The organism is Sphingomonas sp. URHD0057 (genome assembly GCF_000620665.1).
Classification (GTDB): domain Bacteria; phylum Pseudomonadota; class Alphaproteobacteria; order Sphingomonadales; family Sphingomonadaceae; genus Sphingomicrobium.
Window position 1 is genome coordinate 517,764 of sequence record NZ_KK211162.1, and the last position, 57,671, is coordinate 575,434.

Annotated in this window: 51 protein-coding genes, 2 tRNA genes and 2 pseudogenes (1 of these 55 only partly in view); 38 read left to right on the plus strand and 17 right to left on the minus strand. The window is 65.0% G+C overall.

Going from position 1 to position 57,671, the window contains the following annotated elements; translation table 11 throughout:
• Positions 1-1,366 (plus strand): hypothetical protein (locus N539_RS16825; protein WP_037552756.1); only part of this gene is annotated, 1,366 nt, incomplete at its 5' end.
• Between the two features lie 60 nt (positions 1,367-1,426).
• On the opposite strand, the gene N539_RS0111440 is transcribed toward N539_RS16825, so the two are convergent.
• Positions 1,427-1,500, minus strand: a tRNA-Gly gene (locus N539_RS0111440).
• A gap of 121 nt (positions 1,501-1,621) precedes the next feature.
• On the opposite strand from N539_RS0111440, the gene N539_RS16830 reads away from it, so the two are divergent.
• From N539_RS16830 to N539_RS16835, 3 genes are read left to right on the plus strand one after another with little or no spacing between them, the layout of a single operon-like run.
• The gene (locus N539_RS16830) at positions 1,622-2,065 is read left to right on the plus strand and encodes a MarR family winged helix-turn-helix transcriptional regulator (RefSeq protein WP_037552757.1); all 444 of its coding nucleotides are present in this window, start codon (positions 1,622-1,624) and stop codon (positions 2,063-2,065) included.
• A 5-nt stretch (positions 2,066-2,070) separates the two neighbouring features.
• Positions 2,071-3,129 carry an HlyD family secretion protein gene (locus N539_RS0111450; protein ID WP_037552900.1) on the plus strand — a complete coding sequence of 353 codons (1,059 nt, stop codon included), beginning with the start codon at positions 2,071-2,073 and terminating at the stop codon, positions 3,127-3,129.
• Between the two features lie 6 nt (positions 3,130-3,135).
• Positions 3,136-4,692: a DHA2 family efflux MFS transporter permease subunit gene (locus tag N539_RS16835; RefSeq protein ID WP_231463041.1), complete on the plus strand. Its 1,557-nt coding sequence runs from the start codon at positions 3,136-3,138 to the stop codon at positions 4,690-4,692.
• 11 nt (positions 4,693-4,703) lie between these two features.
• Here N539_RS16835 and N539_RS0111460 read toward each other — a convergent pair whose 3' ends face one another.
• Entirely contained in the window at positions 4,704-5,819 is a 1,116-nt protein-coding gene (locus N539_RS0111460) for a DUF4932 domain-containing protein (protein WP_156029912.1), read from the minus strand.
• A gap of 160 nt (positions 5,820-5,979) precedes the next feature.
• The gene (locus N539_RS0111465; protein WP_028970367.1) at positions 5,980-7,827 is read right to left on the minus strand and encodes a hypothetical protein; all 1,848 of its coding nucleotides are present in this window, start codon (positions 7,825-7,827) and stop codon (positions 5,980-5,982) included.
• Positions 7,828-7,885: 58 nt separating this feature from the next.
• On the opposite strand from N539_RS0111465, the gene N539_RS17905 reads away from it, so the two are divergent.
• The 4 genes from N539_RS17905 to N539_RS0111485 all read left to right on the plus strand — a co-directional run bounded on the left by N539_RS17905 (position 7,886) and on the right by N539_RS0111485 (position 11,953).
• Complete coding sequence (locus N539_RS17905) at positions 7,886-8,713, plus strand: helix-turn-helix domain-containing protein (RefSeq protein WP_028970368.1); 828 nt, start codon at positions 7,886-7,888, stop codon at positions 8,711-8,713.
• Positions 8,714-8,717: 4 nt separating this feature from the next.
• On the plus strand, positions 8,718-8,993 hold the full coding sequence (locus N539_RS16845) for a DUF167 family protein (protein WP_037552758.1): 276 nt from the start codon (positions 8,718-8,720) through the stop codon (positions 8,991-8,993).
• 12 nt (positions 8,994-9,005) lie between these two features.
• Complete coding sequence (locus tag N539_RS0111480; RefSeq protein WP_037552759.1) at positions 9,006-10,001, plus strand: aldo/keto reductase; 996 nt, start codon at positions 9,006-9,008, stop codon at positions 9,999-10,001.
• A gap of 83 nt (positions 10,002-10,084) precedes the next feature.
• Positions 10,085-11,953: a M3 family oligoendopeptidase gene (locus N539_RS0111485; RefSeq protein WP_028970370.1), complete on the plus strand. Its 1,869-nt coding sequence runs from the start codon at positions 10,085-10,087 to the stop codon at positions 11,951-11,953.
• Here the strand turns inward: N539_RS0111485 and N539_RS0111490 are convergent.
• The 5 genes from N539_RS0111490 to N539_RS16850 are packed head-to-tail and all read right to left on the minus strand — an operon-like array spanning position 11,950 to position 15,620.
• The gene (locus N539_RS0111490; RefSeq protein ID WP_037552760.1) at positions 11,950-12,429 is read right to left on the minus strand and encodes an SRPBCC family protein; all 480 of its coding nucleotides are present in this window, start codon (positions 12,427-12,429) and stop codon (positions 11,950-11,952) included. The two genes, N539_RS0111485 and N539_RS0111490, sit on opposite strands and share 4 nt — an antisense overlap.
• Complete coding sequence (locus N539_RS0111495; RefSeq protein ID WP_037552761.1) at positions 12,426-12,731, minus strand: ArsR/SmtB family transcription factor; 306 nt, start codon at positions 12,729-12,731, stop codon at positions 12,426-12,428. Before N539_RS0111495 ends, N539_RS0111490 begins: the two co-directional genes overlap by 4 nt.
• 44 nt (positions 12,732-12,775) lie before the next feature.
• Positions 12,776-13,534, minus strand: a complete 759-nt coding sequence (locus N539_RS0111500) for a dimethylarginine dimethylaminohydrolase family protein (protein WP_028970373.1) — start codon at positions 13,532-13,534, stop codon at positions 12,776-12,778.
• Positions 13,531-14,790 (minus strand): metal-dependent hydrolase family protein, encoded by a 1,260-nt coding sequence (locus tag N539_RS0111505; protein ID WP_028970374.1) that lies wholly within the window; start codon positions 14,788-14,790, stop codon positions 13,531-13,533. Before N539_RS0111505 ends, N539_RS0111500 begins: the two co-directional genes overlap by 4 nt.
• Before the next feature lie 38 nt (positions 14,791-14,828).
• Positions 14,829-15,620, minus strand: coding sequence for a methyltransferase domain-containing protein (locus N539_RS16850; protein WP_051531761.1), 792 nt, complete (start codon positions 15,618-15,620; stop codon positions 14,829-14,831).
• Between the two features lie 77 nt (positions 15,621-15,697).
• On the opposite strand from N539_RS16850, the gene N539_RS0111515 reads away from it, so the two are divergent.
• A complete protein-coding gene (locus N539_RS0111515) occupies positions 15,698-17,470 on the plus strand; it encodes a serine hydrolase domain-containing protein (RefSeq protein WP_156029914.1) in 1,773 nt (590 codons plus the stop codon).
• 24 nt (positions 17,471-17,494) lie between these two features.
• Here N539_RS0111515 and N539_RS0111520 read toward each other — a convergent pair whose 3' ends face one another.
• The 3 genes from N539_RS0111520 to rplM form a co-directional block, all read right to left on the minus strand.
• Positions 17,495-18,238, minus strand: a complete 744-nt coding sequence (locus tag N539_RS0111520) for a ThuA domain-containing protein (RefSeq protein WP_051531762.1) — start codon at positions 18,236-18,238, stop codon at positions 17,495-17,497.
• A 119-nt stretch (positions 18,239-18,357) separates the two neighbouring features.
• Complete coding sequence (rpsI, locus tag N539_RS19040) at positions 18,358-18,993, minus strand: 30S ribosomal protein S9 (protein WP_037552762.1); 636 nt, start codon at positions 18,991-18,993, stop codon at positions 18,358-18,360.
• A complete protein-coding gene (gene rplM, locus N539_RS0111530) occupies positions 18,993-19,472 on the minus strand; it encodes a 50S ribosomal protein L13 (protein WP_037552763.1) in 480 nt (159 codons plus the stop codon). The genes rpsI and rplM overlap by 1 nt, the downstream gene beginning before the upstream one ends.
• 191 nt (positions 19,473-19,663) lie before the next feature.
• On the opposite strand from rplM, the gene N539_RS16860 reads away from it, so the two are divergent.
• Positions 19,664-20,695: a lysylphosphatidylglycerol synthase transmembrane domain-containing protein gene (locus N539_RS16860; RefSeq protein WP_197018414.1), complete on the plus strand. Its 1,032-nt coding sequence runs from the start codon at positions 19,664-19,666 to the stop codon at positions 20,693-20,695.
• A 308-nt stretch (positions 20,696-21,003) separates the two neighbouring features.
• On the plus strand, positions 21,004-21,297 hold the full coding sequence (locus N539_RS0111540; RefSeq protein WP_028970379.1) for a hypothetical protein: 294 nt from the start codon (positions 21,004-21,006) through the stop codon (positions 21,295-21,297).
• On the opposite strand, the gene cutA is transcribed toward N539_RS0111540, so the two are convergent.
• Both cutA and N539_RS0111550 read right to left on the minus strand, forming a co-directional pair.
• Positions 21,294-21,608, minus strand: a complete 315-nt coding sequence (cutA, locus tag N539_RS0111545; protein WP_028970380.1) for a divalent-cation tolerance protein CutA — start codon at positions 21,606-21,608, stop codon at positions 21,294-21,296. The two genes, N539_RS0111540 and cutA, sit on opposite strands and share 4 nt — an antisense overlap.
• Positions 21,605-22,657, minus strand: a complete 1,053-nt coding sequence (locus tag N539_RS0111550; RefSeq protein WP_028970381.1) for a COX15/CtaA family protein — start codon at positions 22,655-22,657, stop codon at positions 21,605-21,607. Before N539_RS0111550 ends, cutA begins: the two co-directional genes overlap by 4 nt.
• Before the next feature lie 101 nt (positions 22,658-22,758).
• Here N539_RS0111550 and N539_RS0111555 point away from each other — a divergent pair, with 101 nt between their 5' ends.
• Both N539_RS0111555 and N539_RS0111560 read left to right on the plus strand, forming a co-directional pair.
• Entirely contained in the window at positions 22,759-23,127 is a 369-nt protein-coding gene (locus tag N539_RS0111555; RefSeq protein WP_028970382.1) for a MerC domain-containing protein, read from the plus strand.
• Between the two features lie 49 nt (positions 23,128-23,176).
• Positions 23,177-23,641, plus strand: coding sequence for a Fur family transcriptional regulator (locus tag N539_RS0111560; RefSeq protein WP_028970383.1), 465 nt, complete (start codon positions 23,177-23,179; stop codon positions 23,639-23,641).
• A gap of 54 nt (positions 23,642-23,695) precedes the next feature.
• On the opposite strand, the gene N539_RS0111565 is transcribed toward N539_RS0111560, so the two are convergent.
• Entirely contained in the window at positions 23,696-24,451 is a 756-nt protein-coding gene (locus N539_RS0111565) for an SDR family NAD(P)-dependent oxidoreductase (protein WP_028970384.1), read from the minus strand.
• Positions 24,452-24,560: 109 nt separating this feature from the next.
• Between N539_RS0111565 and N539_RS0111570 the strand changes: the two genes are divergently transcribed.
• The 9 genes and pseudogenes from N539_RS0111570 (at position 24,561) to N539_RS0111610 (ending at position 32,323) form a co-directional block, all read left to right on the plus strand.
• A complete protein-coding gene (locus tag N539_RS0111570) occupies positions 24,561-24,890 on the plus strand; it encodes an ArsR/SmtB family transcription factor (RefSeq protein ID WP_028970385.1) in 330 nt (109 codons plus the stop codon).
• 68 nt (positions 24,891-24,958) lie between these two features.
• Complete coding sequence (locus N539_RS16865; protein WP_051531764.1) at positions 24,959-26,518, plus strand: tryptophan halogenase family protein; 1,560 nt, start codon at positions 24,959-24,961, stop codon at positions 26,516-26,518.
• Between the two features lie 64 nt (positions 26,519-26,582).
• Positions 26,583-28,505, plus strand: a complete 1,923-nt coding sequence (gene dxs, locus N539_RS0111580; protein WP_028970386.1) for a 1-deoxy-D-xylulose-5-phosphate synthase — start codon at positions 26,583-26,585, stop codon at positions 28,503-28,505.
• A pseudogene (locus N539_RS0111585) lies at positions 28,502-29,260 on the plus strand (TlyA family RNA methyltransferase); the annotation flags it as partial. The gene dxs and the pseudogene N539_RS0111585, both read left to right, overlap by 4 nt.
• 66 nt (positions 29,261-29,326) lie before the next feature.
• Entirely contained in the window at positions 29,327-29,629 is a 303-nt protein-coding gene (locus tag N539_RS0111590; protein WP_028970388.1) for an accessory factor UbiK family protein, read from the plus strand.
• Complete coding sequence (locus N539_RS0111595) at positions 29,626-30,135, plus strand: YbjN domain-containing protein (protein ID WP_028970389.1); 510 nt, start codon at positions 29,626-29,628, stop codon at positions 30,133-30,135. The genes N539_RS0111590 and N539_RS0111595 overlap by 4 nt, the downstream gene beginning before the upstream one ends.
• The gene (locus N539_RS0111600) at positions 30,132-30,980 is read left to right on the plus strand and encodes a pyrroline-5-carboxylate reductase family protein (RefSeq protein WP_028970390.1); all 849 of its coding nucleotides are present in this window, start codon (positions 30,132-30,134) and stop codon (positions 30,978-30,980) included. Before N539_RS0111595 ends, N539_RS0111600 begins: the two co-directional genes overlap by 4 nt.
• Before the next feature lie 32 nt (positions 30,981-31,012).
• Positions 31,013-31,903 (plus strand): branched-chain amino acid aminotransferase, encoded by an 891-nt coding sequence (locus tag N539_RS0111605; RefSeq protein WP_028970391.1) that lies wholly within the window; start codon positions 31,013-31,015, stop codon positions 31,901-31,903.
• A gap of 27 nt (positions 31,904-31,930) precedes the next feature.
• Positions 31,931-32,323, plus strand: a complete 393-nt coding sequence (locus tag N539_RS0111610; RefSeq protein WP_028970392.1) for a hypothetical protein — start codon at positions 31,931-31,933, stop codon at positions 32,321-32,323.
• On the opposite strand, the gene N539_RS0111615 is transcribed toward N539_RS0111610, so the two are convergent.
• Together N539_RS0111615 and N539_RS0111620 are read right to left on the minus strand one after the other, a co-directional pair.
• A complete protein-coding gene (locus tag N539_RS0111615) occupies positions 32,320-32,655 on the minus strand; it encodes a DOPA 4,5-dioxygenase family protein (protein WP_028970393.1) in 336 nt (111 codons plus the stop codon). The two genes, N539_RS0111610 and N539_RS0111615, sit on opposite strands and share 4 nt — an antisense overlap.
• Positions 32,656-32,664: 9 nt before the next feature.
• Positions 32,665-34,728, minus strand: a complete 2,064-nt coding sequence (locus N539_RS0111620; RefSeq protein WP_028970394.1) for a M13 family metallopeptidase — start codon at positions 34,726-34,728, stop codon at positions 32,665-32,667.
• 155 nt (positions 34,729-34,883) lie between these two features.
• Here N539_RS0111620 and N539_RS0111630 point away from each other — a divergent pair.
• Positions 34,884-34,958, plus strand: a tRNA-Gln gene (locus N539_RS0111630).
• Between the two features lie 37 nt (positions 34,959-34,995).
• Here N539_RS0111630 and N539_RS16870 read toward each other — a convergent pair.
• A complete protein-coding gene (locus N539_RS16870; RefSeq protein ID WP_156029916.1) occupies positions 34,996-36,195 on the minus strand; it encodes a diaminopropionate ammonia-lyase in 1,200 nt (399 codons plus the stop codon).
• A gap of 173 nt (positions 36,196-36,368) precedes the next feature.
• Here N539_RS16870 and N539_RS0111640 point away from each other — a divergent pair, with 173 nt between their 5' ends.
• The 15 genes and pseudogenes from N539_RS0111640 to N539_RS19045 all read left to right on the plus strand — a co-directional run.
• A complete protein-coding gene (locus tag N539_RS0111640) occupies positions 36,369-36,938 on the plus strand; it encodes an RNA polymerase sigma factor (protein WP_028970395.1) in 570 nt (189 codons plus the stop codon).
• Complete coding sequence (locus N539_RS0111645; RefSeq protein WP_028970396.1) at positions 36,935-37,906, plus strand: FecR family protein; 972 nt, start codon at positions 36,935-36,937, stop codon at positions 37,904-37,906. The genes N539_RS0111640 and N539_RS0111645 overlap by 4 nt, the downstream gene beginning before the upstream one ends.
• A gap of 69 nt (positions 37,907-37,975) precedes the next feature.
• Positions 37,976-41,284: a TonB-dependent receptor gene (locus N539_RS0111650; protein WP_051531766.1), complete on the plus strand. Its 3,309-nt coding sequence runs from the start codon at positions 37,976-37,978 to the stop codon at positions 41,282-41,284.
• Positions 41,271-43,382 carry a M13 family metallopeptidase gene (locus tag N539_RS0111655; protein ID WP_231463045.1) on the plus strand — a complete coding sequence of 704 codons (2,112 nt, stop codon included), beginning with the start codon at positions 41,271-41,273 and terminating at the stop codon, positions 43,380-43,382. The genes N539_RS0111650 and N539_RS0111655 overlap by 14 nt, the downstream gene beginning before the upstream one ends.
• Position 43,383: 1 nt before the next feature.
• Complete coding sequence (locus N539_RS16875; RefSeq protein WP_051531767.1) at positions 43,384-44,364, plus strand: YncE family protein; 981 nt, start codon at positions 43,384-43,386, stop codon at positions 44,362-44,364.
• Positions 44,361-45,377 carry a YVTN family beta-propeller repeat protein gene (locus tag N539_RS0111665; RefSeq protein WP_028970399.1) on the plus strand — a complete coding sequence of 339 codons (1,017 nt, stop codon included), beginning with the start codon at positions 44,361-44,363 and terminating at the stop codon, positions 45,375-45,377. Before N539_RS16875 ends, N539_RS0111665 begins: the two co-directional genes overlap by 4 nt.
• Positions 45,374-46,414 carry a hypothetical protein gene (locus tag N539_RS17910; RefSeq protein ID WP_051531768.1) on the plus strand — a complete coding sequence of 347 codons (1,041 nt, stop codon included), beginning with the start codon at positions 45,374-45,376 and terminating at the stop codon, positions 46,412-46,414. The genes N539_RS0111665 and N539_RS17910 overlap by 4 nt, the downstream gene beginning before the upstream one ends.
• Positions 46,415-46,424: 10 nt before the next feature.
• Positions 46,425-48,140: an N-acyl-D-amino-acid deacylase family protein gene (locus N539_RS0111675; protein ID WP_037552764.1), complete on the plus strand. Its 1,716-nt coding sequence runs from the start codon at positions 46,425-46,427 to the stop codon at positions 48,138-48,140.
• Between the two features lie 257 nt (positions 48,141-48,397).
• Entirely contained in the window at positions 48,398-51,658 is a 3,261-nt protein-coding gene (locus tag N539_RS16885) for a TonB-dependent receptor (RefSeq protein ID WP_231463046.1), read from the plus strand.
• Between the two features lie 110 nt (positions 51,659-51,768).
• On the plus strand, positions 51,769-53,313 hold the full coding sequence (locus N539_RS0111685; protein ID WP_028970401.1) for a tryptophan halogenase family protein: 1,545 nt from the start codon (positions 51,769-51,771) through the stop codon (positions 53,311-53,313).
• Positions 53,310-54,029, plus strand: coding sequence for a SapC family protein (locus N539_RS0111690; protein ID WP_028970402.1), 720 nt, complete (start codon positions 53,310-53,312; stop codon positions 54,027-54,029). Before N539_RS0111685 ends, N539_RS0111690 begins: the two co-directional genes overlap by 4 nt.
• Entirely contained in the window at positions 54,022-55,050 is a 1,029-nt protein-coding gene (locus N539_RS0111695) for a cupin-like domain-containing protein (RefSeq protein WP_037552765.1), read from the plus strand. The genes N539_RS0111690 and N539_RS0111695 overlap by 8 nt, the downstream gene beginning before the upstream one ends.
• Entirely contained in the window at positions 55,047-56,546 is a 1,500-nt protein-coding gene (locus N539_RS0111700) for a tryptophan halogenase family protein (RefSeq protein WP_028970404.1), read from the plus strand. The genes N539_RS0111695 and N539_RS0111700 overlap by 4 nt, the downstream gene beginning before the upstream one ends.
• Before the next feature lie 5 nt (positions 56,547-56,551).
• Positions 56,552-57,646, plus strand: a complete 1,095-nt coding sequence (locus tag N539_RS0111705; protein ID WP_051531863.1) for a LacI family DNA-binding transcriptional regulator — start codon at positions 56,552-56,554, stop codon at positions 57,644-57,646.
• Positions 57,541-57,671: pseudogene (locus N539_RS19045) on the plus strand (MFS transporter) (its annotated part continues 379 nt past the right edge of the window); the annotation flags it as partial. The gene N539_RS0111705 and the pseudogene N539_RS19045, both read left to right, overlap by 106 nt.

Consider the following 57,671-nt stretch of genomic DNA (forward strand, 5'->3'; position numbering starts at 1 on the left):
TGCCGGCTACACCATCACCGGCACGTCGGGCACCGACCAGACCGGGCTCGACTTCGCCAACTTCCTGCCGAATCCGGACATCGCCATTACGAAATATGTGAAGACCGATGTCAGCGGCGCCTTCGTCGATGCGAACGATCCGAGCGGACCGCTGGCAAGCGCCAGCACCACGGTCGACTTCAAGGTCGTCGTTTCGAATACCGGCAACGAAGCCCTGTCCGGCATCTCGATATCGGACACCGTCGATCATAATGGCGTCGAGACCAACGAGGTGATCGACTACAATCTGGTCAATGCCCAGATCGACATCGACAACGACGGGACCATCGACGGCGCATGGTCGGATTACGACCAAAACCTGGACGGCACCCTCGATGATGCCGATGGCAACTTCGCCACGGTGGATGATTTCGTCCTGGCGGCAGGAGATTCGTTTTCAGTCTATTATTCGCTGGATTCCGCCCTCGGCCAGCATGAGAATACGGCGGCCGTCGAAGCGGTATCGGCAATCAGTGATACGACCGTCTTGGCCGAAGACGACGCAAATTATTATGTCGTCGAGGACGAGGATTGCGTCGGCGTCCGCACGCCGGGCTTCTGGGCAAGCACCAAGTGGGGCACGTTCTGGGATGCCAAGGGCGCGGGCTGGGGAACTGCGCCCAACGAGCCGCATCAGGCCGGCACACCTGGGTTTGCCGGCGGCGAGCTGCTCTACAAAGTGTATCTGTCGGATACCAATGGCGACCACGTCATCAATAGCAGCGACGCCTTCACCAAGGGTCTGCTGATCGGCGATTACAACAAGAACGGCATCACCGACGCGGGTGAGGATACCGTCTTCATCAGCCTTGCCGATGCAAAGACGCTGATCAATGCATCCAGCAAGCAGATTGCTGACGGCAAGACCGCCGACGGCATTTACATGCTTGGGCGCGATGTGGTGGCGACGTGGCTGAATTATCTCGCCAACAACCCGGGCGACGACACCGGCAACTGCATCGGCGGTGTCAATTCCGGCGACGGCACGAACTCGCCGAAGGAGTACCTCGATGCCGCGATCGACTGGTTCCAGCAGTTCGCCAGCACCACCAACGGCACTGCCGCGCAGAACCTCGTGAACAGCTATCATGACGGGGACAGCCAATCGACGTTCCAATTCGACGCGCGAATCGCCCCGAGCTCGGCGAGCTGGCAGAATGCAGTCACTCAAGGGCAGGATCTTCCGGTCAGTGCGGCGGCGATGCATTCCGCGCTGGACGGCTATAACAACACGGGCACGATCGCCGGTGTCGAATATTGCTGCGATGCGGATAGTGAGTTGGCGCTCAACGTGCTGTCGCAGGTCCACGCGAGCCTGTTCTTATAGTCGCCCCGCCGCTCCGCGGCGGCGCTCCAAAATTCAAGCATCCCCCCGATGCTCGAATTTTGGAGCGGGTAGCGGGAATCGAACCCGCGCGTTCAGCTTGGGAAGCTGACAGGCTACCATTACATCATACCCGCTTGGCGCCGCCGAGTTAGGTCGCCCTCCGCGGGCCGTCAACGCACCCCGAAAAATCCGTTTGGAACATGACGGCGATTCCGGCGTTGCACATTATAAGCATACTTACTATATCCGTCTCAAATGGAAACCTTACCCTATGAAATCGGCGAGACCGCGCATGCGGTGAAGCGGGCTTTCGCCCGGCGTGCGGCGCATCTCGGCATTACCGGGGCGCAGGCCAAGGTGCTCCTGCGCCTGACCCGCAACCCGGGACTGAGGCAGGTCGAGCTTGCCGACATTCTGGATATCGAGCCGATCACGTTGACGCGAATGATCGACCGGCTGGAGGAGGCCGGCTACGTCGAGCGCGCCGCCGATCCCGCCGATCGCCGCGCCTGGCGCCTTCAACTCACCGACACGGCACAGCCGCTCGTCGTAAAGCTCAAGGCCATTGCCGCCGAGCTGGTCGAGGAAGCGTTTGCCGGAATCGACCCGAAAGACATCGCGACGACCCGCCGCGTGCTTGCGCAGGCGCGCGAGAACGTCACCCGGTCAGCACCAATCAGCAGGGCTTTGAATCAATGAACAAAATGGCAACCGAACCGATGACCGGCACCGCGTCGGACGACGCGCCGAAGGTCAAGCGCAAGATCGGCGCGCGCGTTTCCTTGCGGACCGTCCTGATGCTGATCGTGCCGGCGCTGCTGATCCTCGGTGGGGCCTATTACTGGCTGACCAGCGGCGGCAGCGTCTCCACCGACGACGCGCAAGTGAAGCAGGACATCGTCTCGGTCAGCCCGCAGGTCGCTGGCCCCGTCCAGCACGTCTACGTCAGGAACGGGGCGCGGGTGACGCGTGGGCAGCTGCTGTTCAGCATCGATCCGGCGCCGTTCAAGGTCGCGCTCGAGCAGGCGCAGGCGCAGCTCGCGACCGCGCGGCTGCAGACCAGCCAGCTGCAGACCCAGGCGGCCGGAACCGGCGCCGACATCGTCGGCGAGCAGGCCAACCTGGCCATCAAGAAAAATGCGCTCGGCCGTCAGCAAGCCTTGCTCAAGCAGGGCTTCACCACCCGCTCCGACTACGACGACGCGCTCAACGAGGTGAAGACCGCCGAACAGGACCTCGCCGATGCGCGAGCGCGGGCGGCGAACGCCCATGCCGCGCTCGCGCCGGGCGGCGACCAGCCTCAAATCGCGCAGGCGCAGGCCGCGGTCGACAAGGCGCGGCTCGACCTCGAGCGCACGCAGATCCACGCCCCGATGGATGGCGTGGTCGAGAATGCCGACAACCTCCAGGTCGGCCAGATGGCCGTGACCGGGGTCGGCGTGCTGAGCCTTGTTCATAGCCAGACTGCGTGGGTCGAGGCGAACTTCAAAGAAAAGGACGTCGGCAAGATGGTACCCGGCCAGAAGGCCAGGATTGAGGTCGACGCTTACCCGGGCCGGAAGTTCGAAGCCCATGTGCAGACCATCGGCGCGGGAACGGGCGGCGAATTCTCGCTGCTCCCCGCGCAGAATGCCAACGGTAACTGGGTCAAGGTAACCCAGCGCGTGCCCGTGCGGATCGCCTTCGACGGCAATCCGGAGCGGCCAATGATCGCCGGCCTGTCGGTCAACGCGACCGTCTATTTCGACCAGACCAAGAAGTAAGCATTCGTGGCGAGCACGCCCGACAACAGCCCGACCCATGTGCTCCCTACGGGCGAGCGGATCATCGTCACCATCGGGGTGATGATGGCGGTCCTGCTGCAAGTGCTCGACACGACCATTGCCAATGTCGCGCTGCCGCACATGCAGGCGAGCCTCAGCGCGACGCAGGACAGCATCAACTGGGTGCTGACCAGCTATATCGTCGCTTCTGCGATCGCTTTGCCGATCAGCGGCTGGCTCGCCGACAAGGTCGGGCGCAAGCGGCTGTTGCTGATCTCGGTCGTGCTTTTCACTGTGGCGTCGGTCCTGTGCGCGACCGCGACCTCGCTGCCTGAAATGGTGCTGTTCCGCGGCCTTCAGGGCATCGGCGGAGCGTTCATCGTCCCGCTTGCCCAGGCGACCTTGTTCGACATCAACCCGCGCGACAAGCAGGGCCAGGCGATGGCGCTGTTCGGGGGCGGCGTGATGATTGGCCCGATCCTCGGCCCGGTGCTCGGCGGCTGGCTGACCGACAATTACAATTGGCGGTGGGTGTTCCTGGTCAATTTGCCGGTTGGCATCATTTGCGCGCTCCTGATGCTTCGCTTCATGCCCAAGACCGAGACGCACGAGCGCAAGTTCGACCTGTTCGGCTTCGCGCTGCTCGGCATTGCGCTGGCCGCACTGCAGTTGTTCCTCGATCGCGGCCAGCAGAACGACTGGTTCCAGAGCTGGGAGACGATCATCGAGCTTGGCGTCGCGATCGGAGCCGGCTGGATGTTCGTCGTTCAGATGGTGACGGCGAAGCACCCGCTGTTCGAGCGCTCGATGTTCGCCGACCGCAATTTCGCAACCGGGCTGGTGTTCATGGCGGTGACCGGGGTGCTGCTTCTCGCCGGCCTCGCGCTGCTGCCGCCACTGCTGCAGACCATGTACGGCTATTCGGTGCTCCAGTCCGGCTTCCTGACTGCTCCGCGTGGGGTAGGGACCCTGATCTCGATGCTCCTGGCGGGGCGCCTGGTCGGCAAGTTCGATTCGCGCGTGCTGGTCGGCATCGGCGTCGTCCTGATGGGCGTTTCGCTGTATATGATGACGGGCTTCGCCATCGACCAACCGGCGCGACCGGTGATCGTTAGCGGTGTGGTCCAAGGCCTCGGCCTTGGGCTAATCTTCGTGCCGTTGCAGACGCTGGCGTTCGAAACGCTGGCACCGCGGATGCGGACGACCGCCGCCGCGATGCTCAACCTGTCCCGCAACATCGGTGGGTCGGTCGGCATCTCGGTAGTCGGGGCGCAGCTCGTGCGGATGACCCAGGTCGCGCATGCCGATCTCGCCCAGCATATCACCCAGCAGACGATCCCGACGGCGAACTCGACATTGATCCAGACCGCGATCCCGACCGCCGGCCCGCTGGTGCTCGCCTACATCAACGGCGAGATTACGCGGCAGGCGCTGTTCATCGCCTATCTGGACGACTTCAAGCTGATGATGCTGGTGACTTTCGCGGTGCTTCCGCTGCTGCTTTTGATGCGCCGCGGCAACCGCGCCGGCAGCGGCGGGCCGCAGCATGCGGCGATGGATTAAGCTGCCGGCGTCTATTGCTTGCTGACGGGTTGTTCATCGGAAAAGGCGCCAATTAGTCGATCGATGAACGACTGAAACGTGGCGTATTTCGTGCGGTCCGCCTCATATTCCTTGATCCGATCCTCAAGCAACGGGAGGTAGACGAAATCGCGGTCGAACACGTAATCAAGGCGGCGCTGTTGCGCTCCGTTCCTGTCACCGACACTTTCCAAGATTCGAATCTCGCCGAGCCTGACCACATGCTCGATCACTGTGCCGAACCATTCGGGCATGCCCTGCGATGTCTGCTCGTCCTTTATGGGGGAATAGAGGTGAGCATATTGGTTGATCTTGGTCTTCACCGCCGGCGCTTCCAGAAGCGGATTGACGAAAGAATGTCCAAACTCGTGGATGACTAGCCACTTGGTGTCTTTGCCCTCTTCGAAGCCGCATCCATACTCTTCAGCCGTCTTTGCGTGTCGATTGGGAGCAACGATCATGAATGTCTGAATCCCTTGCGGGGTATTCACCCGCACATTCATATCGACGAAATTGTTCTCAAGCGGGGATGGCAGGACCGCGTAACGGCTGAGGCTGGTGCCATAGTAACGCTCCATTGCCGACAACAAGGACGGCGGCGGCAAATCCTTTTGGACTTCGGCAAAGGCGCAGTCGTAGGCCAGTCGCGATTCGTGGAGGAAGTTCTCCACATGAGCGTCCCGGTAAAATTGGTTTACGGCATTCATTAGTTGAACGGCTGAAGCGATATTCTGCTTCGGGAATTCGAAATCCGGAAAACCGATCCGATTGCGATCGAAGGACGCATGAGGAACCGGCTTCTCGGAAGAGACGGCCATAATGTTCAAAATTTGAAGCCAGTTTATCCAGCCGCTGCCTTCCGCCCGCATCATTTTGTCGAGCAGCTGGATAGAAGGATGCGAAGCGTAGCGGGCGAAATGCGCCTTCTCTTTGTCCGCCAAGGGGCGGACGCCCACGTTCGGCACCTTCCACGAGGGCGCCAGCAAAACCATGATCTGGAGCGTTTCCAGCGTCGCGTTCCGATCGAGTTCGAATTGTGGAGTACGCGCTGGCGCTGGTGCTGCCGCGATTAGTGCCAAGGCAACTGCAATCAGCCGAACTATTCTCATGACGCCTCCGCCCAATCCTGTCGATCGTGCCGGATAAGATGCGCGCGCAAGGCACTGCAACAGCGAACAATTCGACCAAGAGCAGTTTCACATCGACCGGTGCGACAATTGTAGCACCCACGGCAATTTCGATGGCGGACAGCACGGGGCGATTAGCCGCTTAGGGAAGCTCGCTGAGCTTGGCCGGCGACGACTTGCCGTTGGGAAGCGGGTCGAGCGAGCGCGCGATCTCGCGGATCTGGTCGTCGCTGAGCTTGTCGAATTGGGCGAGAACCGGAACGGCCGCGTCGTAACCCAGGATCCGGTCGGTGTGCGCTTCCATCCAGCGCCGATATTGGTCGAAAATTTTGGCGCCGGCCACGTCGTGGGGCCCATCGCCTTCAAGGCTGCGATCCATGTTGCCGAGTGCCATGCGCGGATAATCGGTCAACGCGAGCTCCGACAGCTTGGCCTGATATTCGAGCACCGGCTGTTCGACCTTGATGCCGAGCGTCTCGTCGATCGCGTGACGGCCTTCATGGACGTAGATCGACTGGTTGAAATTGGCGCGTGCATATTCGGCGAGGAAGGCTCGGCGGAAGCCGGCGTCGTCGTGAGATTTCGTGCGGGCGACCGTGGCGACGCGGTCGACGACTTGCAGCTGGAGGCGGCTGCCGAGGCCGTCGAGCGTCGCGACCGCCCGCTGCTTCAGCTTGGCGATGTCCTCGACGGAGCGTTGATTGCCGCGTGAGATGAGCGTGCGCCGAGCCTCGCTGTCCCGGGTTTGCTGGAAGGCCGTCAGCGGTGATTGGACATAGCGCGGACGAACCTGGACGATGACCCCATTGGCGGTCCATCCTCCGACCGCGGCCGAGCCATCCCATAGCCACGACGTGAAGCCGTTGGAGATCATGTTGTCGATGGCCACGAAATGGATCTTGGCCGTGTGGCCATATTGCGTGACCTGGTCGTCGCGGTCCTCGATCACGTGGCCGCCGTGCATGCTCGGATAGCCGTTGGTTTGGCCGGCCGTTCCCAGGATCCCGTAATATTTGCGCAGCGCTTCACTCGGATCGCCGGTCGCTCCCGCCGCTGTCATCAGTGCCGCAGTGAAGGCTTTCGCAGCAGCCAGCACCCCGCCGTTGTCACTCTTTCCGCGAGCCATGGCGCGATGGAGCTCGAGGAGCTTCGCTTCGAGCTTGGCGCGCTCCGCCCAATAGGTTTGCACCCGCTCCCATGTCGGGTTGCCGGCTTCGATCCTGTTCAAATCGTGCACCGCCGCAAAGCGTTGCGACGACTGCGCGAAACCGGCCCGGACGAGAAGCTCGGTGAGCTTCAGGCGATCGTCGGCCGTGGCACCCGAGCGCAGGCCGTTGACGAACAGCGCTGTCGCGCCGGCATCCTGCAGCGCCTGGGGCGCGTCGCTGTCCTCGATCCAGAAATAATCCTTCCACGCGGCGAGCGCTGCAGCGGCGTCGTCGGTGAGAAGCGCGGTCTCGAGGCGAACGCGCGCAGCTTCAATGTCGGCGTCGGGGGTGAATTGCGCTTCCTCGGTCTTCGCCTCCGCGAGCAGTTGAGCGCTTCGGGACGGAGTTTTCGCGGCGAGGTCGAGCCGCGCGCCGATGAGGTGCGTGCGGATGGCGTCGCGCTCGGCCGCATCGGGACAGGCGGCGAGCAGCGCATTGGATTCGCGGATACTCTCATCGAAGCGGCCGGATTCGCGCAGCACGCGCGCTTTGAGCTCGGCGCTGTCGCACGGCTTGTCGCCGAGGTGGAGCGCCGCGTCGAGATGCTCGAGCGCTCGCGGCGCATCGCCGTCCACGAGCCATGCGACGCGCGCCAGTTCGCGCTCGGCGCCCGCTTTGTCCGAAGCGGGAGCGGCGGGGTCGGCGATGATGCTCGCATAGACGCCTTCCGCCTTGGCGACGTGATTGAGCTCATATTCCGAGCGGCCCTGGCCGAGAGTTGCCGCGGACGCAGCCGAAGCGAGAAGAAATTCGACCAACGCCAAGCCTGCACCGACACGCATCACCGACCGTCCTTTACTCGGTTGAGCTACAAATTTAGCGTCGTCGAAGCATAGAATATTGGACGATTCGAAGGTGAACCGAGCGACCAACTTCAATGGGCTGGAGATCGAGCTCCACCGCTTTGCCGGAGCGCGGGTGCTGCGGGTGGTCCATCCGGGCGAGCAGCGGATTGAGGAGCACAGTCACGACTGGGCGTATATCGGGCTCTACACCGCCGGCCGCTATCGCGAGCAATACGATGGCGGCGAAGCCGATATGTCCGGCCCGTGCGCGGTTCTTCATCCGGCCGGACGGCCTCACGCGGACGTGGTCGAGGCCGAGGGCCTGGAGACGCTGACGATCGAGTTCGACCCGGCCTGGCTGCGGCTGCACGGGTTCAACCACCGGCTCGACCGCTCGCTGCTGTGGAGCGGCGGGCCGGTGGGGCTTGCCTCGAGGCGGCTGTCGCAGGTGGTGGCCGCGCTCAGCGCCGACGAAGCCGCGCTCGGGCAAGCGACCGCCCAGTTCCTCAATTTCGCGCTGATGGCCGAGGCGCAGTCCCCGCCGGGCTGGGTCGCGGGCCTGCGCGAACGGCTCGGCGACAACGAGCCGGGAGGCGCAACCGAGATCGCGCGCACGCTCGATCTTCATCCGGCCTATCTGGCGCGCGCCTATCGCGCGGCGATGGGGGAGGGCGTGACGGAGACGAGGCGCCGCCGGCGCGTCGAGACAGCCTCCGCGTTGCTGCGTCACTCGCCGCTGCCGCTGGCCGAGATCGCCGTTGCCGCGGGATTTTGCGACCAGAGCCACATGAACCGCAGCTTCTCGGCGGTCCTTGGGCGGACGCCACTTCAGGTCCGGCGCGAGCGGCAGTTGTTCGACGAGCGCCTGGCAGTATCGGCCTGAGGCGATGACTTCGGTGATTGCCGTGCGGATCACGCCGCGCTCGTCCCGGCCCGGCTTTCGCGGGTGGCGAGCGGGCGCCGACGGCCGCGAGGAGCTCGAGGTCCACGTCGCCGCCGCGCCGGCGGACGGCGCGGCGAACGAGGCGGTGATCGCCTTGCTCGCCAAGGCGCTTGGGGTCAGCCGTTGCGAACTGTCGATACTTTCCGGCACGACATCTCGTCACAAGCGGATCGCGATCCCATTTGACGTTGCAGAGGCGCGGGCGCGGCTCAGCACATAAAGGGAGAAGACAATGTTCGAGATCGGCAAGCGGCGGCTCGGCCGCGACGGACCTGAAGTGTCCGCCATCGGCCTCGGCTGCATGGGCATGAGCGAATTCTATGCCGGCGGCAGCGAGGACGAATCGATCGCCACCATCCATCATGCGATCGAGCGCGGCGTCACCTTCCTCGACACCGCCGACATGTACGGCGTCGGCCGCAACGAGGAGCTGGTCGGGCGGGCGATCAAGGGCAAGCGCGACCGGGTCTTTCTGGCGACCAAGTTCGGCAACGTGCGCGGACCCAATGGCGAGTTCCTCGGCGTCCGCGGCGACCCCGACTACGTACGCTCGGCGTGCGAGGCGAGCCTGGAGCGCTTAGGGGTCGAGGTGATCGACCTCTATTACCAACATCGCGTCGACCCGTCGGTGCCGATCGAGGACACGGTCGGCGAGATGGCGCGGCTGCAGCGGGAGGGGAAGGTGCGCTACCTCGGACTGTCCGAAGCCGCGCCGCGGACGATCCGCGCGGCATTCGCGACTTCGACGATCACCGCGGTGCAGACCGAGCTGTCGCTATGGAGCCGCGACGCCGAGGCCGAGGTGCTGCCGACAGTCCGCGAGCTCGGCATTGGCTATGTCGCTTATTCGCCCCTCGGGCGCGGCTTCCTGACCGGCCAGATCAAGTCGCCGAGCGACTTCGCCGACGATGATTTTCGCAAGAATCACCCGCGCTTCCAGGGCGAGAATTTCGAAAAGAACATCCAGCTCGTTCGAGAGGTCGAGGTGTTGGCGCAGGAGAAGGGCTGCACCACGGCGCAGCTCGCGCTCGCCTGGGTGCTGGCCAAGGGCGAGGACGTAGTGCCGATCCCGGGCACCAAGCACCGCCGCTATCTCGATGAGAATATCGGCGCGCTCGACGTCAAGCTCAGCGACGAGGACCTGAAGCGCCTCGACGAGATCCTGCCGCCCGGCGCCGCGGCGGGGCCGCGTTATCCCGAGCAGGCGATGGCGGCAGTCAACCGCTAACAGCCCTTCGTCGAACGGCCGCTGGCGCGGCGCCATAAGCCGTGCCAAGTCACCCTCCTCTTGCGAGGGGAGGGATTCGCGCGATGTTCGATCTGTCACGCCGTGAAATGCTGGTTTCCGGAGTCATTGCCAGCGCCGTTACCGCTGCAACGCCGACGAAAGTGCTGGCACAGGCGGCGGAGGGAGCTTCCGCGACCGCGGCGTGGGATCTCAAGGATCTATTCCCGACCGATGCGGCGTGGGAGGCGGAGCGCCAGGCGATCCTGAAGGACGTGCCGGCGCTCAAGGCATACCAGGGCAAGCTGGGTTCGAGCGCGGCGACGTTGAAAGCAGCGCTGCAGGCACAGTCGGACATCAACCGGCGGACGTCGCGGCTGTACACCTATGCCTCCCTGAAAGCGGACGAGGATCGGCGCGTCGCGGCCAACCAGGAGCGCAAGCAGAAGGCGCAGGACGTGTTCACCGCAATCGGCGAAGCGACCGCCTGGACTAACCCCGAAATCGTCGCGCTTGGTGCGTCGCGGGTGGACGCGCTGATCGCGGCCGATCCCGGCCTCAACAAATTCGCCTTCGGGTTGCACGACACGCTGCGCCAGGCGCCGCATACTTTGTCGCCCGGCGGGGAGCAGCTGCTGGCGTCCGCCGGAACCCCGCTCGCCGGGCCGCAGGACATCCGCGACCAGCTGGTTGCGGCGGATATTCCGCGGCCGACCGTGAAGCTCAGCGACGGCCGCGAGGTCAGGCTCGACGATCAGGGCTACACGCAGGCGCGGAGCGCGCCCGACCGGGCCGACCGAAAAATGGTCTTCGACAAATATTGGGCGAGCTACAAGGCGTTCGAAAATTCGCTTGGCGCGGCCCTGGGGGCACAGGTCAAGGGCGCGCTGTTCAGTGCGAAGGCGCGTCATTACGACAGCGCCCTCCAGGCGGCGCTCGGCGCATCCAACATTCCCGAACCGGTCTATCGGTCGCTGATCGCGGAGACCAACCGTGGCTTGCCGGTGCTGCACCGCTATTTCGCGCTGCGTCAGCGGATGCTCGGGCTGCCCGACATGGGCTATTGGGACATCTATCCGCCGCTGGTGAAATCGGACCGGACCTACAGCCTGGCCGAAATGCGCCAGCTGACGAGCGAGGCAATCAAGCCGCTCGGGCCCGATTATGTGAAGCTGTTCCTGGATTCGAGCGCCAAGCGCTGGGTCGACCCGTTCCCGCGGCCGGGCAAGGCCTCGGGGGCGTACATGGACCCGGGCGGGTTCGACGTTCACCCGTACCTGCTGCTGAACCTCACCAACAAATATGACGGCGTGTCGCAATATGCCCATGAATGGGGCCATGCGATGCACACGATGCTCGCCAACAAGGCGCAGCCGTTCGAGCTGGCGAACTATCCGACCTTCACTGCGGAGGTCGCCTCGACCTGCCACGAGTTGCTGCTCGCGAACATGATGGTGGAGCGGGCGAAAACGAGGGAGGACAAGCTGTTCTACCTCGGCCAGATCATGGAGAATTATCGCGGGACCTTCTTCCGTCAGTCGATGTTCGCCGAGTTCCAGCTGGCGATCAACGATCTCGGGACCACGGGCGAAGGGCTATCGGGCGAGAAGATGGCCGGGCTCTATCTCGACCTCCTCAAGCGCTACCACGGCCCCAACGTCCGCATCGAGCCGGACTATGCCAGCGAGTGGTCGGCGATCCCGCACTTCTATTTCGGCCTCTACGTCTGGCAGTATGCAACCTCGATCACCGCGGCGAACTTCTTCGCGCAGAAGATCATGCACGGCACGCCGGCCGACCGCGACCGCTACCTCGCGGTGCTCCGCTCGGGCGGTTCGGACTATGGCTACAGTCTGCTGAAGCTGGGCGGTCTCGATATGGCGACCGCCGAGCCGTACCAGCTGATCGTCAGCAGCTTCTCGAAGGTGCTCGATCAGGCCGAGGCGCTGGCCTAGCCGCGCTCGGCTTCGGCCTTGAACAGGTCGAGGAGCATGCCCCAGCCGCCGTCCATGCTTTCGAAGAGCTCGACGGCGTCGGCGCCCATGCGCTCGAGGTCGCGATGCTCGAAATGGACGACGGTCTTGCCGTCGCGCTCCTCGAAATTGACCTCGACAATGGTTTCGAAGTCGGGGTCGTAGGCGAACTCGCAGGTCAGCTGCCACGCGAGGACCAGGCGGCGAGGGGGATCGTAGGCAAGGACCTTGCCCCAATCGTACTCGGAGCCGTCGGCCCCGACCTCGTACCAGCGGCCGCCGGCACGCGGTTCGATGACGACGTCCTTCTGGGTCGTGCCTCGGGCGATGCTGTGCTCCTTGTGCCACCAGTCACCCATGCGGGCCGCGAACACCTGAAAGGCGCGGTCGATCGGCGCGTTCACCTCGATCGTCTTGCGGATCGCGGCCGGGGCGATGCGCTGGGCCGTGTCGTTCATCGTTCGTGCTCCTGTTCGGCAAGGCGTTTGAAATTGGCGAGGCTGCGGTCCCATTGCTGGTCGAGCCAGCGGCGCAGCGGGCCGAGCCCCTGAGGGTCGACGCGGTAGATGCGGCTGGTCCCGCGGGCTTCGTCGGTGACCAAGCCGGCGTCTTTCAGCGTCTTCAGATGCTGGGACACCGCGGGCCGGCTGACCGGAAGCAAAGCGGCGAGCGCACCGACCGATTGGGGGCGTTCGGCAATGTGCTCGAACACAGCCCTCCGGGTCGGATCGGACAGCGCCGCGAAAATCCGGTCGTTCATGGCACGATGGTAAGACAGTACTTACCGTAAGTCAACGCTTACTATTAGCGGTCGTCGATGAGACTCATGCAGGTGACGCCGGCCTCGGCTTTCTGAAGCTCGGACACGTCGACTTCAACGACCTTAAATCCGCGCCCGCGCAGCGCGTCGGCGGTGCGGGGATTGCCGGCCGGGAGGATGAGGCGGTCGCCGGCGCGCACGCAATTTGCGGCTGTGGGTTCAGCTTCATCGACGGGGAGCGGTTCCACCCCAGCGAATTGGCCGGGGTCGATCGCTTGACGGTTGTAGAGCAGCACGCCGTTGCCGGCGTAGATCGCGCCGGTCTTGAGGTGCAGGCAGGCGCCGGCCTCGGCCGCGGCGACCTCGTAGCCGATGGCGTTGGCAATCGCCGCCAGCGCGTCGATCCCGGCGCGATCGGTTCGGGTCGAAACGCCGACATAAAGGAGTTTGCCGATTCGGAGCACGTCGCCGCCATCGACATGTCCGTGCGCGATGCGGTGCAGTTCGAAATAATCCGCGAGGCCTGCGGCGGTCGAATCCACCTCGCCGATACGCGAGGCCGCGCCCGGGCGGGTGATCACCGCATGGTCGCCGAGGATCAGCGCCGTGTCCTCGACGAACACGGCGTCGGGGTCGTCGGCGAGTTCGGGCAGGCGGACGATCTCGAAGCCCGCATCGGCGAGCGCTCGCTCATAAGCCGCGTGCTGCGCGACCGCTTTCGCCGGATCGATCGGGACGCGGTCGAGGTGCGTCAGCTCGCACTCGGCGATGCGCGGGCTGACCGCTCGGGTGAACGCCTTCACTGCGCTGCCCGGACGACCTGCCCGCCCTTCATGACGAGGCGAATTCGGCGAACGGCCGAGACATTCTGCGTCGGGTCGCCGTCGACGGCGATGAGGTCGGCGAGCAGGCCCGGTTTTACCTCGCCGCGGTCGGTCAGGTGAAGGATCCGCGCGTTGCCCGACGTCGCCGCGATCATCACCTGCGCGGCGGGCATTCCCGCGCGCTGCATCGCCTCCATCTCGAGCCAGTTCTCGCCGTGGGTGAAGACGCCGACGTCGCCGCCCATGCAGATCGGAACGCCGGACTTCATCGCGAGGACGAAGGAGCGGCGGTTCTCCTGAACGCTCTCCGGCGCCGGCTCGTTGCCATCCCAATGCTCGAAATAGCGGGCATAGGCCTCGGACGCCGCGATGGTGGGGCAGAGCGCGGTGCCGCGGTCGTGCATCAGCTTGAACACCTCGGCCGTGCCGGCATAGCCATGCTCGATCGTGTCGGCGCCGGCGAGGATCGCGCGGCGCATGCCTTCGGCGGTGGTGGCGTGAGCGGCAACGAGACGGCCCGCGTCGTGCGCGGCGGCGACCCCGGCATTCAGCTCTGCCTGGCTGAGCGTCGGGCGGCTCGGCTCGCCCTTGGCCCAATGATAATCGGCGTAGAATTTGACGATGTCCGCGCCGGCCGCGACCTGGTCGCGCACCGCGCGGATGATTTCGTCGACGCCAGCCACTTCCTGCGCCCCCTGCGGGACGGAAACGCCAGGTTCGAAGCCCTTGGGACCATAGGCGCCGCGCGCCACGATCGCCTTGGTTGAGACGAGCAGTCGGGGGCCGGGGACGATGCCTTGATCGATCGCTTTCTTGAGCCCGACGTCGGCGAATCCGGCGCCCTCGGTGCCGAGATCGCGCTCGGTGGTGAAGCCGGCGTCGAGGGTGCGTTCGGCTTGGACGACCGCGCGGGCCGTGCGCAGCGCGAGCGGCTCGTGCAGCACCTGATCGTCCCAGAGTGTCTCATTGTAGGGGTGAAGGAAGAGGTGCGAATGGCCCTCGATCAGGCCCGGCATCAGCGTTGCGCCGGGAAGGTCGATGATCCGGGCGTCGGCCGGTGCAGAGACATTCGGCCCGACGGCCGCAATGCGGTCGCCGTCGACCAGCACCTGCCAGCCTTCGTGCGGCGCGACGTTCACGCCGTCGAACACGCGTGACGGTCGGAGCAGGACCGGCTCGGCCGCGGCGATGGTGGGCAGGAGCAGAGCGGAAAGGAGCAGGATCAGGCGGCGCATGACCGCAGCCTAACCGGCAATCCTGCCGGCCGGAAGCGTCAGCGTTTGCGCGCGATGATCTCGGCGACGAGCGGCGTCAGCATGTGCGCGCCCTCGGGCGGCTCATCGAGGAGGACCGCCATCGCCTCAACCTCCGTCGCCTCGATGTAACCCAGCTCGTGCAGGCGGCGGGCGCCGGTCTCCATGAAGGCGCGCGGCCATTGCCAGGTTTCGTCGGCGGGCGTGATGATGTCGGCGAGTATGCGAGTCTCGACAATTTCGAGGCCGGCCTCGGCGAGCCATTGGGGCAGCCACAGGGCGACGTCCGGCTCCCCGCCACTTTCGCTCCAGCTTTGCATCACGAGCGAACGGAAGCGCTCCTGGAGCGGGTTAGGCGGCATGATCCGCCAGGTCTCGTACGCGGCATATTCGTGGAAGACGGCGATGCCGCCGGGCCTCAGCGCGTCGCCAATATGGCGCACGGTCGCGGCGGGCGTGGGCACGAACGAGAGGAGCCAGCGGCACCAGCTCGCGTCCGCTCCGCCGAGGCCGAATTGCTGCGACACGTCATGCTCGCGCACTTCGACGTTGGCGAGGCCGCGGGAGCGTAGCTTGTCCACAAAATGCGGCGAGCGCTCGAGCGCGATCACTCTGCCGCTCGGTCCGACGAGGCTGGCGAGATCGGCGGTTACGAACCCGGGGCCGGCGCCGACGTCGACGACCCTTTGGCCAGAGCGGATTCGCGCGCGCCGGAACGCTTCGAGGACGCGGCCGCGCCAGACGCGGTGCTGCAGTCCGAGGCGCTCGACCTCATCGTCGCGCGTGCCGAGCACGTAATCGCCGTCGTTCATGCCGGGATGTTAGAGAGCTTGGCGGAACGCGCCTCCAAAAACTTGCGCGCAAAAGGAAAAGGAGCGCCTGAGAGACGGTGGGCGAGCGCCGCCGAGAAGTGCGCCAACCGACAGCCGGCTGCCGCACGCCACTGGACTGGCTTGACGGCATGAGCGGCTGTTTGACATCACCCCAGTCGGGGGAGTTCGCCATGCAGGCCAACAGACGCGAGTTCACCGCGGGAGTGCTCTGCGTAGCGGCGGCGGGCCATTCTGCCGTAGCGAACGGCGCCGTATCGACATCCAGAGTGGCGGAAGCCCTTGCCGCGATCGGCGACTATACCGAGGTTCACCGCCGCTTCTTTACGCTTCCCGCCGTCACCCTTTCCGTAGCCACGCCGGACGGCTGGTCCACGACCATCGACCGTGGCTTTGCCGACCTCGACACGCGCCGGCCCATCGCCGCCGGCACGCTGTTTCAGATCGGCTCCATCACCAAGTCGATCACCGCCGCCGTGATTCATCAGCTCGCCGCCGAGGGCAAGCTCCGCCTGGACGGCGATGCGCGCCCCCTGTTGCCCGACGCCCCGTGGCCCGCCGAGGTCATTACGGTCCAGCATCTGCTCGACCACGATTCCGGCTTGCCGGAGGACGGCCCCAAGCATCCGTCCGCCGGCCGGCTGTGGCTGGGCTTCAAGCCCGGCGAGCATTGGTCCTATTCGAATGTGGGATATATCCTGCTCGGTCGGATCGCCGAGGAAGCCGCCGGCGCACCGCTGCGGCAATTGATCGAGGCTCGGGTGCTCGCGCCCCTCGGCATGAGCCGGAGCCGTGGTGCGGTCACTGCCGCCGACCGCCTCGCTTCCGCCCAGGGATACGAGCCGTTCGACCTGTCGCGGCCCTATGTCCGCGGCTCTGCCCTGCGCCCTGCTCCCTGGCTGGAAATCAGCGAAGGATCCGGTTCCGTCGCATCGACGGCGGCCGACATGACCCGATACCTGCGTTCGCTCGCCGGCGCCGCTCAGGGCCGAGTCGGCTTCGGCCTGTCGCCTGAGCACGCTCTCGCCTACACCCGCCATTTCGTGCCGAGCGGCGAGGGGGGCATGCGCTACGGCAACGGACTGATGCATGTGACCGACGCCGGTTCGAATTACATCCATCATACCGGGGGCGGGCCGTTCGGCTCGGCCGCGTTCCACCTCGACGCGGCAACCGGCATCGGCGCGTTCGCTGGCACGACGATCAGTGCCTGGGCTGACTACCGCCCGACCAAGCTGACGCTGTTCGCGGTCCAGGCGGTGGCGGCGGCGCGCGCGGGGCGCCCATTGCCTTCGCTACCCGCCCTCGAGCCCGAACTCGCCAATCCGGCGTCCTTCGCCGGACGCTATGACGCCGGCGACCGCAACTTCACGGTGGCATCCGGCCGGACGCTCGTGCTGCGTTCGGGCGGACGCGAGGCCCCCCTGCAGTCCTGGAACGACGACCTGTTCCGCACGTCTCATCCCGATTTTGCCGACTATGCGATCTGGTTCGAGCGCGTCGGCGGCCGGATCGTCGGCGCCAGCTGGGGAAGCGAGATGTTCCTGCGGCAGGGTGCAGGGGGCAAAATCAGGCCGTCCAATCCCGAGCTGGCGCAACTCGCCGGCCGTTTCGTGAGCGACAGCCCATATGGCGGCGTCATGCGCATCGTGGAGCGCGGCGGCCGGCTGTGGGTCGGCACCGACATGCCGTTGACTCGGTTGGGCGGGAACTTGTGGCGCGTCGGCAAGGCCGATTGGTCGCCGGAACGTGCCGAGTTCGCCGATTTCTTCGAGTTGCGCCCGCAGACCCTGACCATGTTCGGAATAGCCTTCGAACGCCGCGACATTTAGCCTGAGGCTTATGGCCGGTAACGATCAACGCGGCTTGCGTACCCAGTCGAGCCCATTGGCGATCAAGCGCAGGAAATAGGGATCCGAATAGCTTTCCGTGGTGTGGCCCATCGCGGTGTAGAAGACGCGCCCGCGGCCGACGTGGCGCGCCCAGGCCATCGGGTTGGGGTTGACGTCCTGCTCGCCGATCGAGGCTGGGTCGAGCACCACAAGCAATTGCGATGTCGGGTCGTAATCGTCGAAATAATACCATTCATCGGACCGCGTTTTGGTCGGCGGTACTCCGGATAGCAGTGGGTTTCCGTGCGCCACGGATCGCACGGTTCCGCTTGGAGTCCCGGCCGGGTGCCGCTGAAAATGACCGCCGATCATCTTGCCGTACCACGGCCAGAAATAATGCGAATCCGCCGCCGCGTGGATCGCGAGGATGCCGCCGCCATCCTGAACGAACTGCTGCAACGCCGTGCGGCGGTCGCCGACCAGCCACTCCGACTCCGGTTTTTTGGGATCGGTCGTGCAGCTGAGGAGGACGATGGCGCGAAAGCGCTTCAGGCTGGCGGGCGAGAAGATGGCGGGGTCCTCGCTCGCGACCACAGACAGTCCGCGCTGTTTGGCCAAGGCGGCAACGGCCTCGATTCCAGCAGGAATGGATTCGTGCCGGTATCCGGTCGTGCCGGAGTAAATGAGGATCGCGTCGGCTGCCGGTTTCGCGGTCCCGGGGGCGACGGCGACCAGCAGCAACAGGATCGAGAGCAGCAAGCGCGGCACAGAGCGGAGACTAGCCACCATTGCGCCGCGCTCAAGCTAGAGTTTGCAATTAGAGCAAAAGGAAGGGGCGGCTGGGAAAAAGCCCCAACCGCCCCTCGTATAATGGTTCGTGAAAGACTCTAGCGTTTCGAGAACTGGAAGCTGCGGCGGGCCTTGGCGCGGCCGTACTTCTTGCGCTCGACGACGCGCGGGTCGCGGGTGAGGAAGCCTTCGCGCTTCACCGTGGTGCGCAGCGCCGGCTCGTAACGGGTCAAAGCGGTCGAAATGCCGTGGCGGACCGCGCCTGCCTGGCCCGACAGGCCGCCGCCCTTGACCGTCGCCTCGACGTCATACTGACCCTTGCGGTCGGTGACGTCGAACACCTGGTTGATGATCAGGCGAAGGGTCGGGCGCGCGAAATAGACTTCCTGTTCGCGGCCGTTGATGACGATCTTGCCTGAGCCGGGCTTGAGCCAGACCCGCGCGACCGCGTCCTTGCGGCGGCCGGTCGCATAAGCGCGGCCCTGCTTGTCGAGCTGTTGCTCGCGCAGGATCGCTTCGATCTGCGGACCCTGGGTCGAAACGCCGTGATCGTCGACCGCTTCTTCGCGGCCGCGACGGCCGTGCCCACCGGACGATCCGCGTTCCGCTTGGGCAGGCGCTTCGGGCGCTGCTTCGGCCGGCGCTTCGGCAGCGGCGGGCTGCTCAGGGGCGGCGGCAACCTCAGGCTTGGGGTTGGTCAGCTCGCCGAGGTCGGAAAGGGATTTCTTGGCCATTATGCGCCCACCTTGTTCTTGCGGTTCATCGCAGCGACGTCGAGGACCTTGGGGTCCTGGCCGGCGTGCGGATGGTCAGTGCCGTTGTAGAGGTGCAGGGCCCGCATCTGGTCGCGGCCGAGCGGCCCGCGCGGGATCATCCGCTCGACGGCCTTCTCCAGGATGCGCTCGGGGAAGCGGCCCTCGAGAATCTTGTCGGCGGTGACTTCCTTCAGGCCCCCGGCATAGCCGGTGTGCTTGTAGTAGATCTTGTTCTGCAGCTTGCGGCCAGTGAAGCGGACCTTGTCGGCGTTGACGATGACGACATGGTCGCCGCAGTCGACGTGCGGAGTGAAGCTCGGCTTGTGCTTGCCGCGCAGGATGTTGGCGACGATCGTCGCGAGGCGGCCCACGACGAGCCCGTCGGCATCGATCAGATGCCATTTCTTGTCGACCTCGGCCGGCTTGGCCGACTTGGTCGTCTTCATCAGCGCCTTCATGGCGGGTGACCTCTTCAAATGAGAAAAGCGGCACCAAGGGCGCCGCCGTGACCGCGCTATTTGCGGAGAAGGGCGGGAAAGTCAAGGAAAAGCGGCGATTTGCTAGCGGGTAAAATAATACCTTTGACGAGTCGAGCCTGATATTCGTCGCGATGGCACTCGCGCGTCGCGAGGTGCGTTTCCACCGGCGAATGGCCGATCGCGCAACTCAAGCCCGCAACCGACGATCGACCGGCGCTGATCGGCAGATCGGGCTCGCGGCGCATTGGCGCAACTGGCTGCTCGCGCTGCTTCTGACCGGCGCGCTCGTCTTCGCGGTTTTCCACTGGGGCGACGTCAAGAAATTCGCCGAGCTGATCGCCCGGGCCGAGCCGCTGTGGCTGCTGGCGGCGCTCCTCCTTCAGCTCGCGACCTATGTCGCGCTGGCTTGGGAATGGTCTCTCGTCCTTCGAGCAGGCGGCTGCCCGGTGCCGCTGCGGCGCCTGCTGCGGCTGACCATAACCAAGCATTTCGCCGACCAGACGGTGCCTACCGCGGGCATGAGCGGCAATGTCGTCGTTGCCGACCGGCTGATGGCTCTGGGCACGAGCCGTGGAACTGCGGTCGCGGCGGTAATTCTGACAATCGTCGCTTATTACGCATCCTATGCCGTCGCCGCGGTTGTGGTGCTGGGACTGCTGTTTCTGCACGGCAATGCCAGCGGCCTGGTCGCGGGGGTGATGGTCGCCTTCTTCGCGCTCGCCGCCGCCATTCCGGCGCTCGCCTTCTGGCTGCAGAAAAAGGGCGAGGGCGCGCTTCCCGGCTGGCTCGAGCGCTTCGGCGCCTTACGCGAGCTCTCCGAAATGATGGGCGAGGCGCCGACCACGCTCGTTCGCGATCGCCGCCTGATCGTGAAGCTGACCCTGCTCAACGGAGCCCAGTTTGCGCTCGACGCGTGGACCATGCAGTTTTGCCTGTTCGCGCTGGGCGTGAAGGCCCCGTTCGCTGCCGCGTTCGCGGGGTTCATCATGGCCTCGATCGTCACCACGCTCGGGCCCATTCCGATGGGCCTTGGCTCGTTCGAAGCGGTGAGCGTGGGCACGCTGCGCGCCATGGGAATCCCGCTCGAAGCCGCGATTTCGGCGACCCTTCTGTTTCGCGGGTTCATTCTTTGGCTGCCGTTGATTCCAGGGATGATTACCTCCCGGCGGGACCTCAAGCGGACGAAGGACGACAGCGAATAATCTTCGCATTTGCTCGTGACGCCCGCGCAACAACGGGAACGCTGCCGAGACGCATGCCGTTGTTTGCGTGAACGAAAAATAACAGAGGAAACGACGATGTATATCGGTCTTGGCGGCATCTTGATCCTGATCCTGGTACTCTGGCTGCTGGGCGTAATTTAACCGAGCAACGGCGCGTCGCTCAGGCGCGCCAACTCGGCTCGGCAGGACGAATTCGGATCGATTGCGCGTTGCTTCCGGCGCGCCTGCGCCTTAGTCACGCGGGCGTTCCAGCAGCACATCCGGGATCCTGTCGGAGACACATCGCCGTGCCGAGACGCGTCAAAGATCATATCGACATCAGCGAATATACCTCGCTCGACGATCTCATTCGCTATCTCGAGACGGTCCGCGACAACCTACCGCCGGACTGCGAGGCGGAGCTCAAGATCCGCGGGGACGATGTGTTCGGCAAGCGCCTGACGATCACCTATTTCCGCGAGATGACGCCCGAGGAAGCCGATCTCGAAGCGCGCTATACGGAGACGGAGGATGCATCGATCGAGGAGCTGCGGCGCAAACTCGACGACGTCCCGTTCAAGATGAGCGCGAAGGGCCGTTAGCGAACGTTGTCCTCGACCCAGTCGGAGTAGCCGGCGAGGAGCTTATCGACCGGCCAGGTCACGATGCACGGCACGTCATAGCTGTGCAGGGCGGCGATGCGGGCAATCAGCGCATCCGCGCCTTCCGCCGTCGTCTTGAGGATCGCGGCAATTTCGTCGGCGCTCTCGATCTCGCCCTGCCAGCGGTAGATGGACCGGACGGGGGCGAGGATGTTGATGCAGGCCGCGAGCCGCTCCTCGATGACGGCGCGGCCGATGCGCTCGGCTTCTTCGGCGTTGGCGAAGATGGCGTAGACGGAAACGACGCTCACGGTCGCTTCCCGAACTCATGTGCGCCCCAGATTGTCGAAGCGAGCAGCAGCGCGCCGACCGCCTGATGAAGCGCGGCGAGCCAGATCGCGACGCCCGACAGCACGGTGAGGATGCCGAGCAGGACCTGAGTCCCAAACGTCGAGTGGATGGCGATCGACGCCGCCCGCGCACCCGGGACCCGGCGGACCTTGCGGGCGAAGACGACCATCGCCGCGACGACCACCCACGCCCACCAGCGGTGGACGAAGTGGACGAGATAGGGATCGTTGGTCAGCGCCCAGACGAAGCCCCGGCTCCAGTCGACGCCTTGAGGGAAGAAGCGGCCCTGCATGTCGGGCCAAGTCGGTGCGACCTGGCCGGCATTGAGCCCCGCCACCCAGGCGCCGAACATCAGCTGCACGAACAGGATGACGAGCGTCGCGGTCGCCGGGGCGGTGAGGCGCGAGGGCTGGTCCGCGCCGGTCGCGGCCATCCGTCGGAGGTCCAGCGCGACCCAGATCAGCGCGCTCATGATCGCCAGCGCCAGCAGCAAATGCGCGGACAGGCGGAAATGGCTGACGTCGGTGCGGTACTGCAGCCCGGATTCGACCATGTACCAGCCAAGCGCGCCCTGGAGGCCGCCGAGCACGAGCAGGCCGATCATCTTCCATCCATAGCCCTTGGGGATCGCCCGCATCGCCGCGAAGGCGACCAGCCCAATCGCGAACACGACGCCGATGAGGCGGCCGAGCAGGCGATGCACGAACTCCCACCAATAGATGTGCCTGAACTGCGCCAGCGTCATGCCGGCCGGGCCGTTGATCTCTTTGTACTCGGGAATCCGCTGGTAGAGTGCGAAGGCGCGTTCCCAATCGGCATGGGTGAGGGGAGGGATCGCGCCCGACACCGGCCTCCACTCGGTGATCGACAGGCCGCTTTCGGTCAGGCGCGTGATGCCGCCGACGACGACCATCGCAAACACCATCGCCGCGACCACGAACAACAGGTTCGCGAGCGCGCGCGGCCGGGATCGCGCGGCGAGGGCGGACGGGGCGGAGGCGGAGTCCATAGGCGAGCGCCTAATCGCGTGCAGCGAGGCGAGGAGCAAGTGTCGCCGATTTGACAATGTTATGTTGTATCTTCGCCGAGCCTGGCCTATATGCCGCGACAATGCTCCAGCTGTCGATTCCGACCACCCGGCTAGATCGGATCGCCGTGGGCCTGTCCGGCCTGTGCCTGGTGCATTGCGTTGCGACCGCGGTGCTGCTGGCGCTGGTCTCGGCCGCGGGCGGGTTCCTCGGCGCGCCGATCATCCACGAAGTCGGTTTGACGCTGGCGATGATATTCGGGTCGATCGCGCTCGGCCGCGGCATCTTCGAGCACGGCTTCATGATGCCGAGCGCGATCGGCGGGCTCGGCCTGGGCGTCATGGCCGGCGCGCTGACCCTTCCGCACGACGGCAACGAGGCCGCCTACACGGTCGTCGGCGTCATGATTCTCGCGCTCGGGCACCGCCTCAACGCGATGGCGGCGGACTGATCCACTTGCTTGCCCGCATGCCGGGCGAGGTCTATTCCAGGCATTGACCATGACCCATCACGACCATCAACTCCACCAAGGGGACGCGCTCAAGGATGCGGCGCGCGATCGCCTCACCAAGGAGGGCGAGCAGTGGACCGAGATGCGCGCCGCGGTGTTCGACGCGCTGGCGGGGTTCGACAAGCCGGCGAGCGCTTATGATGTCGCCGAGGCGGTGTCGAAGGCGCAGGGTCGCCGGGTCGCTGCCAACAGCGTCTATCGGATCCTCGACCTGTTCGTCGGCGCCAATCTCGCGCGGCGGGTCGAGAGCGCCAACGCCTACATCGCCAACCAGCATCCCGACTGCCTGCACGATTGCATTTTCCTGATCTGCGACACCTGCGGGCAGACCGTGCACATCGACGACGACAGCCTGTCGGGCGGGGTGCGCAAGGCCGCGAAGAGCGCCGGCTTCTCGGCCCCGCGCCCGGTGATCGAGGTGCGCGGCACCTGTGGCGACTGCGAAGGTGAATAGAAAGGGCGCCGCGGACGAACCGCGACGCCCTTCTTTTCCTTGTTTGCCGGCGATCTAGAGCTTGATTCCACCCGAGACGTCGATGACCTGGCCGGTAACCCAGGCGCTGTCCGGACCGGCGAGGAAACCTGCGACACCGGCAATGTCCTCGGGCTGGCCAATCCGTTTCAGCGCCTGAAGCGACGTCACCTGCGCCCTGCCCTCGTCGCTGCCGAGCAAGCTTTCGGCCATGTCCGTCTCGGTCGCGCCGGGGGCGATGGCGTTGACCCGAATCCCGCGCTCGCCGAGCTCGCCGGCGAGGTGTCGGGTGAGCGTGTCGATCGCTCCCTTGGTAATGGCGTAAGCCGGAGCGCCAGGGAAATAGGTCCTGGCGACGACCGAGCTGGTGAACAGGACGCGCCCGCCCTCGGCGAGGGAGTCGACGAGGCCGGAGGTGAGCTGAAAGGGTGCACGCACGTTGATCGCAAGCTGGCGATCGAGCGTCTCGGTATCGGTGTCGGCGAAGGCGACGAACTCGGCCACGGCGGCATTGTTGACGAGGATGTCGAGCTTGCGGCCGCCGAGCCGGTCCTTGACGTCGGCAACGAGCCGGTCGACGGCCTTCACGTCTTCGAGGTCGGCGGCGATCGCTTCGGCCGAACCACCGGCCTCCTCGATCTCCCCGACCAGCGCTTCGGCGCTATTCGACGAACGGTTGTAGTGAGCGAACACGTGAGCGCCGTCACGGGCCAGGCGCTTGGCGATCGCGCGGCCGATGCCGCGCGAAGCGCCGGTGACGAGGGCAGTCTTGTTGGCAAGTGGCTTGGACATGGAATAGCTCCCTTTTGGTGACGGAGAAGTGGGAGTGTCGCGATCATTGTTCAAGATATCCGAACAACGGAATTTTGGAAAATTGGGACTTTCTCGCTATATCAACCACGTGGCCCGGTTCATTCATCCCAGTCTGAAGGACGTTCCCCTGGCAAGCGTCCTCCATGCCTTGTCCGATCCGACGCGGCTGGCGATCGTGCGTCGCCTGGATGAGGACCGCAAAGGCGATGCCGATGGTCTCGCCTGCAATTGCGCCGCGCCCGACGAATTACCGCGCGCGACGATGTCGAGCCACTTCACGGTGTTGCGCGGCGCCGGGCTGATCGAAAGCCGCAAGCAGGGAACGATGGTCATCAACCGGCTGCGCCGCGACGAGATCGACGCCCGCTTCCCGGGCCTGCTCGATGCGGTGCTTGAAGCGGAGGCCGCGCCGGCCTGAGCGTCACCTGAAATTGCTTCCGAGCACCTTGGTGACTTCGCAGCTCTCGCCGCGTAGTCCCTGACGCGATGAGCGATCGCCCCGACACCGCGCCGATACGCAAGGTAATCATCGTCGGCGGGGGCACCGCCGGGTGGATGTCGGCCGCGGCCATCGCCAAGCTCACGCAGAGCCGCTTCTGCGAAATCCATCTCGTCGAAAGCAGCGCGATCGGCATTGTCGGGGTCGGCGAAGCAACCATCCCGCCGATCCGGCAGATCAACCGCTTGCTCGAAATCGACGAGGACGAATTCGTCCGAAAGACCAAGGCGACGTTCAAGGCGGCGATCCAGTTTTGTGACTGGACCACGCCGGGCAGCGCCTATTTTCACGCGTTCGGGCCGCTCGGGTTCAGCCCGGGCCTGGCGCTGGTCCACCGCTGGCGCCGCTTGCGCGCGGAGCGTGGTATCGACGCCGGTGAGTACGACGATTACTCGATCACTGCGCAAGCCGCGCACGCCGGCAAGTTCCATCGCACGTTCCGCGCTACGAACATGCAACGGCCGGTCGATTACGCCTTCCATTTCGACGCCGGCCTGTACGCGCAATTCCTGCGCGAGATCGCCGAGAAGCAAGGCGTCGTCCGCCATGATGCCAAGATTGTCGGGCACCAGCTCCGCAAGGACGGTTTCGTCGAGGCCATCCTGCTCGAAGCCGGCGAAAAGCTGGAAGGCGACCTGTTCGTCGATTGCTCCGGCTTTCGGGCCTTGCTGATCGAAGGCGCGCTGGGGGTCGGTTACGAGGATTGGTCGCACTGGCTTCCGTGCGATCGCGCCGTGGCGATGCCGTCCGAGCCGATGCCCGACCTGCCGCCATACACCCAAGCGACCGCGCGAGACGCCGGTTGGCAGTGGCGCATTCCGCTGCAACACCGGACCGGCAATGGATACGTCTACTGCAGCCGGTTCATCGGCGACGACGAAGCCGCCGCCGAGCTCGCTTCCAACCTCCCCACCGCACCCGCCGGCGACGCCCGTTTGGTCAAGTTCCGCACCGGCCGCCGGCAGAAGTTCTGGGACAAGAACGTCGTCACGATCGGCCTCTCCAGCGGCTTCCTCGAGCCGCTCGAATCGACCAGCATCCACCTCATCCAGACCGGCATCGAAAAGCTGCTCAACCTGTTTCCGGACCGCAGCTTCCGGCAGGCCGACATCGATTTCTACAACAAGGTGACGGCCAGGGAATTCGAACAGGTCCGCGATCTGATCGTGTTTCACTATGCCGCCAACGGGCGGCACGGACAGCCGCTTTGGGATCAGTGCCGGGAGATGGCGCTCCCCGACAGCCTTGTAGAAAAGATGGAGCTCTATCGCGGTTACGGTCGTGTGTTTCGCACCGAGGACGAGCTTTTCAGCCCGCTCAGCTGGACCGCCGTGTTCGAAGGGCAAGGCCACAATGCTGAGACCTTCGACCCGCTGATGCTCGGCCTTCCGACGGACGTTATCGCGAGCCACCTGCCGCAGATCCGGAGCCTGATCGCGGCGGGCGTGCAGGCGATGCCGTCCCACGCCGACTTCGTGCGTCAGATCGCCGACGCCAAGCGGACGACCGGCCCCGCTCAGCCTCCAGTTGGCCTGAGCATTTCCTGAGCAATCGCTGAAATCGCCGCACGTTGATGACTTCGCTGCTCTCGCCGCGTAAGTGCCTGCTGCGATGAGTGATCGACCCGACACGCCCCTGCTCGACACGGTTCACTATCCGGTCGACCTTCGCGCGTTGAGCAAGGAGCAGCTCCCCCAGTTGGCCGATGAGTTGCGCCAGGAGACGATCGCGGCGGTGTCGGTGACCGGCGGGCATCTCGGCGCCGGACTTGGCGTGGTCGAGCTGACCGTGGCGCTCCACTATGTGTTCGACACGCCCAACGACAAAGTGATCTGGGACGTCGGTCACCAGGCCTACCCGCACAAGATCGTGACCGGGCGGCGCGACCGTATCCGCACGCTCCGTCAGGGCGGCGGGCTTAGCGGTTTCACCCGGCGCAGCGAGAGCGAATACGACCCGTTCGGCGCGGCGCACAGCTCGACGTCGATTTCGAGCGCGCTCGGATTCGCCATCGCCAACAAGCTGTCAGGCGGTCCGGGCAAGGCCGTGGCGGTGATCGGCGACGGCGCGCTCAGCGCCGGCATGGCGTACGAGGCGATGAACAATGCGGCGGCGGCCGGGAACCGGCTGATCGTCATCCTCAACGACAATGACATGTCGATCGCGCCGCCGGTCGGGTCATTGCGCAACAGCCTTGCGCGGCTGGTCAGCTCGAACAAATATCTGGCGCCGCGCAAGGTCGCGCAGAAGATCGCTCGGGCGATGCCCGACGCGATCCACGACTGGGCCAGGAAGGTCGAGGAATATACCCGCGGCTGGGTCACCGGCGGCACGCTGTTCGAGGAGCTCGGCTTTTATTATGTCGGGCCGGTCGACGGCCACGACGTGCGGGCGCTGGTCGAGGTGCTCGAGAATGTCCGCGACGCCGAGATCGGGCCGATGCTGGTCCATGTCGTGACCAAGAAGGGCAAGGGCTACGCGCCGGCCGAAGATGCCGCCGACAAATATCATGGCGTGGTCAAGTTCGACGTCGTGTCGGGCGTGCAGGCGAAGGCGGCCGCGGGCGCGCCGAGCTACACCAGCGTTTATGCGAAGGCCCTGTCCGCCGAGATGATGCGCGATGAGAAGGTCGTCGCGATCACCGCGGCGATGCCTTCGGGCACGGGGCTCGACAAAGTGGCCGAGGCGTTTCCCGAACGGACGTTCGACGTCGGCATTGCCGAGCAGCATGCGGTGACCTTCGCCGCCGGCCTCGCCGCGCAAGGCTACAAGCCGTTCGCGACCATCTATTCGACCTTTCTGCAGCGCGCTTACGACCAGGTCGTCCACGACGTCGCGATCCAGAATCTGCCGGTGCGTTTCGCGATGGACCGCGCGGGGCTGGTCGGCGCCGACGGGGCGACGCACGCGGGCAGCTTCGACCTCGCCTACCTCTGCACGCTTCCGAATTTCGTGGTGATGGCGGCCGCCGACGAGGTCGAGCTCACCCATATGGTCCACACCATGGCGCTGCACGACAGCGGGCCCATCGCCGTGCGCTATCCGCGCGGCGAGGGCCGGGGCCTGCCGCTGCCGGTTGAGCCGCAGGCGCTGGCGATCGGCAAAGGGCGCATCATTCGCGAAGGCAAGAAGGTTGCGATCCTCTCATTGGGGACGCGGCTGGCGGAGGCGGAGAAGGCCGCCGATCAGCTCGAGGCCAAGGGCCTGTCGACGACAGTTGCCGACCTTCGCTTCGCCAAGCCGCTCGACGCCGAGCTGATCCGCAAGCTGATGACCACGCACGAGGTGGTCGTGACGGTCGAGGAGGCGTCCATCGGCGGCCTCGGCGCCCACGTGCTGACCCTCGCCAGCGACGAGGGATTGCTCGACGCGGGCCTCAAGATCCGCACCATGCGCCTGCCGGACGCCTTCCTCGAGCATGACAAGCCCGAGAAGCAATACGACGAAGCGCGCCTGAACGCGCCGCACATCGTCGAGACCGTGCTGAAGGCGCTGCGCATCAACAGCGCCGGCGTCGAGGAGGTACGGGCGTAGCCAAGGTCCGTGCAGACCAACTTCTGGTGAGCCGAGGGTTGGCCGAGAGCCGGACGCGGGGGCAGGCGCTGATCATGGCGGGGGCGGTGTTCAGCGGGGAGCGGAAGGTCGCCAAAGCGGGCGAGATGCTCGCGCAGGACGCGCATCTCGAAGTGCGCGGAAAGGATCATCCGTGGGTGTCGCGCGGGGGGATCAAGCTCGATCATGGGCTGACCCATTTCCGGTTCGACGTGGCGGGCGCGGTGGCGCTCGACATCGGCAGCTCGACCGGCGGGTTCACCGACGTGCTGCTGAGCCGGGGTGCGGCCAAGGTCTATGCGGTCGATGTCGGCACCAACCAGCTCGCGTGGAAGCTGCGGCAGGATCCTCGAGTGGTCGTGCTCGAGCAGATTAATGCCCGCTACCTGACGCGAGAGCAGGTGCCCGAGCCGGTCGACCTCGTGGTGTGCGACGCGAGCTTCATTTCCCTCGCCAAGGTGCTCGGGACGCCACTGAAGTTCGCCAAGCCCGGCGCGAAGCTGGTCGCATTGGTCAAGCCGCAGTTCGAGGCGGGACGCGAGGAGGTGGGCAAAGGCGGAGTGGTCCGCGATCCTGTCGTACACGAGCGCGTCTGCGAGGCCGCGGCGGCGTGGGTCGCTTCGCAGGGCTGGGTTGTGCGCGGCGTCACGCCAAGCCCGATCACCGGCCCCGAAGGCAATGTCGAGTTCCTGCTTGGCGCCGAGAAAATTGGGGATAGTTCAGGCAGTTGGGGATAGCTGGCGAGGGCAGGGTGGCAGAATCGCGACCAAATCCCTAAATCCGCGCCGAAAGGGAGAACCTCCATGCAGTCCGAGAACCGGCTGTTCGACGATTTCGTGAAAATGGTGAACGGCATGGCCGGGACCTTCGCCGGCATGGGCCGTGAGGCCGAGACCAGCGCGCGCGAGAAGTTCAAGGAATGGATGGGCGGCGCGGATTTCGTCGGCCGCGACGAGTTCGAGGCGGTCAAGGCAATGGCCGCCGCGGCGCGCGACGAGAATGACATGCTCAAAGGCCGGATCGCGGCGCTCGAAGCGAAGCTGGTCGGCACGCCCGCCGCGGCGCCGAAGCGCGCCACCAAGCCCAAGTCGGGAGCAGCCTCCTGAGCGAAGAGGAAATCCAGGAGGAGCGCGACGACGGCGCTCCGATCGAGGTACTCGAGAGCTATTTCGAGGCGCGCGGCTGGGCTTGCGAGCGCACCGCCGAGGGCGAGATCGTCGCCTCGGCGACCGGCAGCTGGGCGCAGTATGAGCTGCGCGGTGTGTGGCGTCCCGAAGACCAGGTGCTGCAGTTCCTCGCTTTTCCCGACATCAAGGTCGGGCCGGAGAAGCGCGCCGCGATCTTCGAGGCGTTGAGCCTGATCAACGAGCAATTGTGGCTCGGCCATTTCGAAATGTGGTCGGGCTCCGGCCTCGTCGTGTTCCGCCATTCGACCATCCTCGACACCCGCGAGGACGACGGTCTCAGCCTCGAGCAGGCGGAAGCCATCGCCGAAGCCGCAGTCGAAGAGTGCGAGCGCTTTTATCCCGTCTTCCAATTCGTCCTTTGGGGCGACAAATCGGCCGGCGAAGCGATCGCCGCGGCCCTCATCGACACACACGGAGAAGCATGACCCAAATTCCAGTCCTTCCTTCGCCGACCTGGTTCGTCGGCTGCGGCAACATGGGCGGCGCCATCATCGACGGTTGGCGCAGCGCCGGTCTCTCGCTCTCGAACCTGGTCGTGATCCGGCCGAGCGGGAAAGCGGTCGACGGCGTTCGCGTGGTCACCAGCTTTGCCGACGCCGGACCAGCGCCGAAGCTCGTCGTTCTGGCGTTCAAGCCGCAGAAACTCGACGAAATTGCGCCGCAACTGAAGACGTGGCTGACGTCGAAGACGGTTCTCATCTCGCTGCTTGCCGGCGCCGAAGCCGATAGCCTGAAAGCGCGGTTCCCGAAGGCGGGAGCGATCGTTCGCGCGCTTCCGAACTTGCCGGTCGCGGTCCGCCGCGGCGTCATCGCGCTGTTCAGCAGGGATGCCGACGATGATGTGCGTCAGCAGGTTGCCAACATCGTCGCGCCGCTCGGCTTCGCGCCGTGGATGACGGATGAGGCCAAATGCGCAGCGGTCGGGGCCGTTGCCGGCGCCGGACCGGCCTATGTCGCCCGCTTTGTCGATGCGCTGATCAAGGCCGGTGAGCAGCGCGGGCTCAGCACTGAGATCGCGTCCACCATCGCCCTCGAAACCGTGTTCGGGACGGCGTGGATGGCGGCCGCGAGCAATGAAGGAATGGACTCGATCGCCCGCCGCGTCGCCAGTCCCAACGGGACGACCGAAGCCGGCCTGGCGGTCCTCGACAAGGATCAGGTGCTCGATCAGCTGGTTGCGCTGGCCATCGACGCCGCGGCTCGGCGAGGCACCGAAATGGCCAATGAGGCCAAGCTTGCTGCGCTTGCCGAACCCGAGCGCCTGTCCTAGGCGCCCGACACGCACCCACAGCAGGATTACCGATGGTCGACCCGCGCCCTTTCGACGACCGTGACGGCTGGATCTGGATGGACGGCAAGCTCGTCGGGTGGCGCGACGCGCAGGTTCACGTCCTCACCCACGCGCTCCATTACGCCTCGTCGGTGTTCGAGGGGCAGCGCGCCTATAACGGCGAGATCTTCAAGCTACGCGAGCACAGCGAGCGGCTGCACAAGAGTGCGAGTATTCTGGGCATGGAGATTCCCTATACCGTCGATCAGCTCAACGAAGCGTGCATCGACGTGCTCAAGGCCAACAATCTAGTCGACGCCTACATGCGCCCGGTGGCGTGGCGTGGGTCGGAGCAGATGGGGGTCACCGCGCGCGGCTCCGGCTGCCACGTCGCGATCGCTGCCTGGGACTGGGGCAAGTATTTCGACGAGGCGATCGCGGCCAAGGGCTTGCGGCTGGATATCGCCCCCTATCGTCGCCCCGCGCCCTATACCGCGCCGGTGCACAGCAAGGCATCGGGCCTCTACATGATCTGCACGCTCGCCCGTCAGCATGCGGAGGCACGCGGTTATGACGATGCGCTGATGTTCGATTGGCGGGGACAGATCGCCGAAGCGACCGGCGCCAACGCCTTCTTCGTTCGCGACGGCGCGCTGCTCACGCCGACGCCCGACTGCTTCCTCAATGGCATCACCAAGCAGACGGTGATGGACCTCGCGCGCAAGCGCGGGGTCGAGGTTATCGAGCGCGCGATCTGGCCGGAGGAGCTGGAGAGCTTCGAGCAGATGTTCATTACCGGCAGCGCCGCCGAAGTGACCTTCATCCGCGAAGCCGGCCCGTGGAACTTCGAAGTCGGCGATCTTTCCCGTCAGCTCGCCAAGGATTACGACGATTTGGTCAACGGGCGCATCGCGAACACCTAGCCCTTGGACAGAGTGGGGAGGTCGGCAATGGGAAGGACGATCGCGGGCATTGTCGGCGGTTTGGTGGCATGGACCGCCGTCGTGACCATTCTCAACTTCGGCCTTCGCGCCGCAATTCCCGGCTATCACGCGGCCGAAGCGACGTTGCTGTTCACCCCGGCGATGAAAGCCGGGCGACTGATTGAGGCAGCGATCGCCTCGTTCGCCGCGGGCGCGGTCACGCGCTGGATCGCGCCCGCGAGCAAGTGGGCGCCGTGGATATCCGGCGCGATCGTGCTCGCGATGTTCCTGCCGGTCCACATCAATCTGTGGAACAGGTTTCCGGTCTGGTACCATCTGACCTTCCTGCTCAGCATCGTTCCGCTCTTCGTGGTTGGCGGAGCGCTGTGGCCGCAGCGAAATCGACCGGCAGCGGCCTAGTCGAAGATCGCGAGGTTGAGCGGCTCGCTCGGCCCGAACCATATCACGTGCTGCGTGTGGTCGGCGAGATCCTCGCCGGTGCTGGTATGGGCGAAGATCGTCAGGCCGTCGCGGTTGAGCGCCATCCATTGCGCGAAGTCGCCGAAATGATCGCGCAGCACGGTCAGCTGGCAGCTTCCGCGCGGATGCGGGCCGACCGGGCGAACGTGAAAGTGGCCGACCGGGACGCCGAACTTCGCCTGTGCCGCGGCCCCAAGCGCCTGCGCACGCTCGAGTTGGTCCTCGTCGAAGTAGATGTGCGCGTGGAAATCGCGAATCGCGGGCTCGGCCATCCGCGGCCCTTACCAGATACGCGCGCGCTTTTCCGGCGGGACATACATCGCGTCGCCGGCCTTGACGCCGAACGCCGCGTACCAGGCGTCGATATTCCGGACGACTCCGTTGACGCGATACTTGCGATAGCTGTGCGGGTCGCTGGTGGTGAGGTTGCGGATCGCTTCCGGCGTCATCTTGCCGGCCCAGGCCTGCGCCCAACCCATGAACACCCGCTGGTCGCCGGTCATCCCGTCGACGACCGGCGCCTTCGCTCCGTGAAGCGAGGCATGATACGCGTCGAGCCCCATCGTCAGCCCGCCAAGGTCGGCGATGTTCTCGCCCATCGTGAGCTCGGGCTTGATGTGCACTCCGGGCACCGGCTCGAACTGGGCGTATTGATCGCCGAGGATCTTGGCGCGGCGCTTGAACTCGGCGGCGTCCTTGGGCGTCCACCAATCGCGGAGCGCGCCGGCGGCATCGATCGTCCGGCCCGAATCGTCGAAGCCGTGCGTCAGTTCGTGGCCGATGACGCCGCCGATCCCGCCGTAATTGTAGGCTGGGTCGGCGTTGGCATCGAACATCGGCGCTTGCAGGATCCCCGCCGGGAAGACGATGTCGCGCAGCGATCCGTTGTACGCGTCGTTGGTTTGCGGGGTCATGCCCCAGTCGCCCTTGTCGACCGGCTCTTTGCTGCGGTCGACATAGAACTGCCAGTCGGCCGCGGCGGAGCGGCGGACGTTGCCGACCACATCGTCGCGCCGGATAACGAGCTTCGAATAGTCGCGCGGCGTATCGGGATAGCCGACCTTGATCGTGTATGTGTCGAGCTTCTTCAGCGCCTCGGCCCGCGTCGCCGGTCCCATCCAGTCGAGATGCTCGATGCGGTTGCGGTAAGCGGCCTTGATGTCCTGGACGAGCGCTTCGATCCGCTGCTTGGTCTCGGCCGGGAAATAGCGCCCGGCATAAAGCTCTCCGACCCCCCAGTTGAAGGTGCCGAAGCAGCTCGCGGGGTCGACGCCGCAATCGCCGCCGGCAACCGCACGCATGCCGCGCTTCCACCGCGGCGCCATCTGCGCCTGCCCGAGCAGGGTCTTGTCGCGAAAATTGAACCGGGCCTCCTCGAATGCCTTCGGAAGATAGGGCGCGGCCGCATCGGCAACGCGAAACGCCATCCACGCCTTCAATGTATCGAGCGGAGTCGCGGCGTAAGTCGCGGCGAGCTTGGTCAAGGCGTCGGGCTGGCCGACGATCAGCCGGTCGCGGTCCCCGAGCTCGGCATTGGCGAGCAGCGCGGCCCAATCCACGCCGGGGGCAAGCGCGGCCAGCTCTGCCGGCGCATGCGGGTTATATTGCGTCGTCAGGTCGCGCAGCCGGGCCTTGTCCCAGCTGTCCTCGGCGAGCCGGGTTTCGAACGCGATCGCCTGCGCCGCGGCGTTGGCCGGACCCTGCCAGCCGATCAGGGTCAGCAACTGCGTCGCATAGTCGGCGTAAGCCTGGCGCTGCGCCGCAAACTCCGGCTTCAGATAATAATCGCGGTCGGGCAGGCCGAGGCCCGACTGGTTGACATAGATGGCGTAGCGTTCGGGCGCCTTGAGGTCGCTGTCGACGAACGGCGCGGCAATCGCCGGATAGAAGTCGTAGGCCGATTGGCCCATCAGCGCGGCGAGCAGGGCTGGGCTCGTGGCCGAGCGAATGGCGTCGAGCTCGGGAGCGATGGCAGCGATGCCGGTCCGCTCGATCTGCGGCTCGTCGAGGAACGAATAATAGAAAGCGCCCGCCTTGCCGCGATTGTCGGCCGGCTGCTCGCCGACGTCCTTCGACGCTTCCTGCAGCAGCTGGTGAAGGTTCGCTTCCATGCGATCGGTCATTTCGAAGCGCCGCGACACCGTCGGACGGTCGGCCGGGATTGCCGAGCGGTCGAGATATTTGCCGTTCGCATATTGGAAGAAATCGTCGCCCGGTTTGACCGATTGGTCGATCGAGGTCAGGTCGAACCCGGAGGGCGGGTAATAAGGAGCAGTGCTTTGCGCCGAAGCCGAACCGGCGAAAGCGGTCGCGACCAGCAGCGCGGCGACCAAGCGATTTTTCATGTTGTATTCCCCACTCGAACGAGAACCGGATCGTTACCGTGCTCAAAGGCGGGCGCAATCGCTCATTCGACGAATGGCGGTGGTGGGGCGGCGCCTCTTCCTTCGCGCGCGATGGCGGCTATAAGCCCGCCTTCTCCCGCACATGCGGCCGCTGCTGGGGCGTCGCCAAGTGGTAAGGCACCGGTTTTTGGTACCGGCATTCGCAGGTTCGAATCCTGCCGCCCCAGCCAGCGCTGAGCTCACTCACTCGCAGCCCGTTCCGCACTTTCATTCCGCAGCTTGGGGCCGCTCCCGGCCGACGATCCGATCGAAGCTGTCGGGGTCGGAATCGGCTTCGGTTCCGATCAGCAGGATTGCCGCATCGCGATCGAGTGCGAGCTGCTCACGGGCCGCTTCCGAGCCCGCCGCGGCGAGCAAACCTGCCAGTCCGGCAGCGCCGGATTCACCCGCGACGATGGATGGATCGCTCCCGGAGGGCCGGTAAAGGCGCCGCATTGCAGCCTTTGCGTCACTGTCGGCGACCGTGACGAAGGCGTCTGCCGCCGTCTCGAGAATTTGCCAGGCGAGCATGGAGACTTCACCGCAAGCGAGGCCGGCCATGATGGTCGGATGATCGCCTTCGACCACGACCGCGCGTCCCGCTTCGGCGCTCCGATAGAGACAGTTCGCGGCTTCTGCCTCGACCACGATCACCCGCGGGCGACCGGGACCGAGGCGTTGCCAGAGGTGCCCCGCGACGGCCGCCGCGAGCGCTCCGACTCCCGCCTGCACGAACACGTGCGTCGGCCGGACCGCTGGGTCGGCGAGGGCCTCGTCGAGCATCAACGTATAGCCTTGCATCACGTCCGCGGGAGTCTCGACGTAACCGTCGTAGCTCGTGTCCGAAATGATCAGGAATCCGTTCTCGTCGGCGTCGGCGCGCGCGGCGCGAACCGAATCGTCGTAATTTCCCGGCACTCGGACAATCTCCGCCCCAAGGTCGCGGATCGCGGCCTCCCGGACCGCGTTGACGTTCCGATGCAGGTAGATGCGCGATCGCGCGCCATACATCCGGGCGCCCCAGGCGACCGACTTGCCGTGGTTTCCATCGGTCGCGGTGGCAAGCGTCAGGCCCGATACCACGCCGGCGAAGCGGCCCGCGCGAATTTCGTCAAGCGTAGTGGCGGGCGAAGCGAGGCCGAGCTCGCGAAGGCGGCGAAGGATTGCGAGGCCAGCCGCGTAGGCTCCGCCGAGCGCCTTGAAGCTGCCGAGCCCGAAGCGCGATCCCTCATCCTTGAACCAGATCGCGCCGAGGCCGAGCGCATCGGCAAGGCCGCTCAGCCTGACCAGCGGCGTCGGCGCGTAGCCGGGCCAGGCTTGCATTTCGCGGCGCGCCAGCTCCGCTCTGCGCAGCGAAAGATGGGGATCGATCCACGCGGGAGCGGGAAGGTCGCGGGCAGCGGCGTTGGAGTTCAAGTGAATGCGCACCGGGTTCAGCAAGCCTCCTAATCCGCGCACCCAGGCGGCGCGCTTGATGGGGTTAGACCGCCGAGAAGCGCCTTTCCCGTGATTTCTTTCGCCACCGAAGCGTAACGGATAGGGTGGCGCCGCTTGTCTCAGGCATCATAACGCCGTGCGGCAAGCGGAGGCGACTGCCCGAAATGGTCGAGGACGCAATACTCAAGGCCTGGTTCTGCGACGAGATCCTCCCGCTCGAACGCGCCCTGACGCACTTCATTCGGCGCAATTGGAGGACGACTTCGGAGGTGACCGATCTCAGGCAGGACATCTATGAGCGGATCCTGATCGGCGCTCGCTCCGGCGTTCCCCTGAATGCGCGGCATTATTTGTTCACCGTCGCGCGCAACCATCTCATCAATTGCGCGAAGCGGGCGCAGGTCGTGTCGTTCGAGCTCGTCGCCGACATGGCCGTGGTCGAGCATCGCTTTGAAATGCGGTCCACGGAAACTCAGCTCAGCGCCCGCGATGAGCTTCGTCGCGCCGAGGCCGGCTTCGGGAAGCTTCCGCCCAGATGCCGTCAAGTCGTGATGCTGCGGAAGCTCGAGGGGCTATCGACGCGCGAGACCGCGGAACGCCTCGGGATCAGTGTCCACACCGTTGAAAAGCAGCTGACCCAGGGAATGCGCGCACTCACCGATCACATGCTTGGAGGGTCCGGAAAAGTCGCCCGTCGCGCGTTGTTCGGCGTTCGCAAGGCGAAGTCGCAATGAGCCGCGCGCGGGAAATCGAGCTACGAGCGGCCGATTGGCTGATGCGGTCCGAGCAGCCCAGTTGGTGCGAGGAGGAGCAAAGGCTGCTCGACGATTGGCTGGCCGAGTCCGAGGCTCACAAAGCGGCTTTTTGGAGGCTCGAGCACGGCTGGCGCGGCGCCGACCGAATTTGCGCGCTTGGCTCGGCGCAGGCACTCGCCCATCCGAGGTTCGAGCTGCGAAATTGGTGGCGGCCGGTGGCCGCAGCCGCCTCCGTCCTGTTGGTCTTCACGACGATCGTCGTGGTAGGCCGGGGAACGCCTTGGACCCCGCGGGATACGGCGAGCGTCGCGTCGTTCGAGACGAAAGTGGGAGGTCACCGGATTATCGGGCTCGCCGACGGAAGCAAGATCGAGCTGAACACGGCAACCGTCATCCGGACCCAAGTCGACGGTTCGCAGCGCAGGGTCTGGCTCGATCGCGGCGAGGCCTATTTCGAGGTCGCGAAGATGCCTGGGCAAGCGTTCGTGGTGTTCGCGGGGCCGCGGACTGTCACCGTCCTCGGGACCAAGTTTGTCGTCCGCCGGTCCGGGCCGAAGGTCTTCGTCTCTGTCGTGGAAGGCCGCGTCCGGATCGATGAAGCCGGACCGGTTTCAGCCTCGCGCTCGACGACGATCACCACCGGCGACACCGCGGTCGGTGAGGGTTCGATGACGCTGGTCAAGGCGGACTCCGAGCAGAATGTGGAGGAGGAGCTCGCGTGGCGCAGCGGCCGGCTGCAATTCAATTCGACCACGCTTTCGAACGCGGCCGCGGAGTTCAACCGCTACAACCGCAAGGAATTGATGATCGAGTATGCGCGCACGGGCGACATCCGAATTGGCGGAAGCTTCGACGCGAGAAACGTCGAGGCCTTCGCGAGGCTGCTGGACGATGCCTACGGCCTCAAGGTTCGTTCAACCCCGGACAAAATTTTCGTGTCGGGCTGATCGCACATTACGGCTTTGCTCTGACCGAGTGTCCAAGAGAGGAGAAATCGTCGGCGGGAGGGGAAGCCGGTGCACGACAGAAAAATTTGGTTCGCCGCCTTCGTCGCGCCGGCGCTGATTGCAGCCGCGGCACCGGCGCAAGCACAGGTGCGAACCTTCAATATTTCTCCAGGAAGCCTGAAGACCGCGCTCGACACCTATGCCCGTCAGTCGGGCCGGCAGCTCATTTATCGCGTTGATGACGTGCGCCAGGCGCAGAGCCAGGGCGCGACAGGACGTCTCGACGCCGATGCCGCGCTCCAGGCGCTGCTATCGGGCAGCGGGTTCAGCTCTCGGGTGGATGCTTCGGGGGCGATCGCGATCGTTCGCGCCCAAGGAGCCGACGCCCGCCCTTTGGACCAAGGCCTTCCCATCGCGGCCGCAAGCGCCGCGACTGACGCGGCCTCGATCGTGGTCACGGGCTCGCGCGTGCGGCGGCCCAACGACGAGTCCCCGACCCCGATCACCTCCGTCGCCGGGGAGGAGTTCTTTCGCACCGGACGAACGTCGATCGGCGAAACGCTGAATGATTTGCCGTCGATGCGAAGCACCGTGTCGCAGTCCAATTCGACCCGCATCGGCGGCGGCGCCGGCCTCAACATGCTCGACCTGCGCGGATTGGGCATCGACCGCACGCTCGTCCTTCAGAACGGCCGCCGACACATCCCGGGCGGACCGTTCACGACCGCGGTCGACGTGGACACGATCCCGACCGACCTGATCGACCGGGTCGACATCGTCACTGGCGGCAGCTCCGCCGTCTACGGCTCCGACGCGGTCGCTGGCGTCGTCAACTTCATCCTGAAGCGCGATTACGACGGAATCCAGGTCCGCGGGCAAGGCGGCATCAGCAAGCATGGCGACGCCGGTCAGCAATATCTCAGCGCGCTCGCGGGAAAGAATTTCGCCGATGGGCGGGGCAATATCGCCGCCAATCTCGAATATTCGCACCAGGATGACTGGTACGCGTCCGACCGGCCCGCCTACCGCAACCTGAGCTTCTACCTGCAGACCGATTTCGACGAGCCCGGCGATCCGAACGGCAGCGACGGCATTCCCGACCGCACATTGTTTCGCGACATCCGCTACATCGGCTTCAGCAACGGCGGCCAGTACATCGTCTTCGAACCCGGGCCTGACGGCAACGTCCCGGCGTACAATTTCCAATCCAACGGCAATCTGCTGCTCCAGACCGGCGATCGCGCCGGCCTTCCGCCTTTCGCTTTCTACAACGGTGGCAACGGCTCCAATCTGCTGGAAGGCAAGCTGCTGGGCTATTCGCCCGACGTCCACCGCTACAATTTCAATCTGCTCGCCCATTTCACGGTTAGCGACGCTTTCGAGCCCTTCGTCGAAGCGAAATATGTGCGCGTCGATGCTTTCGGCAGCTCGCTCGGCTCCTTCTTCAGCGCCGGCTTGTGGGGCCCGCGCGAGACCTACAGCACCGACAATCCGTTTCTGACCGATCAGGCGCGCGGCTTCATCCGGCAGACGCTCGGCCTTGCCCCGGGAGAGGAGAGTCCCTTCTTCTTCGGCCGCAACTTCGCCGACCTAGGGGCGGTGGTCCAGAACGACCGTCGCCAGACCTACCGGCTGGTGGGTGGCGTCCGCGGCACCTTCAACGGCGATTGGGCCTATGAGCTGTCCGGGAATGCCGGGCGTGTCACCACACGCACAACCGACACCGGCAACGTCAATATCCAGCGCTACCTGCTTGCAATCGACGCGGTCCGCGACCCGGTATCGGGCCAGATCGTCTGCCGCTCAAAGATCGATCCGTCGGCGGCGGTGGCTTACGAATTCGCTGAAAATCCGGAATTCGCTCAGGGCGAGCTCGCGCAGGACGTCGCCCAGTGCGTTCCACTCAATCCCTTCGGCGAAGGCAATATCTCGCAAGGGGCGAAGGATTATATTCTCGCGACGACCCAATCGCGCGCGCGCATCACCCAGTTCGTTGCCAATGGTTATTTGACCGGCGACAGCAGCCAATGGTTCGAGCTTCCGGGCGGACCCGTCGGCTTCGTCGTCGGCGGCGAGTACCGTCGCGAAACATTCCGTGACCTTCAGGATAAGCTGCTCCAGTCGGGAATTACCTTCAACACGCCGGCGCCGCCGTTCGAACCGCCGGCGTTCGCAGTTAAGGAGCTGTTCGGCGAGCTTCGCGTGCCGATCCTGGCGAAGCGGCCGTTCTTCGAGGAACTGACGTTGAACGGCGCCGGTCGTCTCGCCGATTACAAGGGCAAGACGGGCTCGGTGTTCGCGTGGAACGCCGGGGTCGAGTGGGCGCCGGTCCGCGACCTCCGCTTCAGGGTCAACCAGTCACGCGCCGTGCGCGCTCCCAACCTCGTCGAAATCTACCAGCCACTTGGTCAGAACTTCGTCAACGAGGGACTGACCGAGGATCCGTGCTCCCGCCACAATATCGCCTCCGGTTCTGCGAACCGGGCGGCGAACTGCCGTGCCGCCGGAGTTCCGGCGGACTTCGACTTCACCTACATCTCGTCCTTCCCGTACCTTTCGGGCGGCAACCCGGACCTTCGCGCCGAAACGTCCGACTCCCTGACCATCGGTGCCGTCGCGCAGCCGCGGTTCGTCCCCGGCCTTTCGCTCTCGGTCGACTATTACGACATCAAGGTGCGGGACGTGATCACGACGCCAAGCGTCCAGGCAATCCTCAATTCCTGTTACGACGCGGCCAACATCGACAACCAGTTCTGCGCTCTCTTCCAGCGCAACACGACGGGCGCGACCCTCCCGACCGACGAAATTCCCGGGCAGATCATCAACAACAGCTTGCGCCTGGTGCCGCTGAACTATGCCGCGCTGAAGGTGCGGGGCATCGACGTCGAAGCTCATTACCGGCGCAAGGTCCCTGGCTTGGCGCTGCTCGACACGCGGCTGGTCTACACCCGGGTTCTTCAAAACGATTCCTTCCTCAACCCGGAGGACCCGCACCGGGCGGACCAAAATCTGCTGGAGCTCGGCAATCCCAAGAATGCGTTCAATTGGGACCTGAACCTCAAGCGCGGCCCCGTCACGCTCGGCTATCGCATGCGATACATCGGCAAGATGTCGCCCGGAGCGATCGAGAACATCGTCTCGATCCAGGGCCGCCCACCCGAGGATGCGGATGCCTATCCGATCCGATATTTCCGGCCGGCGTGGTACCATAACATCCACCTCGGCTTCGATGTCGGCCGCCGCTACAATTTCTATGTCGGCATCGACAATCTGACCAATCGACTGCCGCCGCCGTCGATCAGCGGCGTCTCCGACGAGGGCAGCATCTACGATAGCATCGGCCGCTTCTTCTATGCGGGCGCAGTTGCGCGGTTTTGAGGTGATTACAGGCGGCTGGCGTCAGCTGATCCCGATGCCGGCGCTTGGTGCCATCGCCGTGGTCGCAGCGCTCGTGTGGACGCCGCCTGTCCGTTCGGAGCACAGCCCCAACGGCTCGAGTGGACAGGCGGCGATTCCTCAGGTCGCGGGTGGGCCTGAAATCGGCGCCTGGGGTTTCGACCTTGCCGGCATGGACCGCTCGATCCGGGCCGGCGACGACTTCTTCGGCTACGCCAATGGCGGCTGGGCGCGACACGCCGCGATCCCCGCCGACCAAGGCGTCAACGACGTCTTCTCGAGGCTCGAGCAGCTATCGGCGGAACGCACTCGTGCGATCCTCGAAGCGGTCGCCCGTGAGCCCGGTTCGAAGATCGGCGATTTTTACGCGAGCTTCCTCGATCGGCGGATCGTCGATGCGCGCGGGCTCACTCCAATCGCGCCGACGCTCGGCCTGATCGATGCCGCCACAACTCCGGCGGAGCTTGCCGGGGTCATGGGGCGTCTCGCGCGCTCCGGCGTCACCGGCCCGTTCGAGGTGTGGGTCGAGGCTGACGACAAGAATCCCGACTCCGCCGCCTTTCAGCTGGCACAGGCCGGACTGGGGTTGCCTAGCCGCGACGATTATCTGTCGAATGACGCGGAGATTGCCGCGCACCGGACCGCCTACCGCGCCTATCTGATCCGCCTCCTCTCGCTGGCCGGCGCATCCCAGACGATTCCGCGCGCCGATGCCGTGCTTGCGTTCGAAACGGCCCTGGCGAAGGCGCAAGCGCCCTTGGTCGACATACAGGACGTGGACTCCCAATATAATCCGCGCACCACGGACCAGCTTGCCAAAGCAACGCCATCCTTCGCCTGGCCGGCATTGTTCGATGCGCTTGGCCTGGCGTCGCACAGCCGTCTGATCGCCCGGCAGCCGGACGCGATTGCCCGCTCCGCGGCGCTGATCGCGGCAACGCCCGTGCCCGTCTTCAGGGATTATCTGAGGCTGCGGACGCTCGACACCTTCGCGCCTTATTTGGCGCAACCGTTCGTCGATGCTGCCTTCGAGTTCCACGGCAAGGCGCTCGAGGGTACATCGGAGAACCAACCCTTGTGGAAGCGCGCGAGCGACACGGTTGCGCTGGCGATGGGGGACGACATCGGCCGCATTTACGTCGAGCGCTATTTTCCCTCCAAGGCGAAGGCGGAAGCGGACGCCTTGGTGCGCAACGTTCTCGATGCCTGGGATCGGCACCTGCAAGGGTTGCGCTGGATGAGCCCCAAGACTCGATCGCGGGCACGCGCCAAGCTTGCCGCGCTGGTCATGGAGATCGGCTACCCCCGGCACTGGCGCGATTATTCCGAGCTTGCGATCCAGCGCAACGACCTTGCCGGCAATGTCATGCGCTCGAACGCTTTCGAATATGACCGGCTGCTGCACAAGCTCGGTCGCCCGTACGACAAGACCGAATGGTACACGCAGCTGCCGGCGATGGGCGTCAACGGATACGCCAATCACAAGACCAACCAGGTCGTGTTCAGCGCCGGCCTGCTGCAGCCCCCATTCTTCGACGCCGACGCCGACGCTGGTGTGAACTACGGCGCGATCGGTTCCGTCATCGCGCATGAGATCGGCCACGAATTCGACCAGCAGGGCGCCCGCTATGACGAGCGCGGCCGGCTGTCGGACTGGTGGACTCCGACCGACGTCAAGCGATTCAAGTCTCTGACCGCGACGCTGGTCGCCCAATACAACCGTTACGAGCCGCTTCCGGGCAAGCACATCGACGGCAAGGTCACGCTTGCCGAGAATATCGCCGACCTCGCGGGCGTCACCATCGCCTATGACGCCTACAAAACCTCCCTGCACGGCAGCCCGGCACCCGTCCTCGACGGCTTCTCCGGCGACCAGCGTTTCTTTCTCGGCTGGGCGCAGATCTGGCGCTGTGTGTACCGCCGGCCGGTCCTGCTCCAGCGGCTGATGACCGACATCCATTCGCCCGTGCAGCAACGCGTCGCGACGGTGCGCAACGTCGACGCCTGGTACCCGGCGTTCGGAGTCGGAACCGGCAAACGGCTTTACCTGCCGCCGGCCCAACGGGTCCGGATCTGGTAAGATGCGGCGAGGCTTACTCTCCGTTCTGTCGGCGGCGCTTCTCGGCCTCGCGCCGAACGCTGCGCAAGCCGGCGACCTGCTCCTTGTGGCGAACAAGCGCGAGAACACGGTCAGCTTCATCGACCTGGCAAGGGCCGCGGAGCTTGGCCGGGCCAAGACCGGGAGCACGCCGCACGAGCTTGCGGCCTCGCCCGACGGGCATCGCGTCGCGGTTGTCGCCTACGGCGGCCACACCATCGACATCCTCGACATCGCGTCGCGATCGCGGCTGCGGACGATCGATCTCGGCCGTAACGCCGAACCGCACGGCATTGCCTGGCTGCGCAATGGCCGCATTGTCGTGACGACTCAGGCGAGCGACGCGGTCGCCGTAATCGACCCAATAGGGCGCGACACGCTTTCGACCATTCCTACCCGGCAGAAGGGCACGCACCTACTCGCGGTCTCGCCCAACGAACGGCGACTTTACACCGCCAATCGGGAGTCGGGCACGGTTTCGGTGCTCGACCTTAAGCGTCGCGTAGACCTGCGCAACGTCCGCGCCGGCATATGGCCGGAGGGAATCGCATTAACCCGAAGCGGGCGCGAACTGTGGGTCGCCGACTTTGAGAATGCCCGCGTGCTGGTCTACGATGCACGCACGATGCGGCGCGTGGCGAGCCTCAGGACCGGACGGATGCCGATCCGCGTCGCTGCGGCGCCGGACGGTAGGCGCATGTATACCTCCGATACCGGGGCGGGCAGCGTGAGCGAGTTCGACGCGCGTTCGCACCGCCTGCTGCGGCAGCTGCGCATCAGCGGCAACGAAGCGGCGCAGCAGGTGACGCTGGCGTTTTCGAGCGACGGCAAGCGCCTCTACGTGGCGGAAACTGCGCGCAACACCGTGGCAGAGGTCGACCTCAAAAGCGGCGCGGTTTTGCGCAGGTTGAAGGCCGGGGACGGAGGTGACGGGTTGGCCGTCGTCGCAGGAGGAGGGGGATGAGAATCTTCTGGCGGATCGTTCAGGCGCTGCTGGTCCTGTGCAGCGCGCCGGTTTTCGCGCAGCCGCACGAATATCTTTACGTCGAGAACAGCGCCGCCGGCACCGTGTCGGTGATCGCGGTGCCCGAGAACAAGTTGGTGGGCACCATCCCGGCCTCGAAGATCGGCCATCATCCGGACGACGTCGCGATCACTCCCGACGGCTCGATGCTGCTCGTCAACCGGCTCGACAGCGAGGATGTGGTGGCGCTCGACGCGCGGACCGAGAAGGTGCTGTTCACCGTTCCCGTCGGCGGCGTTCCCAACCACATCACCGTCTCGCGCGACGGACGCCTTCTCTACGTGCCGATCTTCAACGGGACCGAGCTCAAGATCGTCGACCTCGCCGCGCGCAAGATCGTCGGTTCGGTCGACATCGGCATGGGCGCGCACGCGACGCGCCTCTCGCCCGACGGCAAGCGGCTGTACGTCGGACACATGTGGAACCAGGCAATCATGGTCGTCGACCTGGCCAAAGGCGAAGTCGTTCGCACCTATGAGTTCGACCGGCCCGTGCGCCCGTTCGCGGTCTCACCCGACGAGAAAACGCTCTACGTGCAGACCTCCAACTTGAGCGGCTTTTACGTAGTCGATACTGCGAGCGGCCGGATCGCCCGGAAAGTCGAAATGCCGACGCCGTTGCCGCCCGGCACGACACTGTCTTTTCCCTATACGGTGGATCACGGACTCGCGCTGACCGCGGACGGCAAGCGGCTGCTCGCTGCCGGCTCGATGACCGGGCACGTGGCGATCTTTGCGGTCCCTGATATGAAGGTGCTCGCCGACATTCCGGTCGGACGTGAGCCGAACTGGATCGCGCTCAGCCGGGACGAACGCTTCGCCTACGTCAGCAACCGCAAGGACGACACCATCTCGGTGATCGACATGGCCGCGCTGCGCGAGGTCGGACGGATCGCCGTCGGCGACCTGCCGCAGCGCATGCACACCGCGATCGTCGACCGGGAGGTCGAGTGAGGCGCCTCTTCACCGCACTGATATTCTGGTTGGCCGCCGTGCCGGTGGCCGCCGCGCCGTCACGGTTCGAGCCGATCATCGCCAAGGTCGCGATGGCACTGGAAACACGGCCGCTGGTCGGCATCGGCGACGGCACGCATCGCCAGAAGCAAGCGCATCAGCTGCAAATGGCCCTGCTCAGCGATCCGCGCATATCGTGCAAGATCGACGCGGTCGCGGTCGAATTTGGCAATTCCGCGCTTCAGTCGATTGCCGACCGTTATGTCTTGGGGACGCGGGTGCCACTTGCCGAGAAAAGGCGCATCTGGCGCGACACCGGCCAGTGGCTGGTGTGGGATTCGCCGCTTTACGAAAATCTGTTCGACACGGTCCGCGATCTCAATCGCCGCAAGCTCTGTCCCCACCCGCTTCGCGTGCTGCTGGCTGATCCGCCGATCGATTGGGGCAATGTCCACACCGCCGCCGACTACCGTCCGTACCGCGTCCGCGACGAATTCGCCGCGCAACTGATCGAGCGCGAGGTGCTCGCCAAGGGTCAGCGCGCATTGCTCATCTTCGGCGACACGCATCTGTGGAAAGCGCTGCCGGCGGGAAGCACGGAGAAGCCACGCATGGCGATGATCATCGAACAGCATCATCCGGGGTCGCTCGCGTCGTTCGTCTTTCTGCCCGACGTCGACCATCCGGCGAAGGGTCTTCTGCCGGCCGCCCCGAGCTTGGCCTTGCTTCGCGGCAGACAGCGCCCATTGCGCGATCTGATGCCGCATGACGACACGGTGGCGATGAAGGAGGGCGATCGCGCCGTCGAACGCCCGCTCGACGAGGTCGACTGGCCGCCCGCGGACCAGCTGGTTGACGGCTTTCTCAATCTGGGGCCGCTTACCGATGTGGATCCCGACCCGGCGATCTACCGCGACCCGGCCTATCAGACGGAATTGCGCCGCCGGGCAATCATCCTCAAAGCCGTCCACGGGTTCGATTTTTCCGCGCAGCTCGACGATTTGCTCAAGCAGAGCCACGGCCGCGTGAAACGCTAAGGAAACGCATATGCAAAAAGCTGCGGCGGTCGCGTTGGTGCCGTTTGTGGTCGCGCTGACCTCGGCGGCACCCGCAAGCCGGGCGGCCGGGTCGGATTATTCCGTGCTGATCCGCGGCGGCACCATCTACGACGGCGGCGGTCAACCGGCTTTTGTTGGTGACGTTGCGGTGAAAGGCGACAAGATCGTCTATGTCGGACCGCACGCGCCCGGACGCGCCGCGCACATCCTCAACGCCAGTGGCAAGGCGGTGTCGCCCGGCTTCATCAACATGCTGAGCTGGGCGAACGAGGACCTGATCGCCGACGGTCGCGGAATGAGCGAGACGCTTCAGGGCGTGACTCTCGAGGTGATGGGCGAGGGTGATTCGATGGGGCCGTGGAATCCCGCGATGAAGCGGCTCGCGGTGACGCGCCAGACCGACATCAAATATCCAATCCGCTGGACGACGCTCGGCCAGTATCTCGAATATCTCGAGCACAAGGGTGTCACACCCAACGTTGCCTCGTTCGTCGGCGCGACGACGGTGCGCGAGCACGAGCTCGGCGAGAAGGACGTCGATCCGACGCCGGAGCAGCTCAGGCGCATGCGCGCGCTGGTCCGCCAGGCGATGAAGGAGGGCGCTCTCGGGGTCGGCTCGTCGCTGATCTACGCCCCGGCCAGCTTTGCCGAGACTCCCGAGCTCACCGCGCTCGCCAGCGAGACCGCGAAATGCGGCGGCATGTACATCAGCCATATCCGGGACGAGGGCAACAAGCTCCTCGAAGCGATCGACGAGCTGGTGCAAATCTCCCGGAAGTCGGTCGCTCCGGCCGAGATTTATCATTTCAAGCAGGCTGGCACGAAGAACTGGGGCAAGCTCGATGCCGCGATCGCCCGCGTCGACCAGGCCCGCGCCGCCGGGCTCCGCATCACCGCCGACATGTATACTTACCCGGCAAGCGCGACCGGCCTCGACGCCGCATTTCCCTTGTGGATGCAGGATGGCGGAGTCGAGGCATGGATCAAGCGCCTCAAGGATCCCGCTCTGCGGCAGCGCGCTTTCGCCGAGATGCATCGACCGGATGCCGACGACACCGCCGAGCTGGTGACCAGCGACCCCGAAAAGGTGCTGCTGATCGGGTTCAAGACCGACAAGCTGAAGCCGCTGACCGGCAAGACCCTGGGCGAGGTCGCGCGCCAGCGCGGCGAGAAGCCCGAGGAAGTCGCCGCCGACCTGATCGTCGAGGACGGCACCCGGATCGAGGTCGTCTATTTCGAGATGAGCGAAGCCAACGTCCGTCGCGAAGTCGGCTTACCGTGGATGAGCTTCGGTTCGGACGGCGAGTCACGCGCGCCCGAAGGCGTGTTCCTGAAGTCGAGCACGCATCCGCGTTCCTATGGCAATTTCGTCCGGCTGCTCGGCAAATATGTGCGCGACGAAAAGGCCGTTGCTTTGCCCGACGCAATCCGCCGACTGACCGCGCTTCCCGCGACCAATCTGGCGCTAAAGCAGCGCGGCTGGCTCAAGCCCGGCTATCATGCCGACGTCGTCGTGTTCGATCCGGCCAAGGTCCAGGATCATGCGACCTTCGTTGAGCCGCAGCGGCTGGCGACCGGAGTGGGGGACGTGTTCGTCAACGGCATCCAGGTCGTGAAGAACGGCAAGCACACGGGAGCGAAGCCTGGGCGGTTCGTTCGCGGACCCGGCTGGACGGGCTGGCCCAATGGCGGCGCATGCAGGTGACGTATCGATCAGGGAAACCAGCGCCCGCGCTCCTCGGGTAACGGCTCGACAGGGCTTGGCTTGACGCCCGGTCCGCGCTTTCACGAGAAGCTATTTTAATCAGCAGGTTGAGCCACGGCCGTTGAGAGCCGTGGCCGAAAAGGCACGTTAGAATTTAACTCATGGCTTGACAAAGTGAACGTTCACATCGCAGCATGCACATGGGGGTAAGCGTCCGCCAAGAGACGCGACCGCCGACAATGGGGAGAGACGGCGGCATGGCTGCTTTGCATAAGCGCGCACTGTATCGTTTGATGGTCGGCGGCTCGGTCGTCGCCTTCGTTCCGGGTTTGGCACAGGCGCAAACGGCCGGTCCGCCCGCGCCGCCGGTCGACCAGGCTCAGCAGACCGAAGAGCAACGGCCAACGACTGCCAACACGACCACCGCGGACGCGCCGCCAGGGGTCACCGGCAACGACATCGTCATCACCGGCATCCGCGCCTCGCTACGGCAGTCGCAGGACATCAAGCGCAACGCGCAGGGCGTCGTCGACGCCATCTCGGCCGAGGAGATGGGCAAGTTCCCCGACACCAACCTCGCCGAGTCGCTGCAGCGCATCACCGGCGTCTCGATCGACCGCTCGAACGGCGAAGGGTCGTTCGTCACGGTTCGCGGCTTCGGTCCCGAATATAACCTCGTCCTGCTCAACGGCCGCGAAATGCCGACGTCATCGCTCAGCAATAACGGTGCCGAGGCGCCCAATTCGCGCGCTTTCGACTTCGGTAACCTCGCTTCGGAGGGCATTGCCGCAGTCGAAGTCTACAAATCGGGCCGAGTGACACTGCCGACCGGCGGCATCGGATCGACGATCAACATTCTGACTCCGCGTCCGCTCGACCGTCCGGGCATGCGCGGTAGCCTCTCCGCAAGAGCCGTCCTTGACACGTCGCAGAACGGCCACAACGATATCACTCCGGAATTTTCCGGGATCTTCAGCGACACCTTCGCCGACAACCGCGTCGGCATCTTGGTGACCGGATCCTACCAGCGGCGGAAATCGAGCACGAACCAGGCCAATGTCGGTTGGCGCGACGGCTATCTCGGGTCGGAGAACAACTGGGGCTCGCTGCCAAACAATGATCAGCAGGTAAATCGGCCTGGGCCGACCGACGTCTATCAAGTCCAGCAGAACGCGTCCTACGACCTCAACGACATCGACCGCCGGCGCATCAACGGCCAGGCGGTCCTCCAATTCCGGCCATTGGATAATCTCACCGGCACGCTCGACTACACTTATTCCCAGAACAAGGTCGAAATCCGCAACAGCAACGTCGGCGTGTGGTTCAACTTCGGCGACGTCTCCAGCGAATGGACCGACGGTCCGGTCGCCGGACCGATCATCTATTCGGAAAATTTCGCGCCGCCTGATCCGGGCTGCACGGCGCCATCGCCCCCGACGCCAAACGCCTGCAACATCGGCAAGGACTTGTCGTACAGCGGGTCGCTGACGGCCAATCGCACCGTCAACAAATCGCTAGGCGGCAACCTCGCGTGGGATGGTTTCAACCGGCTTCACCTGGAGCTCGATGCCCACCATTCAACCGCGGAATCGAAACCGACCAACAAGTTCGGATCAAACATGTCCGTCGGCAATGCCGTGTTCGGCATCGCGAACCAGAACATCAATTATGAGAACGACCTACCGATCATCAACGTGACGATGGCGCCCGGAGTCGACGAGCTCGACCCGGCCAATATTACCCCAACCGGAAACGCGTTCCGGACCGCTTACTTCAAGGACCGCATCGACCAGGGCCAGCTCAAGGGCAATTGGGACTTCGACGGCTCATTCCTCGACAGCGTCGATTTCGGTGTGTCGTACGTCGACAGCAAGATCCGTTCCGCGTTCGGCGTTCTTCAGAACGATACGTGGGGCGGGGCCGGCCCGGCGTCGGATATTCCCGACGATATCTTCACGCTGCAGACGTTGCCGGACAAATTCCCGGGTCTGTCAGGCCATAATGACCCGGCGATGATCCAGTCCTTCTACAGCTTCGATTTCGAACGCATGGTTGGCCTGATCAACGGCCTTTATGGCACCTGTACGCATCCGCTGACGGGAAAGCCGACTGGCGACGGATGTCTGGCGCAATTTTCCACCGATCGCCGGATCACGGAGAAGACGCTAGCGCCTTATCTGCAGGCGAACATGGTATTCGACCTGTTCCAACGTCCGTCCCATCTGCGTGCCGGTGTTCGCTATGAGCGAACAAAAATTAATTCTTCAGCGTTGGTCCCGGTTCCGATCGGGACGCAATGGGTAGCCGCCAATGAATTCAATCTGATCCCTGGCCCCGACAGCACCTTCACGACTCTCAAAGGCGAATACCACGAATGGCTGCCGGCGGTGGATTTCGACGTGGAACCGATCCACAACGTCAAGCTTCGCGCTTCCTACAGCCACACGATTACCCGCTCCGACTATCAGAGCATGCAAGGCGGCCTAACGCTTGGCAATCTTTTCCGCGTAGGTGGCGGCGACGGCAATCAGGGCAACCCAAATCTTCTGCCGTACAAATCGAAGAACATCGATCTATCGGCCGAGTGGTACTACGGTGCTTTGAGCTACCTGTCGGTCGGCTACTTCCACAAGGATGTGTCGAATTACATCTCCAACACGCGCGTCGATCAGACGGCATTCGACCTGCACACGCCGGTTGGCGGACCCCGCTACAATGCAGCGATTGCAGCGGGGGCTGTCACTCCGGAAGACATCCGGGCGTATATCGCACTGCATTATCCAAGCACGGTGATCATCTCGGGTACGCAGACCTTGATCCAGAGCTTACCCGAAGACCCGCTGCTGAATTTCCAGGTCGTGACGCCAACCAACTCGGACCAGAAGGCGAAGATCGACGGCTGGGAGTTCAACGTCCAGCACAGCTTCTGGAACACCGGGTTCGGCGCAATCCTGAACTATACGATCGTCAACGGCAGCGCGAAATTTAACAACGCCTTGCCGGCGAGCGTATTCCAGTTCGCGCTCGCGGGCCTAAGCGACAGTGCCAACGCCGTGGTCTTCTACGACAAGGGCGGGATCCAGGCGCGCCTCGCTTACAACTGGCGCGACAAGTTCCTCAGCGATAGCGGCCTCGGCCGCAACCCAACCTACACGGAGGCTTACGGTCAGCTCGACGGAAGCGCGAGCTACGAGTTCATGAAGGGCGTTACGGCGTTCGTCGAAGGCATCAATCTGACGGAATCGAAGCGCCGGGCGCATATGCGGCACGTCAACAATGTGACGTTCGTGTCGCCGGGCTTCGCGCGATACTCGGCGGGCGTTCGCTTTGCCTTTGGCGGCGGCCCACCGCCGATGCCCCCGCCGCCTCCGCCTCCGCCACTGCCTCCACCGCCACCGCCTGCGCCTCCGGCGACCCAGACGTGCCCGGACGGTTCGGTGATCCTGGCGGCGGACGCCTGCCCGGCACCACCGCCGCCACCGCCACCGCCGCCGCCGGCTCCAGAACGCGGGGGCTGAGGTTTAACTTTCGTCTCTCCCATGCCAGGGTGTTTGCCTCCCTTTCGTAAGCACTCTGGCAAGGGAAGGGACGAGAGCTCTAGGATGTCGGACAGCCCGGAGGTTTACCGATGACTCGCGTCGTCATCGTGGGCGGCGGCACGGCCGGTTGGCTCTCGGCTTGCCTGCTCGCCGCCAAGGCCGGGAAGGGTGCCTCCGGAGCCCTGTCGATCACGCTCATCGAAGCGCCCAACATCCCGACCATCGGCGTTGGCGAAGGGACTTGGCCGACGATGCGCGCGACGCTTTCCGGTATCGGCCTCGACGAGGATGACGTGCTCGCGTCGTGCGATGCCGCGTTCAAGCAAGGCTCGCGGTTCGATCGCTGGGTGACGGGCGACGAGGATGACTTTTACTACCACCCGTTCACGCCGCCGGCCGACGGTGACGCGCTCGACCTGGTCAGCGCGTGGCGCGAGCTCGCGCCGGGAGCTCCGTTCGCTTTTGCGGTCTCGTCGCAACCGGCGATCTGCCAGGCCCGGCTGGCGCCGCGCCAACGGACGATGCCGCCTTACGCCGGGGCGTTGAACTACGCCTACCACCTCGACGCGGCGAAGCTGGCCGCGCGGCTGTCGCGGCACGCCGTCGAGCAATTGGCGGTCACCCACCTTCGCGATGAAGTGGTCGACGTCGATGCCCGGGCGGATGGGTTCATCGAGGCGGTCCGGACCCGCGGCGGCGAGCGGATCGAGGGCGACTTGTTCATCGATTGCTCGGGCCATGCCGCGCTGTTGATCGGCAAGCATTTCGGTGTCGAGTGGATCGATCGCGGAGCGATCCTGGCCAACGACCGCGCGCTCGCCGCGCAGGTACCGGTCGCAGAAGATTCGCCGATCGAATCGCAGACCATCGGCACGGCGCACGAAGCCGGCTGGCTGTGGGACATCGGGCTGCCGACGCGGCGCGGGATCGGCTGCGTCTATTCCTCGCGCTTCCTCGACGACGAGCGGGCGCACGAAATCCTGCGCGATTATGTCGCGGGTGCGGTCAGCGAAGAAGCGGCGCAGGCGCTGAACCCGCGCGCGTTGTCCTTCCCGACCGGCCATCGCGCGGAATTCTGGCGCGGCAATTGCGTGGCCATCGGGCTCAGCGCCGGTTTCATCGAGCCGCTCGAAGCTTCCGCGATCGTGATGATCGAGCTGTCGATGAACGCGCTGGTCGACAATTTCCCGGCGAGGCAGGAGACGATGCCGATCCACGCCGCGCGCTTCAACGAGCTGTTCCGCACCCGCTGGGACCGCGTCGTCGAGTTCCTGAAGCTGCATTATCTGCTGAGCCGGCGCGACGAGCCTTACTGGCGCGCACAGCGCGATCCGGAGACCGTTCCGCCGCGCCTCGCCGATCTGATCCTGCTGTGGCGCGACCAGCCGCCGTCGGCTTACGATCTGCCGCTCGCCAATGAGATCTTCCCGGCGGCGAGCTACCAATATGTCTATTACGGGATGGGCGGCGCCGTTCCAGGCGCGCTTCCGGAGGTCGGCGCGGCAATGCGCCGCCAGTTCGAGCAAGTTCGCCAGCGGGCGCGCGGGCTGCTAACCGCGCTTCCGCCCAACCGCGCACTGCTGAACGCCGCGGCGCGGGCCGCCGCAAGTCCGGAGAAAGCCATCCAGGGATGAGTAGCCACGTTGTTCTCGACAGCCGCGCCCACCGCGACCTTCGCATCCGCGGCGGCGCCGCGGCCGAGCTCGGCGACGCAGTCATGGCGTGCATCACGGTGCCGAGCGAGTTCCGCCGGGTGCAGAACGAATTTCCGATCCTGTTCCGCCGCGATCTCGACAGCGGGCACTTTTCGGCGCTGGCGCTGTTCGGCTTCGAGAATGGCGAGAATCTGTTCCTGAATGACGGCCGCTGGGATGCCCGCTACCGTCCGCTGGCGCTCTCGATCCAGCCGTTTCTGATCGGTCGGGCGCAGGACGAAGGCGCATCCGAAGTTCACGTGGACCTCGAGCATAAGCGTATCGCCGGCGCCGACGAGGAGGGGCTTCGCCCATTCGACGAAGATGGACGCCCGACACCCTATCTCGAAAGCATCATCACGGGACTTGATCAGCTCGATCAGGGATATCGGTCGAGCGCCGATTTCTTTGCCGCGCTCGAACGCTACGAATTGCTCGAGCCATTCTCGTTCGACGTCGAGCTGCGCGACGGCTCGAGCCACCGTCTGGTCGGCTATCATCTGATCGACGAGGAGAAACTTCGCGCGCTCGAGCCCGGCGCGCTCGCCGAGCTTCATTCGGCCGATTATCTGATGCCGATCTTCATGGCGCTGGCGTCGCTGTCCAATCTCGCCGCGCTGGTCGAGCGGAAGAACCGCAGGCTCGGCGATGGCTGACGCGGCGGCGTCCACGGCCGAACCACTGCGGCACGTCGCGGAAGAACGCGTGCCGCCTGACGAGATCGATGCGCGCCTCAAGCAAGCCGACGCGCCGTTCGTAGTGCGTGGCCTCATCGCCGACTGGCCCTTGGTCAAAGCGGGATTGGAGAGCGCGGCGGCGGCCCGCGCTTATCTGCTCGGCCACCAACGCGACCGTGCATTCACCGTGAACATTGGCGAACCGGGCAGCGGCGACCGCTTATTCTACGACGAAGCGATGGGCATGAACTTCCGCACAGGGCGTGCCGCGCTGGCCGAGATTTTCGCCGGGATCGACGCCAATGAGGGCAAGCGCGACGCCCCGGCGATCTATCTCTCCTCAATCGACGTCGAAGGGTATTTCGACGGTCTCCACGAGGCGAACCATCTTGACCTCGGCGACCGTCAGCCGATCGAGAGTATCTGGATCGGAACGCAAACCCGGGTCGCCGCGCACAATGACTTTCCGAACAACCTCGCCTGTTGCGCGGTCGGCCGGCGGCGTTTCACATTGTTTCCGCCCGACCAATTCCCGAATCTCTACGTCGGACCGGTCGACTTCACCCCGGCGGGTAGGCCGGTCAGCATGGTCGACCTGCGCAAGCCCGATTTCGACGCTTTCCCATGCTTTCGCGAGGCTCTGAAAACGGCGCAGGCTGCCGAACTCGAGCCCGGCGACGCGATCTTCATCCCATCGATGTGGTGGCACCACGTCGAAGCGCTCGCCTCGTTCAACGTGCTGGTCAATTATTGGTGGCGCGACACGCCGCGCTTCCTCGCCCAGCCGCAGGACGCGCTCAACCATGCCTTGCTTGCGATCCGCGACTTACCCGAGGATGAGAAGAAATTGTGGGGGCAGATGTTTGACTATTACGTGTTCGGCGATCCCGCGGCGGCGGCTGCCCATATTCCGGAAAAAGCGCGCGGCATTCTGGCCCCGCTCGATGCCGAGCAGGCCGGGCGGATCCGGGCCAATCTGTTGAGAAGCCTGTCGCGGTGACCGATTGGCCGCTGAAGCGCATCGTGATCGCGGGCGGCGGCACCGCCGGGTGGATGACGGCCGCCGCGATCGCCAAAACGCTTGGGCATGCGGTCGAGCTGACGCTGATCGAATCCGACCTGATCGGGACCATCGGCGTCGGCGAAAGCACGATCCCGCCGCTCGTCACCTACAATCGGCTGCTCGGCATCAATGAAGCCGATTTCATGCGCGCCACCCAGGCGACGTTCAAACTCGGCATCGGGTTCGAAAATTGGAAGGAGATCGGCCATCGCTACTTCCACAGCTTCGGGTCGACCGGGAAGGATCATTGGAGCGCGGGCTTCCAGCATTTCTGGCTGAACGGGCTCGAGCGCGGCCACGACGAGCCCTATGACGATTATTGCCTGGAGCTTTCCGCAGCTTACGCCGGCAAGTTCGCGCATTTGCCCGACGACCGCATGAACTACGCCTATCAGCTCGATTCGACGCTCTATGCGAAGTTCCTGCGCGCGATGGCGGAAGGTGAGGGCACGAAGCGGATCGAGGGCAAGATCGCCGAAGTGGAGCTGGAGCCGACGAGCGGAGACATCGCGGCGCTAAAGCTCGAATCCGGACAGCGCATCGAAGGTGACCTGTTCATCGATTGCACCGGCTTCCGGGCGCTGCTGATCGACGGCACGCTCGGCTCGCAGTTCGAGGATTGGACTCATTGGCTTCCCAACGACAGCGCGATTGCGATCCAGACTCGCTCGGTTCGTCCGGCGCCCCCCTACACGCTGGCGATCGCTCACGATTCGGGCTGGCGCTGGCGGATCCCGCTGCAACACCGGACCGGCAACGGGATCGTCTTTTGCAGCCGTTACATGGACAAGGACGCCGCGCTCGAGCGGCTGCTCGGCGAGATTGAAGGCGACACGCTGACCCAGCCCAACGTGCTCCGATTCAAGGCTGGCGTCCGACCGCGGCAGTGGGTCAAGAATTGCGTCGCGGTCGGTCTGTCGAGCGGGTTCATGGAACCGCTGGAATCGACCAGCATCCACTTGATCCAGCGCGCCGTTCTGCGCCTCATCCGAATGCTTCCGCTCGCCGAGGTCAGCGAGCGCGACATATTGGAGTTCAACGATCAGATGCTTCAGGACTATCTGCAAATCCGCGACTTCCTGATCCTTCATTATAAAGCCACCGACCGGCGCGACAGCGAGTTCTGGCGCTATTGCGCAGAGATGGAGGTCCCCGACAGCCTGACGCAGAAAATCGAGCTGTTCCGCGAAACCGGCCGGGTGTTCCGCCGCAACGAAGAATTGTTCGCCGAGAACAGTTGGGTGCAGGTGATGATGGGGCAGGGGATCATGCCCAGGTCCTATCATCCGATCGCAACCAAGCTTAGCGATGTCGAGATGACCAAGCTGTTGTCGACCATTCGCGACAATGTCGCGCAGACCGTCGCCGGACTGCCCGACCATCCGGCCTATGTTGCCCGCTATTGCGGCGCGGCGAGCGCAAGCGCGGCGTAACGGCCATGGCGGACGATAATCCCGGCGCCCGGCCGCGCGGCCGCCGCCGCCAGGCGGTGACCATCAAGCATGTGGCGGCCGATGCAGGGGTATCGCTGCAGACGGTCAGCCGGGTGATCAACGACGGCGCCAACGTCAGCCCCGAAATGAAGACGCGGGTGCAGTCGTCGATCGACAAGCTCGGCTACGTGCCGTCGATCGCGGCGCAGCGGATGAGCGGCTCGCGATCCTATTTGATCCTGGCGCTCAACGACCGCGACCGCACCATCGCCGACTGGAGCTCGCGCCAGGGCGTCGACTGGGTCGACCAGATGCTGCTCGGCGGAATGCTGAAGTGCGCCGAGCTCGGCTACCGGATGATGATCGAGCTCGTCGATACGCATAACGACCATGTCGAGCGCGAGCTTCGGGCGACGATCGCCGCGCTTCAGCCCGACGGCGTGATCTTGACGCCGCCGCACTCGGACAATCCATTGATTACGCGGCTGCTCGACGACCAGCACATCCCGTTTGCGCGGATCGGCTCGATCGCTGCGGGACCGGGCATCCGGATGACGATGGACGACGAGCGCGCGGCCCGCCTCGCGACCGAGCATTTGATCGAGCTTGGCCACAGGCGCATCGGCTTTGTCAGCGGCTCCGGCGAATATTCGCTGAGCCAGTGGCGCGTCGACGGCTGGAAGGCGGCGATGGCCGCCGCCGGGCTCAATATCCGCGACCTGCTGGCGGAAGGCGATTTCAGCTTCGCTTCAGGCGAGCGAGCGGCGCGCCATTTGCTGGGCCTCCGTGACCCGGTCACTGCGATCATCGCGAGCAACGACCAGATGGCCCTGGCGGCGCTGGATGTCGCGCGCGAACAGGGGCTGTCGGTGCCGGCCGATCTTTCGATCATCAGCTTCGATGACACGCCGATCGTGCATTTCGCCGTCCCCACCCTGACCGCGATCGACCAGCCGATCGCCGCAACCGCTTCGCGCGCCGTCGAGCTGATCATCGATGCCCAGCGCGGCACCGATCTGCCCGACCAGCCGGTGGTGATCCCGGCGGCGCTGGTGCGGCGGCAGTCGACGGGGCCAGCGCCCAACCCATCTCCGCGGTGAGAGCCGACCCGCGGCCGGAAACGGG

Coding starts and splice junctions, on each gene's coding strand:
- N539_RS16830 (WP_037552757.1), top strand. CDS start 1,622: ATGGAAACCTTACCCTATGAAATCGGCGAGACCGCGCATGCGGTGAAG.
- N539_RS0111450 (WP_037552900.1), top strand. CDS start 2,071: ATGGCAACCGAACCGATGACCGGCACCGCGTCGGACGACGCGCCGAAG.
- N539_RS0111460 (WP_156029912.1), bottom strand. CDS start 5,819: ATGAGAATAGTTCGGCTGATTGCAGTTGCCTTGGCACTAATCGCGGCA.
- N539_RS0111465 (WP_028970367.1), bottom strand. CDS start 7,827: ATGCGTGTCGGTGCAGGCTTGGCGTTGGTCGAATTTCTTCTCGCTTCG.
- N539_RS16845 (WP_037552758.1), top strand. CDS start 8,718: ATGACTTCGGTGATTGCCGTGCGGATCACGCCGCGCTCGTCCCGGCCC.
- N539_RS0111480 (WP_037552759.1), top strand. CDS start 9,006: ATGTTCGAGATCGGCAAGCGGCGGCTCGGCCGCGACGGACCTGAAGTG.
- N539_RS0111485 (WP_028970370.1), top strand. CDS start 10,085: ATGTTCGATCTGTCACGCCGTGAAATGCTGGTTTCCGGAGTCATTGCC.
- N539_RS0111490 (WP_037552760.1), bottom strand. CDS start 12,429: ATGAACGACACGGCCCAGCGCATCGCCCCGGCCGCGATCCGCAAGACG.
- N539_RS0111495 (WP_037552761.1), bottom strand. CDS start 12,731: ATGAACGACCGGATTTTCGCGGCGCTGTCCGATCCGACCCGGAGGGCT.
- N539_RS0111505 (WP_028970374.1), bottom strand. CDS start 14,790: ATGCGCCGCCTGATCCTGCTCCTTTCCGCTCTGCTCCTGCCCACCATC.
- N539_RS16850 (WP_051531761.1), bottom strand. CDS start 15,620: ATGAACGACGGCGATTACGTGCTCGGCACGCGCGACGATGAGGTCGAG.
- rpsI (WP_037552762.1), bottom strand. CDS start 18,993: ATGGCCAAGAAATCCCTTTCCGACCTCGGCGAGCTGACCAACCCCAAG.
- rplM (WP_037552763.1), bottom strand. CDS start 19,472: ATGAAGGCGCTGATGAAGACGACCAAGTCGGCCAAGCCGGCCGAGGTC.
- N539_RS16860 (WP_197018414.1), top strand. CDS start 19,664: ATGGCCGATCGCGCAACTCAAGCCCGCAACCGACGATCGACCGGCGCT.
- N539_RS0111550 (WP_028970381.1), bottom strand. CDS start 22,657: ATGGACTCCGCCTCCGCCCCGTCCGCCCTCGCCGCGCGATCCCGGCCG.
- N539_RS0111555 (WP_028970382.1), top strand. CDS start 22,759: ATGCTCCAGCTGTCGATTCCGACCACCCGGCTAGATCGGATCGCCGTG.
- N539_RS0111560 (WP_028970383.1), top strand. CDS start 23,177: ATGACCCATCACGACCATCAACTCCACCAAGGGGACGCGCTCAAGGAT.
- N539_RS0111565 (WP_028970384.1), bottom strand. CDS start 24,451: ATGTCCAAGCCACTTGCCAACAAGACTGCCCTCGTCACCGGCGCTTCG.
- N539_RS16865 (WP_051531764.1), top strand. CDS start 24,959: ATGAGCGATCGCCCCGACACCGCGCCGATACGCAAGGTAATCATCGTC.
- dxs (WP_028970386.1), top strand. CDS start 26,583: ATGAGTGATCGACCCGACACGCCCCTGCTCGACACGGTTCACTATCCG.
- N539_RS0111590 (WP_028970388.1), top strand. CDS start 29,327: ATGCAGTCCGAGAACCGGCTGTTCGACGATTTCGTGAAAATGGTGAAC.
- N539_RS0111600 (WP_028970390.1), top strand. CDS start 30,132: ATGACCCAAATTCCAGTCCTTCCTTCGCCGACCTGGTTCGTCGGCTGC.
- N539_RS0111605 (WP_028970391.1), top strand. CDS start 31,013: ATGGTCGACCCGCGCCCTTTCGACGACCGTGACGGCTGGATCTGGATG.
- N539_RS0111610 (WP_028970392.1), top strand. CDS start 31,931: ATGGGAAGGACGATCGCGGGCATTGTCGGCGGTTTGGTGGCATGGACC.
- N539_RS0111615 (WP_028970393.1), bottom strand. CDS start 32,655: ATGGCCGAGCCCGCGATTCGCGATTTCCACGCGCACATCTACTTCGAC.
- N539_RS0111620 (WP_028970394.1), bottom strand. CDS start 34,728: ATGAAAAATCGCTTGGTCGCCGCGCTGCTGGTCGCGACCGCTTTCGCC.
- N539_RS0111640 (WP_028970395.1), top strand. CDS start 36,369: ATGGTCGAGGACGCAATACTCAAGGCCTGGTTCTGCGACGAGATCCTC.
- N539_RS0111645 (WP_028970396.1), top strand. CDS start 36,935: ATGAGCCGCGCGCGGGAAATCGAGCTACGAGCGGCCGATTGGCTGATG.
- N539_RS16875 (WP_051531767.1), top strand. CDS start 43,384: ATGCGGCGAGGCTTACTCTCCGTTCTGTCGGCGGCGCTTCTCGGCCTC.
- N539_RS0111665 (WP_028970399.1), top strand. CDS start 44,361: ATGAGAATCTTCTGGCGGATCGTTCAGGCGCTGCTGGTCCTGTGCAGC.
- N539_RS0111675 (WP_037552764.1), top strand. CDS start 46,425: ATGCAAAAAGCTGCGGCGGTCGCGTTGGTGCCGTTTGTGGTCGCGCTG.
- N539_RS16885 (WP_231463046.1), top strand. CDS start 48,398: ATGGCTGCTTTGCATAAGCGCGCACTGTATCGTTTGATGGTCGGCGGC.
- N539_RS0111685 (WP_028970401.1), top strand. CDS start 51,769: ATGACTCGCGTCGTCATCGTGGGCGGCGGCACGGCCGGTTGGCTCTCG.
- N539_RS0111690 (WP_028970402.1), top strand. CDS start 53,310: ATGAGTAGCCACGTTGTTCTCGACAGCCGCGCCCACCGCGACCTTCGC.
- N539_RS0111695 (WP_037552765.1), top strand. CDS start 54,022: ATGGCTGACGCGGCGGCGTCCACGGCCGAACCACTGCGGCACGTCGCG.
- N539_RS0111705 (WP_051531863.1), top strand. CDS start 56,552: ATGGCGGACGATAATCCCGGCGCCCGGCCGCGCGGCCGCCGCCGCCAG.